Here is a 57,671-nt window from a genome sequence, read left to right as displayed (position 1 = left end):
AATGCTTGACCTGTCGCCTGAAGATGCGGTGCGCGGCTTTCTCATCAATGCGCTTGAGGCGCAGGTCAAAACCCTGGCGCAAACGCAGGATGAGAGCGGATTGTGGCACACGCTGGTGATGGACCCGACCTCTTACCTTGAGGCATCGGCCACGGCCGGTTTTGCCTATGGTATTTTGAAAGCGGTGCGCAAAGGCTATCTGCCTTCGTCCTATCGCGAATGCGGCCTGCGCGCGGTGGCGGGGATCATCGCCCAAATCGACGAGCGGGGCGAGTTGAAGCAGACCAGTTTCGGCACGCCGATGGGCCATGATCTGCAATTTTATAAGGATATTCCGCTGACCTCGATGCCCTATGGGCAGAGCCTTGCGATCTGCGCGCTGGGCGAATTGTTGCGGACGACGATCTGATGCGCGCGTCCTCCCATACCCGCCCGGTCCGGCTGATCAATTTCATCGCCTATGGCTCGAATGACGTGCTGGGCGCGGGATCGATGGCGATTCTGGCGGGCTGGGTGCTGTTCTTCTACACCCGCTTTTGCGGGCTGACCCCGGCGCAGGCGACGATCATCTTTGGCGTGGCGCGGGTGATCGACGCTTTTCTTTCGCCCATCATCGGCAACCTTTCGGATCATTTCGACCGCACGCGCATCGGGCAAAGGCTGGGGCGGCGGCGGGTGTTCATTCTGGCCGCGATCCCCCTGCTGCCCAGCTTTGCGTTGATCTGGGTGCCGGGCCAGAATTTCCTCTATTACCTGCTGACCTATGTGCTGTTCGAAATGGTTTATGCCGTGGAGATCATCCCCTATGAGACGCTGGCCTCGGAAATGTCGCCCGATTATGCCACGCGGGCGAAATTCGCGGGCGCGCGCATCATCTTTGGCCAATCGGCGGCGATCATGGCGGGCTATATGCCGCTCTGGCTGATCGGATGGCTGGGGCGGGACAGCGCGGACACGTTCCTGTGGATGGGCTGCATCTTCGCCGTCCTGTTCATGCTGACCGCCGGTTTCCTCTATGCCTTCAGTTGGGAGCGCCAGCGTCCGGTGCCGCAGGAACCCGCAACCGGCGGCAATCCGATCCGCACGCTCTATCGCGAATTGTTCGCCACGCTGCGGGTGCGCGCGTTCCGGATGCATCTGGGCATGTATCTGGGCGGCTATATCTCGCAGGACATCTTCAACGCCGCCTTCATCTTCTTCGTCGTCTTTGCGCTGGGCGGCACCGTCTCGCTGGCCTCGATGCTGATGGGCAGCCTCTATTTCAGCCAGTTGATCGCGGTGATCGCGGCCATCCAGTTTACGCTGCGCAGCACACCTGCGCTGGTTTATCGCTATGGCGCGGTGCTGTTTGCGGGCGGATTGGCGCTGTTGCTGGGGGCGTGGTGGTTTGGCATCGGGGGCGGGGCGCTGTTTGTCTGGGGGGCGGTGGCGTTGGCGGGATTGGGGCGCGGCACGCTCAATTATGTGCCTTGGGCGGTCTATAATTACATGCCCGATGTCGATGAAATCATGACCGGCCAGCGGCGCGAGGGCAGCTTTGCCGGGGTGATGACCTTTGTGCGCAAGGCCACGCAAGCGGTGGCCGTGGGCAGCGTGGGCCTTGTCATGCAATATTCCGGCTTTGACCCCAAGGCGAGCATCCAGACCGCCCATGCCACGCAGGCGCTGGTGGCGATCTTTGCCTGCGGCACGGTGACGATCCTGCTGGCCGGATTTGTCATCTCGCTGCGGTTTCGCCTGAACCAGCGGACCCATGCCATGCTGATGGCCGAAATCGAGCATCTGCGCGCGGGGCACGATCAACCGATCTCGCCCGCCTCAAAGATCGTGGTCGAGGATCTGACGGGTGTGGCCTATCATCGCCTGTGGGGGCGGGCGTAATCTGATTGTCGGCGCCATGGGGTTTTGATGGCTCTCTCCATGGCGCAGACAGGATCTGGCCCGCAGCCGACAACCCACCGGGCTGCGGGCCAGATCTATCAGCGGCGCCCCAGCACGCGCAGAGCAATCGCGGCCAGCACATAGGCGGCAAAGATCACCATCGCCATGGGTCGCGCCGTGCCATCATGAAACGCCCCGGCGATGGCCGCGCCCAGCGCCCCGCCGCCAAATTGCATAAAGCCCACCAGCGCCGAGATCGACCCGGCCCTTTGCGGGTCGCGGGCCAGCGCGCCCGCAATCGCATTGGCCTGGGTAAAGCCGATCATCGCCACCATGAAGAACAGCGGCACAGTGATCCCCAGCAGCCCGCCAAACCCGGTGACCGCATCGGTCAGCAGCACCGCCGAGGCCATCATGCTGCCCAGATTGGCCCAGCGCAGGATCGTATCATAGCTGATCCGCGTCAGCAGGCGGCGGTTGATCCAGTTGGTGGTCACCAGCCCCAGTCCGTTGGTGGCGATCACCCAGCCATAGGTTTGCGGCGAGAGGTGAAAGCCGGTGACCAGCACATCGGGCGAAATCGCCAGATAGGTCAGCAGGCCCATATGAGAAAAACCGGCGGTCAGCGCATAGGCCATCACCTGCGCCTCGCCCAGCACGGCGCGATAGGCGGCAAAGGGGGATTCGCTGCGCGCCTGCGCGGCGGTCTGCTCCGAGCGGGTTTCGGGCAGGCCGAAGAACGTGGCCACCGCCACCGCCGCGCCAAACAGCGTGAGCAGCCAGAAAATCGCCCGCCATGACGCAACCAGCAGCACCCAGCTGCCGATCAGCGGAGCGATGATGGGCGCGATGCTCATCACCAGCAGGAGGAGGGAGAAGACCTGCGCGCTTTCCTGCGGGGTGAAGCGATCACGCACCGAGGCGCGCGACACCACCAGCCCTGCGCAGCCGCCAAAGGCCTGAACGAAGCGCGCGGCGATCAGCACCGGGATCGAAGGCGCCAGCGCCGCGCAGGCCCCCGCGCCTACATACAGCACCAGCCCGCCCAGCAAGGGCGTCCGCCGCCCGATCCGATCCGACAGTGGTCCATGCACCAATTGCCCGAAACACAGGCCCGCAAAGAAGGAGGCGACCGTCAGCGAGGCCTGCGCCGCATGGCCCCCCAGATCGCGCGCCATCACCGGCAGCGCGGGCAGATACATGTCGATGGAAAGCGGGGCAAAGGCGCTGAGGCCGGCCAGCACCAGCAGCAGGCCAAAGGGAATATGCACAGATTTGGCCGCAGTCATGGCGTTCTTTCGTAAAAGCAATGCAGGCGCGGCCAACGCCGCGCCCGCATCCTTGCCACAGGGCCGAGGGCTTTAGAAGCCGAACAGCGCCTGCCGGGCAATCTTCTGTGCGCCCATCGCATCCTGACGGTTTTGCGCGGCCGCAAGCGCGTCCCAATCGAGCCGGTCAAGCGATGCGTCGATATGCTTGAGGAAATCGATGGCCATATCGGCTGCCTCTACGCAATCCTCGCGGAAGGGGAACTGGTCGAGCTGCCACACGCCTTCCCAGTTGTTCTTGCGCAAAGTGTAGAAGAATTCGAACAATTCGATCGGGTGGACGGTGCCCGCCACCATATCGTCGTCCCAGGCGCGCAGATTGTCATTCACGTCCATGCCGAACAGGCGGCCATGGTCGATGGCCAATTGCGCCGAATCCGCCGGGCTTTCCCCGCCGAACAGCGCATGGCCGAAATCGAGCAGCACGCCCACATTGGGCACGCCCATCGCCTCGATCCCCAGCAGCGTGCGCGCCATCGAGCCATAGCTCATATGCACGCGCGGCTCGCGCGGCTTATATTCGATGACGAATTTGAGGTCCGGGTTCTGGCTGGCCAGTTCGCCGATGCCCTCGATGGAATGGCGCCACAATTGCTTGTGATCGACCTGAAACGGATAGTCCCAACCGTCCTGACCCGGCCACAGTTTCACATAGGAGGCGCCAAAGCGGCGCACCAGATTGGCCGCATCGTTGCACACTTCATTGGCGCGGCGGCGGATGCCTGCGTCGGGGTTCGTAAAGGCGCCCTTGGAAAATTCGCGGTTATAGATTTCGGGCGTGATGCCGATCACGGACAGGTTGTTGCGCTTGAGCGCGACTTCGACCTCATCGACCGAGACATCCGCGCTCCACGGCGCGTTGATGTCCACCACCGAGAGATCGCGCACCTTTCCGGCCAGATCGATCATCTCGATCAGCGACTTGGCCGGGCCATAGCCATCGGTGGCATAGCGGTCGACATAGGTGGCAAAGTGCCAGATACCGGCACCGAAGGTCAGCTTGCTCATCAGGAATCCTCGTTTGGATGGAATGGGTTATTTCAGCGCGAAATTGCTGAGCCGCGCGGCATTGGCGCGTGTGATCAGCAGGCAGTCCATAATCAGCTTCTCGGCCTGTCCGGTCTTGCCCTCGCGCAGATATTTGTCGGCTAGTTCGACCGCATATTGCGCCTGACGCCATGCCGGTTGCAGCACGGTCGCCGCCGCCTTGCCGCCGGAAATCGCATCGCGCACATCGTTCGATCCGTCAAAGCCCACCACCGCGACATCGCCGCGCCCCGCGCCCTGTAAGGCGGCAATCGCGCCCATCGCCATCGTGTCATTGCCCGCGATCACGCCCTTGATTTCGGGGTGCGCCTGAAGGATCGACTGGACCTTGGTAAAGGCCTCGGACTGGCTCCAGTTGGCGCTTTGCCGCGCGGTCATGCGCAGGTCGGGATATTGGTCCAGCACCTCGTGAAAGCCCTTGGAGCGGATTGCGGCATTAGTGTCCGATTCCTTGCCGACCAGCTCGACATAGGGGCCTTTTTCCCCCATCGCCTGCGCAAAAGCCTGCGCGCCCAGCATCGCGCCCTGATAATTGTTCGACACGATCTGCGCCGTGGCGATGCCGCGCGCGGCAATCTCGCGGTCGATCAGGAAGACCGGGATGCCCGAATTGCGCGCCTTCTGCACCGCCGCCACGCTCGATTGCGCGCCCGCATTGTCCAGAATGATGGCCGAGGCGTTGCGGGCAATGGCGGTGTCGATCAATTCGCTCTGCTTGAACGCATCATCGCCATGGGAGAATTTCAGCGTCTGATAACCCAGTTCACGCGCCTTGGCCTCGGCCCCTGCGGCCTCCTGCCCAAAGAAGGGATTGTCGAGCGAGGGGGTGATGATGACCATCAGCCGGGCCTGTTTGGCATCATGCCCGCATCCGGCCAGCGCGACAAGCGCCAGCGCCATCAATCCCATCTCGCGCAACCGTTTCATGCAATGATGACCTCTATTCCCATGTGTTCAAAGCGGGCCTTGTCGGCGTCCGAAATCCCGCTGTCGGTGATCACGGCGTGGATCATGGTGACCGGCCCGACCGATGAAAACGAACGCCGCCCGATCTTGGTGGAATCGACCAGCAGATAGACCTTCTCCGCGCTGGCGATCATCGCCCGCTTGATCGGAATATCGCCCAGCGAGGGGATGCTCATGCCCTCTTCGATGGAAACGGCGGCGGCGGCCAGAAACAGGCGGCGCACGAACAATCCGGCAAAGAATTCCGCCGATCCCTCGCCGCTGACCGAGAGGGTGGGGGCCTTGAACTGGCCGCCGGGCATATGCACGGTGATCGAGGGCTGGGCGCCCAGCATCAGCGCGATGTTGAGGCCATTGGTGATGACCGTCAGATCGCGCCGTTCCAGCAGATGGGCGGCCACCTGCGTGGTGGTCGAGCCGGAATCGAGCGTGATCGTCTCGCCATCTTCGACCAGCGCTGCCGCCGCCGCGCCTATGCGGCTTTTCGCGTCCATATTCTCGTGATGCTGCAAAGCCATGGATCGGACCTGCTGTTGCACGGATTTGAGGAAAGCGCCGCCATGGACGCGCTCGATATGCCCGTCGGCCTCAAGCCGTTCGAGATCCTGCCGGATGGTCACTTCCGACACGCCAAAGGCCTTGGATAATTCGCGCACGCGGGCGCTGCCTTCTTCGCGGATCCATTCCATGATCTCGGCGCGGCGGCCTTCGGCAAAGCGGGCCGTGCCGCCTTCGGACCGGCGCAGCGTGCCGCGCGGTTCGTCCTGATTGCCCGCCGCTATCTTCTTCGTCGCGCCCTTTTCGTTCGCCATAATCGTCAACCAAGCCTTTCCTGCAGACGGTCAAGAACCACCGCCGTCACAATGACGCCGCCTTTGATAACCATCTGCCAGAATTCGCTGATCCCCACCATGACCATTCCATCGCCCAGCACGCCGATGACGCAGGCCCCAATCAGCGTGCCGACAATCGTGCCGCGCCCGCCTGTCAGCGAGGCCCCGCCCAGCACGACTGCGGCAATGCCGTTCAGCTCAAAACTCTCGCCCGAGGCCGGATGCGCCGCCACCAGATCCGAGGCGATCAGCACGCCCACCAGCGCCGCCATGGCCCCGGAAATCGCATAGACCGCATATTTTACCCGATCGACCCGCACGCCCGAGAGCAATGCGGCGCGCTCGCTGCCGCCCACGGCATAGACGCGGCGGCCAAAGGTGGTGGAGCCCGCCACAAAGGCCGCCCCTGCCGCAATCACCGCCAGCAGCCAAACCGGCGCCGGAATACCCAGCAACAGCCCCGCGCCGATCCGCGAAAAGCCCTCATTGCCCAGCGCCGGATTGCCGATCAGATTGGGAAAGGTCTCGCCATTCGACATCAGCATGGCGGCGCCGCGCGCCATATACAGCGTGCCCAGCGTTGCGATAAAGGGCGCGACCTGAAAGCGGTTGATGAGCAACCCGTTGAACAGCCCGATGCCCACGCCCACCAGCAGGACCAGTCCCACCACCGCCGGGACCGAGGGATAGACCACCACGCCCAGCGCCGTCAGCGGCAGGCCGTTGATAATCAACGCGCCCGCCACCATCCCGGCCAGCCCCGCAATCGACCCCACCGAAAGGTCGATGCCACCGGTCAGGATCACGAAGGACATGCCGATCGCCAGAATGGCTACGATGGCAATATGTTTGAGCATGATGAGCGCATTGGCCACGGTCAGGAAATTGGGCGCCAGCGCCGCGAAAATGGCGATGACCAGCACCAGCGCCAGCACCGTGCGAAATTTCAGCAGCAGGGCCATCGCATAATCCGAGCCTACTGCCTGACCTGCGCCGTTCATTGTCAATGTCTTACCTTTTGTCATGCTGCTGCTGCCGCATTGGCGGCGCGGATCAGGCGCGCCTCACTCGCCTCGGCCACGGGTATGTCGAGAGTGATGCGTCCCTTGGCGATGACGATGACCCTTTCGGCCACGGCCAGCGCTTCGAGCACATCGGAGGTGGAAAAGACCACGGCCAGCCCATCGGCGGCCAGTTGGCGGATCGTGGCGAAAACCTCGCTGCGCGCGCCCACGTCAATGCCGCGCGTGGGTTCGTCCAGCAACAGCGCCGCAGGGCCGGGCATCAGCGCCCGCCCGATCAGCGCCTTTTGCTGATTGCCGCCCGACAGCGCGGTGATCGCCGTGCGGGCCGAGGCGGTTTTTACCCCCAGCCGGGCGATCATCCGCCCCACCGCGCCTTGCTCGCGCTCGGGGCGGATCACGCCCTTTTGCGCAAAGCTGGCCAGATCGCTGACCGCCATATTGCGGCCTACATCCAGATTGGCGAACAGGCCCTGCGCCTTGCGGTCTTCGGAAACGAACAGCAAGCCGAGTTCGACTCTTTGCGCAATCGAAAGCCGGGTGATGTTCTCGCCCTTCAGCGTGATCGTGCCATCGCTGGCGGCGCGGGCGCCAAAGGCGACCTCCATCAATTCGGTGCGCCCCGATCCCAGCAGCCCGTAAAGCGCGACAATGCCGCCTGCGCGCGCCTCCATCGAAATGTCGTGCAGCGCCGCCGAAGTCCGGTCGCGCGGGCGCGAAACGCCTGAAATGGCCAGAACCGTCTCGCCTTCCTCCGGCGCGGGGGTGTCGGCACGTTCCAGCCGCCCTTCCTCGCCCAGCATCGTCTCGATGATCCAGCCGACCGAGGCATCGGCCGCCTCGCTGCGCGCTACGATCCGTCCATCGCGCATCACCGTGATGCTGTCGCCCACGCGCAGCAATTCCTCCAGCCGGTGCGAGATATAGACGATGCCGACGCCCGCGCGCTTCAGATCGCCGATGACCTCGAAGAGCACCTCGACCTCGGCCTCGCTGAGCGCGGAGGTGGGTTCGTCAAGGATGAGCACCCGGCATTCCTCGGCCAGCGCCTTGGCGATCTCGACAATCTGCTGTTCGCCGATACTCAGCGTGGCCACGCGGCGGTCGGGGTCGATATTTTGCCGCAAGCGGGCCAGCAAGGCGCGCGCCTTTTCCCTCTCGCCGGGACGGTCGAGCAGGCCCTTGCGCGAACCCAGCAGAAAGATGTTCTCCGCCACGCTCAGATTGGGACAGAGGTTCAATTCCTGATGCACCATGCCGATGCCGCGCGCCGCCGCATCGCGCGCGCCGTTCAGCCGAACCGGATGACCATCGACGAAGACCTCGCCCTCGCTGGGCGTTTCAATGCCCGCCAGAATGCGCATCAGTGTCGATTTGCCCGCGCCATTCTCGCCGATCAACACGCTGACGCGGCCCGCCTCGACGGCAAAATCCGCGCCATGCAGCGCGGTGACCCCGCCATAGCGCTTCTTGACGCCGCTGGCCCGCATCAGTTCGGCCATCACGCGCCCGCCATGATGCGCACGGGCATCACCTGCCACGCGCCATCTTCGGAACGCTGGCCTGCGCCCAGGAATTCCACCTTCATCCCCGGCTTCAGTTGCTCCGCCGCCGGGCGCACCTGCGCCAATGCGCGGGCGTTAAGCGTGCGCGACACGGCGGCATAGGCCAGTTGATCGGGCATATCGTTGAAAGCAAAAATCGGCTGACTGTCGCGCAGAGCGGTGGAGACGATCACCGGGCCGAGCATCAGCCGCACCTCGCCCACGCCCGCGACATTGACCAGCATCGATCCCTGACGCGAGGCGCGGTCGATGGCGGCGATGATGCCTTCGCCGTGAACGGCATGGGGGGCATTGTCGCGCGGGGCCTGCGCCAGCGGAACCGAGGATTTTTCCATGCCCGGCATCACGCGCGCGTTCCACGCTTCCTTCACCGCCGCATCGGCATCAAAGGCGCCGCTTTCGCGGCTGCGGATCTGGCGTGCTTCTTCAAGGGTCAGCACTTTGCAGCCCGAAAGCGCAAGGCAGCCGGGCAGAGCAATCAGCGCGACAAGCGCAAGTCGCCTGCTGCGCCATGGCGCAAACTTGTTGAAGGCCACGAAAAATCCTCTCCTTGCGCTGATCGCAAATGTCTTGCCCCTTGCCTAACCGGATTGCGCTTCGCCTTCAAGAGGGTTGTGGAGGAAAAGAAAGAAAAAGAAAGGAGTCAAAAGTTGTGGGATTGCCCTTTGCCTTCGCTTGCTATAGTCGGACCAGCGACAAGGAGAATTTTGCGAATGCCCGAATCTCGCCCCCGCAGCGGCCAAACTCTTGCCGAACGTGCCGCTTTTGTCCGTGAACAGGCCCGCTGGATCCGCAAACGGGCGCTTCGCATGGTATTTGATGCGCGCCAGGGCCACCCCGGCGGCGACCTTTCGGCCACCGATGCGCTGGCTGCGCTTTATTTCGATGCGATGCGCTATGATCCGGCCGATCCGCGCTGGGTGGCACGCGATCGTTTCATCCTCTCCAAGGGCCATGCCACCGGCGCGCTTTACAGCACGCTGGCGCTTGCAGGCTTCTTTCCTCAGGAAGAACTGACCACCTATATGCAGCCGCTCTCGCGGTTGAACGGGCATCCCAATCGCAACAAGATTCCGGGCGTCGAAACCAACACCGGCCCGCTGGGCCACGGGATGCCGGTGGCGGTGGGCATCGCCATCGCGGCCCAGATCGACAAGGCGGATTATCGCACTTTCATCATCACCGGCGATGGCGAATTGCAGGAAGGCAGCAATTGGGAGGCCGCGATGACCGCAGGCCACCGCAAATTGTCGAGCCTGACGCTGATCGTTGACCGCAACCGCCTGCAACAGGGCGCCGGGACCGAGGATACGGTGGGCCTTGACCCGCTGGACGACAAATTCCGCGCCTTTGGCTGGGATGTGGTCGAGGTGGACGGGCATGACATCGAGGCGCTGCTGCCGCTGCTCGACGGATCTACGCCGCATGAAAGGCCGCTTTGCATCATCGCCAATACGGTTAAGGGCAAGGGCATTTCGTTCATGGAAAACAAGGCTAGCTGGCACCATGGCGTGCCCAACGCCGAACAATACGAACAAGCGATGAAGGAACTGGACGCATGAGCAGCCCCGCAACCCAGACATCCGGGCTGTTCGATTGCCGCGATGCCTATGTCAAAACGCTCGAAGCGCTGGGCGCGGCGGATGAGCGCATTGTCGCCGTGGTCAATGACAGCGTGGGGTCGAGCAAGCTGGGCGGTTTCCGCGACAAGTTCCCCGAGCGCCTGATCAATGTCGGCATTGCCGAACAGAACATGGTGGGCGTGGGCGCTGGCCTTGCCAATGGCGGCAAGGTGGCCTTTGTCAGCGGTGCTTCGTGCTTTCTGACCGGGCGTTCGCTCGAACAGGTGAAGGCGGACGTTGCCTATTCGCAAGCCAATGTGAAACTTTGCGGCATTTCGAGCGGCGTGGCCTATGGCGAACTTGGCCCCACGCATCACTCGATCGAGGATGTCGCATGGCTGCGCACGATGGGCGACATCACCGTCCTCGTTCCGGCCGACCCTTGGGAAACCGAGCAATGCGTCCGCGCCGCTGCCGAGATGGACGGCCCGGTGTTCATCCGCATCAGTCGCATGGGCGTGCCCGCTCTGCCGCGCCCGGCGGACGCCGCTTTTACCATCGGCAAGGCCGAGATCTTGCGCGAGGGCGGCGATGGCGCCATTCTGGCCAATGGCACGATGGTGTGCCGCGCGCTGGAGGCGGCCGAAGCCTTGGCTGCCGAGGGCATTTCCGCGCGGGTGGTCAATATGTGTTCGATGTCGCCGATTGACGAGGAAGCCATTCTCGCCGCCGCGCAAACCGGCGCGATTGTCACCGTTGAAGAGCATAGTGTGCGCGGCGGTCTGGGCAGTGCGGTGGCCGAGATCGTGTCGCAGAACACGCCCTGCCGGATGAAGATCCTGGGCTTTGCCGGGTTCCAGCCCACAGGATCTGCCGAATTTCTGATGGAATATTCGGGCCTGACCGCGGCCAATATTGCGGCCAGCCTGTGCGGCCTGCTGGGGCGGTAAGGCCAACGTGACGCGACCGGCCATCCTCGCCCTCGATTGCGGGACGACCAACACCAAGGCCATGCTGATCTCGCTTGATGGGGAAATCCTGTCGAGCGGGTTGGTGGCCAATGCCGTTTCTCACCCGGAACCGGGCTGGGCCGAGCAATCGGGTGAGGGCATCCTTGTCAGCGCCGATGCGGCCATCCGTCAGGCCATCGCGGGCGCCCCCGATGCCGACATCCGCGCCATCGGCATTTCGAACCAGCGTGAATCCGCTCTGGTCTGGGATGCGCAGACGGGGGTGCCGCTTGGCCCCTGCATCCTGTGGCAATGCCGCCGCACGGCGCCCTTCTGCGCGGCCCTGCGTGAGGCGGGCGAGGGTGAAAGGGTCGAGCAACTCAGCGGGCTCGGCCTCGACCCGCTGTTTTCGGCCAGCAAGTTGCGCTGGCTGATCGACCATGTCGATGGCGGCGCAGACCTGCGCGGCGGGACCGTTGATAGCTGGCTCTTGTGGCATATGACCGGCGGAGCCGTGCATGCGACCGACGCCAGCAATGCCTCGCGCACGCAGTTGCTCAATCTGGATGGCGGCGACTGGGACGAGGAATTGCTGGGCCTGTTTGGCGTGCCGCGCGCGATCCTGCCGCGCGTGTTGGCGTCTGATGCGCTGTTTGGCCATACGGCGGGCGGGTTTGGCGGCTTGCCCGATGGCATTGCGATCCATGCGATGATGGGCGATTCCCATGCCGCCCTGTTCGGCCATGCGATCACCGCGCGCGGGCGGGTCAAGGTGACGCTGGGCACCGGCTCTTCACTGATGTGCCCCACCGGGGCGCGGGCGCGTTCGGCCCATGGTCTGTCGGGCACGATTGCCTGGCGGCGCGGCGGCGAAACGGTCTATGCGTTGGAAGGCAATATCACGGTTTCGGGCCATTCGGCGGCCTTTGGCGCGCAATTGCTGGGCCTTGGCGGAGCGCAGGAACTGGCCGATCTGGCCGCGACGGTTCAGGATAGCGACGGCGTCTATGTCGTGCCCGCGCTGGCCGGGTTGGGCGCGCCGCATTGGCAGGAAGAAGCGCGCGGGATCATTTGTGGTCTCTCGCTCGGCTCGCGCCCGGCCCATGTCGCCTATGCCGTGCTGGAGGGCATCGCGCATCAGATCTGCGATCTGGTGTCCGCCATCGAGGCCGATCTGGGCGAGGATTTGGAGGCGATTTGCGTCGATGGCACCGCCGCGCGCAACGATCACCTGTTGCAGATGCTGGCCGATCTTTCCGGGCGACTGGTCGAGCGGCCTTCACAAACCGACCTGAGCGCATTGGGCGCGGCGATGATGGCAGCGGGCGGGGCGGGGCTGTCTTTGTCCGACACGCTGATCGCCAAGGAGCGCCATTTTGCCCCCGCCATGGCCGGGCATGCGCGGATGTCCTCGCGCGAAGGTTGGCGCAAGGCGGTGGCGCGGGCCTGTCTGTAACGATGGCGGCGGCCCTTTCCGGCAAAGGGCCGCCGCGATTGCTTATCGAAACAGCAATGGCGCAAAGGCGTTGAGATATTCGCGCCAGTTGCGCCAGTCATGCCCGCCCGGCGTCTCCACTGTGGTCAGTTTCACGCCTTTCGTTTTGAAATAATCGGTGATTTCCATCGCGCCGGGCCGCGCGAAATCCGTATAGCCCCAACCCCACCAGAACAGTTTCAACTCTTTGTTCAGGAGCGCAATCGTGTCCTGCTTGTGGTCGTAAAACCACTGGCGGTCGGCCTGTCGAAACCAGCCCGAGCTGAAGATCCCGACATAGCGAAAGGTGTCAAGGTTCGACAGGCTGGTGTTGAGCGTCTGAATGCCGCCCATCGACAGGCCCGCCATGGCGCGATGTTCGGGATCGGCGATGGTGCGGTAATTCTGTTCGATAAAGGGGATAATGTCGGCGGTCATCTCCTTGACGAAAGGCTCCTTGTCCGGGGCCGAGGTCATTACCTGCCCGGCATGGGGCGTATAGCCTGCGGGCATGACCACGATCATCGGCTTGATTTTGCCCTCGGCCAGCAGGTTGTCGAGGATATTGTTGGCCTGCCCGGCGGTGATCCATGATGTTTCGGAATCGCCGCCGCCATGCATCAGATAGAGCACCGGATAGGAACCCGCCCCCTTTTCGTAACCGGGCGGGGTATAGACGACGAGGCGCCGATCCGCGCCATTCAGAGTGGTCGATGTGAAATGCCGCTCGCTGACCGAGCCATGGGGAAGAGGCTGCCGATATTCAGCGAAATCGCCGGGTACGGTCAGCAGACTGTTCTGGCTGGCGCGTTGCGGCGACATGGCGGTGTTGCGCGGGTCGAGCGTGACCGCGCCATCGACGACGAAATAATAGCGATAGGCGCCCGAGCGGATCGGCGTGGTCGTGGTGCCGGTCCATACGCCATCTTTGTCTTTGACCATGGTAATTTGCGGCGTGGGACCGGCAGTCATGTCGCCGGGCGGGATGGCGATGGCATTGGCCTGTCGGATCAACTCGCCATCGACGGACACGGATTTCGCATTGGGCGCGCCGATGCGAAAGGTGACGCGGTGATCGGGCAGTACCTCAGGCGAGATGACGGCGGCCGGTTCGACGCCGCGATCGACGACGATCGGCGGATTGGGGCGCGACTGGGCGTGAAGCGCGGTGGGCAGGCTGAGTGCGGCTGAAATCAGCAGCGCTTGTCGTAGCGATGTCATGGGGGGCCTCTCCGTCATAGGCGTCCGTTTTTTCCGAATCACCCTATTTCTTATTTCAGCAATTTTTCAACTGAGCTTCAGTTTTGCGGTGCTGCCAAGCGGCGTCAAGGCAATATGTTATGATTCATTTCTATAGATTTCGATTGCATAAACTTGGAGGCGGAATGAAAATCGAGAATATGCATCAATCTTCGAGAAAAATTGACTTTTCTGCGCCTAGAAGTAGGTTTGTCTGTATTCGAAAAAACGAAAGAGAGGCGAGAGTGAGCATCGGTAAAGGCAGGGCGGGAGCCATGGCTGGATATGCGGGCATATGGCTGGCGGGCGCGGCGGCGGTCCTGACGCCGCAGATGGCGCTGGCGGCGAGCAAGAAGGCGCCTCCGCTTTATCTTGAAACGCCCGAGGGGCAAAAGCCGCGCGTGGTCATCACCGCCGACCCGGAGCTGGACGACAATAATTCATTGATCCGCTATCTGCTCTACAGCACCGATTATCGCACCGAAGGGCTGGTTTATGCCAGCAGCCAATTCCACTGGACCGGCGATGGCAAGGGGACGAAATTGTCGGTGCCGGGGCGGGAATATACGCGCATTCCCAACAATCCCTGCCCCTGCACCTCGTGGCGCTGGTCGCCCGACGAGCGCTTTATCGACGATGCGGTGGCCGCCTATGCCAAAGCCTATCCCAATCTGAAGGTCCATAATAAGGACTATCCGACGCCGGAATTGCTCAAGTCGAAAATTCGCTGGGGCAATGTTCAATTTGATGGTGAAATGGACAAGGATACGCCGGGCTCCGATCTCATCAAGAAATTGCTGCTCGATGATGAAGAAGCGCCGATCTATCTGCACGCATGGGGCGGGGGCAGCACGATTGCGCGCGCGCTCAAATCCATCGAGGATCAGTATAAGGGCACCAAACAATGGGCGGCGATCCGCGCCAAGGTGATCCGCAAGGCGATCCTGCATCCCTCGGGCGATCAGGATGACACTTATGTCAAATATATCAAACCTAACTGGCCGGAGATCCGCTATCGCCAACTGGCGGGCGGGCTGGCGCTGGGCTATAATGCGCAGAATGCGGTCAGCCTTGAAGATGCCGCCTATCTCTCCTCCGACTGGATGGAGAAGAACATTTCCAGCCGTGGCTCGCTGGGCGAGCGTGAGCGAGTCTGGGGCGATGGCAAGCAGATGGTCAAGGGCGATATTTTTGATTTCTTTGGTTTCTCTGGAAAGAGTGCCGATGAGTTGCGCAAGGAGGGCTATGTCGTTTGGACTCCTTTGCGCGACAAGGGCGAATTTCTGGGCGAGGGGGATACCGATACTTTCCTCAATCTGGTGAATAATGGTCTGCGCGGCTATCGCGACAACAGTTTCGGCGGCTGGGGCGGCTATTCGAAGGCCGATCCCACCCATGGCGGCTTTGGCTCGGCCGATTTTGCCGCGATGATGGCCAATATGCAGCGCGGCGAACGCAAGCGGGCGCCGACCCATCCCTTCCTGGCCGCGGCCCAGCGCGATTGGGCCGAACGCTTCAAATGGGCGGTGACGCCGACCTATGCCGGTGCCAATCACAATCCCAGCGTCAGCGTGGTCGGCCCTCATCAGATCGTGGCCAAGCCGGGCCAAGTGCTGAAATTTTCGACCAAATCCAGCGATCCTGATGGCGACAAAATCGCCTTCAAATGGTGGAACTGGAAAGAGGCGGGGACCTATAAGGGCGATCTGGCCGTGACGGGCGAGGCGGGCGGGCGCGCCAGCCTGACCATCCCGGCCGATGCCAAGCCGGGCGACATGTTCCAGATCATCGTCGAGGCCAGCGATGTTCGGCCCGAGCCGCTCTCACACTATGACAAGGTTTTGATTTCCATCGCTAAGTAAGCCCAAAAAGAAGATGCCAGGCCGACCAGGGCCTGGCATCTCATCACGGGGGCGTATTGTCAGGAGAGGGGACTTTACGCCGACATGAATTTGCGAATATCGCCATGGGGATCGCTTTCGACCCGGCTTTCCAGATTGAAGATCATCGTCTGGCGACGCGCCAGATCATAGGGCGGCCATGCAGGGATCGCAGCGGTCTGCGGATTGCCGGTCTTGGCAAAAGCGACCCATGCCGGATGCATCTGCGCCGCCATCCGGGCCGGTTCAGGGCCATTGCCGACGAAATCGCGGATATTGTCATAGGTGTCGAAAACATAAGACAATTCCGTCGCATGGCCGGCCTTCAGCCGCCCGCCCAGCGTCGGCAATTCGCGGTCCATCCGGTACATCCAGACCGGCGCGCTCTGGCGCGATTTGCGCTCGGCCAGCGTGACCGAGTTGATCCAGAACATCCGCGCGCCATTGAGCGCGACGATCAGATCGCCGGGTGAATATCTCGGATGGGCCGCGCGCAGCGCCGATGCCAGAGTGGCCGCATTCTTGGGATGGACTTTGCGCACGGCGGCCTCGAAATCGGCATCGGTCGCGGTGGCCAGCGTCTTGTCGCCCAGCGCGAACATGGTTCCCTCGTCCTTGTTTGTGCCGATAATCAACGGGATATTGGCAGCCATCGCCGCTGCCTCGGGCGCAAAGGGGCCGCGCGGCAATTCCTTGCCATCAATGCTGGGGTTGAATCCGCCCATCAGAAAGCCGCCCGCGTCGCTCTTGGCCACGGCATCGATCGCGGCCTGCTGTGATTGAAAGATCTTTTGCGTATCGACCGCTGCCAATGCGGCCACATCGCCCGCCTTGACCCCCAGCACATCTGTCAGCGCCGCGCCCAAGCCTTGCGCATATTTGCGGGGCGTGGCGTCCAATCCGGCCCCGCTTTGAATAATCGCTTTTTGATACAAACCCTTGGCCGATGGCATGCCCAGCAGGAGCGAGACTTTCATCCCACCGCCGCTCTCGCCAAAGATCGTCACATTGTCCGGATCGCCGCCAAACAGCGCGATATTGGCGCGCACCCATTGTAGCGCCGCGACAATATCAAGCATCCCCGCCACCCCTGACGAGGCATAATCCGGCCCCCAGCTTTCGGGCAGTTGCGTATAGCCGAAAACGTTCAGGCGGTGGTTGAGCGAGACCAGCACGATGCCGTCGCGCGCGAAATGGTCGCCCCAATAGGTCGGCCGCCCCGCCGCCCCGCTGGAAAATCCGCCGCCATGCAGCCACACCATCACCGGCTTCTTCCCGGTCAGCGCGGGGGTCCAGACGTTGAGGAACAGGCAGTCCTCGCTGTGCTGTTCGTCAAAGGGCATGTCATTTTGCCCATCGCTCTGGATCGCGGCGGCGCCGAATTGCGCGGCATCGGCCACCTGCGTCCACTTCTGCACCGGCTGGGGCGGGCGAAAGCGCAGGGGGCCGACCGGCGGCGCGGCATAGCGCATGCCCTTGAACGCCTGAACCCCGCCCCATTCGAAACGCCCGCGCACGGGGCCGTTGCTGGTCTGCACGATGTCGGTGGCCGCGCCCACATTGCCCGCATAGGCGCGCGTGGCGACCAAAGCACCGGTGGCGGCCACCGATCCAAGCAAGGCGCGCCGCGTCATCCCGGAATTGACTTTCATACATGCTCTCCGCTGGTGGAAATTATCATTCTTGCGCTTTACGTCGTAAATACGAAAATTATCGAAAGTCGTCAATTGTCAAACGCAGGGCCGTCTGTTAGTGACTTTGCATGCGTCCGATGGAACGCACGCAATGATCCGCCGCCATTGAGCATAAAAACAGAGCGGATGAATTGAAAACAGAGGGGATTTCTGATGATAAAAATCGAAGCCAAGCGTAAAATCATGGGCTCGGTTAGCGCGCTGACCCTGATTCTGGCAGGTTCGGGGGCCGCTCTGGCGCAAACAGGCGCGCAAACGGCCGATAAACAGGCCGATGGCGAAGCCAATAAGAACGCCGAAATCATTGTGACCGGCACACTGCTGCGCGGGATTGCGCCGGTGGGCACCAATGTGCTCAGCGTAGGCCAGGCCGATGTGGTGGCGATCGGCGCCAAGACCTCGAACGACCTGTTGGCCAATATCCCCCAGATCAGCAATTTCAACGGCATCCCCACCGGCACCGCCGGTTTCGGCCAGCCTATCGTGCAGACCAACCTGCGCGGGCTTGGCGCCTCGGGCGGCACGACCACGCTCACGCTCATCAACGGCCACCGTGTGGTGGGTCAGGGCATCCTGCAAACCTATGTCGACCCCCAGATCATCCCCCCCGGCCTGATCGAGCGCGTCGAAGTCATCCCCGATGGCGGCTCGTCGATCTATGGTTCGGACGCGATTGGCGGCGTCATCAACTTTATCACGCGCAAGCGGATGAACGGGGTTGAGGCGACCGCGCGCTATGGCTTTGCCGATGGCTATAACACGGCTGACGCCAATGTTACGGCGGGCAAGGACTGGGGCAGCGGTTCGCTGATGCTGTCCTATGCCTATGCATGGCACAACAATGTGCAGGGCTATGAGCGCAATTATGTCACCCAGAATTTCACCGGTTTTGGCGGCGCGGACAATCGCAGCATGGCCTGCACCCCCGGCAATGTCCGCATCGGCAGCACCTATTACCCGATGCCCGGCACCACCGCAGGCGCGCCCAACAAGTGCAGCACCAGCGATTACCTCGACATCTATCCGCGCGAAACGCGCCACTCGGTCTATGCCGTGCTGGATCAGCAGCTGACCGAAAGCCTGAAGGCCAATATCACCGCCTATTATTCGCGCCGCGATACGGTCAACATGGAAGCCACCCTGTCGGGCAGCGGCACGATCACCAACGCCAACCCCTATTTCCGCCAGATCGGCACGGAAACCAGCCAGACCGTCTTCTTCAATTTCGAACCGGTGTTCGGCAAGGGCGTGGCCAGCCCCTCGCGCTTTGATTCATGGGGCATCACGCCCACGTTCGAGGCCGATCTTGGCCATGGCTGGCATTTGCGCGGGCTGGCCAATTACGGCCACAGCTATAACAACACGATCCAGAATGCGGCCAATGCGGGCAATATCGTCGCCGCTCTGGCCGGGACCACCACGTCCACCGCGCTCAACCCCTATAATCTGAGCGCGACCGATGCCGGAGTGCTGGCCTCGATCCGCGATTACAGCAACAATTCGGTGGCCAAACAGGATCTGGCCGAGACGCGCCTTGTGGCCGATGGCAGCCTGTTCAACCTGCCGGGCGGCGATGTCCGTCTGGCCGTGGGCGGCGAATTCCATTACGAAAAGATCGCGGCCAATATCCGCTTCGGTTCCTCGGCTGCGCCTTTCCGCAATGCCGCAGCCGCCGCGCGTCAGGTCGCCTCGGTCTTTGGCGAAGTCTTCGTGCCCATCGTGGGCAGCGCCAATGCGGTGCCGGGCATTGCCGCGCTCGATCTGACGGGCTCTGTGCGTTATGACAGCTATGACGATGTGGGCGGCACAACCAACCCCAAGATCGGCTTTAACTACAAGCCGGTGGGCTGGGTCACGGTGCGCGGCAATTACGGCACCTCGTTCCACGCGCCCAGCCTTGCCGATACCGTGGGTTCGGTGGACTCGCGCATTTCGTTCACCACGGCCATCGGTTATGCGGGCGGTCGCCCGATCATCTGGATTTCGGGCGGCAACCCCAACCTGAAGCCGGAAAAGGCGCGCACATGGTCGCTGGGCGCGGATATCAAGCCGCCGGTGCTGCCGGGCCTGACCTTGAGCGGGACCTATTACAACATCGACTTTTCCGACATCATCAGCGTGAACGCGGGCGGTTTCGGCAGCGCGGCCTGGTACAATGATCCGCTCAACGCGCCCTTCTTCATCGCCAATCCCACTCAGGCACAGGTCACCAGCTTTTCGGGCGGGGTTCAGCCGGACAACTTCCCCTCGCTGGGCTTCCTCTACAGCAATTACGGCACACCCTATGCGATCCTCGACCTTCGCCGCTATAACCGTGGGCGCCTGAAGCAGGACGGCATCGACTTCAACGCCCAGTATCAGCGCCCGACCAGCTTCGGCTCGATCTCGCTCAGCTTTGGCGGCACCTATACACTGCATCGCCGGTCCAGCCCGTCGAGCAATGGCGTCTATACCGAATTGCTGGACAATGGCGTGGGTCGTTTCAACTTTACCGCGGCGGCGGGCGCCACGGTCGGGCCGGTCACGGGCCGGGTTCAGTTGACGCATAGCGGCGGCTATCCGATCATGTTCGACGCCACGCAGACCAGCGTGAAGTCCTTCGATACGGTCAATATGTATTGGGGGCTGGATCTGCAAAAGATCGGGCTGAAGCAATCGGCGATGCTGACGCTCAACGTCGATAATCTGTTCGACCAGAACCCGCCCTATCGCACTTCGGGCAATGGCTATGCCAATGGCGCCACGCTGGGCCGGACAGTGACGCTGGGCATTCGCACCAAGTTCTGATGATTGTCTATGCCGCAACCCTCGTCGGACGGTTGCGGCATCGCTCATTATTGGCCGTTCCACTGCGTCAAAGTACTGAAATAGGCCAGCGTATCCTCCAGCGCGTCATTCCCTTTGGCCGACCCCATTTCGGGAAAGAAGCTCAGCTTGACGATGACCGTGCGCGTGGCCGGGTGGACATAGATGAACTGGCCTTGCAACCCCAGCGCGGTATAGGCCCCGGTGTCATCCAGCCGCCAGATCTGAAAACCATAGCCCGCCCGCGCCATCGGATTGGTCACCGAGGGCGGCGGAGGCGGCGCGGCGGGATCGGCGTTGTTGGTCATGGCGGTGGCCTGTTCGACCCATGCGGCGGGCACGATCTGGCGCCCGTTGAACCGCCCCTTGTCCAGCATCATCGCGCCAAAGCGGGCAAAATCGCGCAACGTGGCATTATAGCCCATGCCGTTGAGTTCGCGCCCGACGCCCGGCCCGCCATCGGCAATCCAGAAGCCATGCGCCTGCGCCCCCATCGGCTGCCACAGATATTGCGCCATGAAATCGGCCAGCGGCCGCTTGGTCGCGCGCTCCAGCACCCAGCCCAGCACCGCAGTGTCGAGCGTGGAATAGTTGAAACGGCTGCCGGGTGCGAATTTGCGCTTCAGGCGCGGGGCCATGTCGGCAAAGCGCTCCTTGTTGGCCACGATGGCGTTAAGGAAGATCTGCGCAGCAACACTGGGCGTTGCGCCGAAATCATAGCGCTCCTCATAATCCACGCCCGAACGCATCTGGAGCAATTGCCGGATCGTTACGCCATCATAACCTGAGCCTTTCAGTTCAGGGACATAGGCGACCGCCGGATCGTCGATGGAACGGATCGCGCTCTGGCCCACGGCAATGCCCACCAGCATCGAGGTGAAAGTCTTGGCCATGGAAAAGGAAATGAAATGCGTGTCCGCATCGGTGTTGTTCCGATAGGATTCATGCAGCACCTTGCCATCGCGCATCACCAGAAGGGCCGAGGTAAAGGTCAGATCCTCCCACGTATCCTCGCTCATCACCTTGCCGCGAATGGTGGCGGGCGGCAGGGCGGCATCGGCGCGGGCCAGAGGGGCGACCGGGCCGGAACGCGCCACCACGCGAGTCTGGAACAACTGATCCATATTATGGAAGGTCAGCATATTCTCGGGCGCTTCGAGCATATGCATCCGCGCGGCGGCCAGCGCGGGAGGTACGCTGCCATCGGGCATGACATGGGGGGGCGCGGTTTGCGCCGAGACACACGGTGCGGCCAGAGCAAGCGCGAGGGCAAGAGAAGCACGGATCGGAGAAGCCATGGATGGACCTTTAAGCAAGTGGTGGCTCCGGCATGGGCGATCCTTGCCGGGGCCGCGTCTCCCGTTTGGTATAGGCTATATCATATAGCGCCCGCCACCGATCCGCCGATGCGCCGCACCAATTCGGATTGCCGCCCCGTCCCGGTCTTGGCCAGCACTCGCTTGAGATGCAGCCGCGCGGTGCCCTCGGCAATCCCGCGCGCGGCGGCAAAATCGCTGACGCTGTGCCCGGCGGCAAGGTAGGCGGCGAGGCTGGCCTCGGTGATGGTCAGGCCGAACAGGCGGGCAATATCGCCGGGTGCATAATGCACCGGCCGATCAGGCTGGGCCAAGGTCAGCAGCACAAGATCGCGCGACAAATGCCGGGCCGGGCGCGCGCGCAGATGGAGAGCAGGGCGGTCGATCCCGCCCAGCGCCAAGACGCCGCGATCCGAACGCCCCTCGACCAGAGCGGCCAGGACATCGTGATCATGGCGCTCAATCGCGGCAAGATGCCCATGGCGCAGGCGCAGCCCATGCCCCTCGGCCAGCAAAGCGCGCGCCGGTTCATTGCACCAATGCAGGCGCAAATCGCGGTCGCAGGCCAGCATCGCGACGCCGGTCGCGTCATGGGCCTGCGCGATCCATTCCGCCTTTGCCTCGGCCTCGCTCATGCGCAGCCACAGCTTTGCGGCCTGATGCATATGCGGCGCCATCCGGGCCAGCATCGCCTCTTCGCGCGGCTCCATATCGCGCCGATCATCGGGTGTGCGGTGAAAGATCAGCGTAAATCGATGGTCCTTGTCCAGCCTGTGGCTGATCCAAAAGGCAGGCCCCAGACCGCAGCGCGCCAGCCCGTCGGACAATCGGCGGCGATCCTGCGCGGAATAGGCGGGGCTGCGCGCATCGCTCAGGATCTCCATATCGGGGATCGGCCCGATGGGGCGGCTGAAACGCGGGTTGGCCGGACTGTTGGCCCATGAATCATGCAGGCGGCCATGGCGTTCGGAATGGCTGTCGCGCGTGCCCCAGACCGGCAGCGCCTTGCCTTGCGCGGCGACCAGCAATTGCGCGGCAACGCATTCAACGTCAAAATCGCGGCGCAGCAGGTCCATCAATCCGACCCAGCGCGCCGGTTCATCAATCGCGCTATAGAGCGCGCCGATCCATTGATCGCTGATTGCCGCCATGATCGCGCCCTCCCGTGAAGCCCTTATTTTGGGTGCAGGATATCGCATCGCGCCCGAACGGCAAGCGCAGCCTGCTTTGAGAGCAATGCTCATATCGGAATAGGATATTCTCAAGTTACTTGGCCGCATCCTGCCGATAATCCTTGGCTTTGCAGCGCTAATGGGGCCCGCTCTGCCGGAATCCTGCGCTTTCTTTACATGCAAGGCTGGATTATGACTTTGATGAATGGCGCCGCTGTCTCTGTAAAACGGGGGGTGATCCTTGGGCTGGCCGCTCTGATCGCGGGCGGCGGACAGGCATGGGCGCAGGCCCCCAATGGGGCGCAGACCGTGGCGTGGAGCGTGGCGCCGATCAGCCTTGCCGGGAAGTCCGGGCGCGCTTTGGTGCAATTGCGCGGCGCGGTGCGCGATGGCTGGCATGTCTATGCGCTCAAACAGCATGAAAATGGCCCGACCCCGCTGCTGGTGGCGGTCGAACCCAATCTTGTGGCCCAGCCTGCGGGCGCAGCGGCGGGCAGCGCGCCGATTGTCGCGCGCGATGCTGCCTTTAATCTCGACACGGCCTATTACGCGGGGAATTTCACGATTTCCCTGCCCGTCCGCATCAAACCGGGCGCGCAGGCGGGCCGCCAGACGATCCCGATCAGCGTGCGTTTCCAGACCTGCAACGGCCAGACCTGTCAGCCGCCCAAGACGCTGCACCTGACCGCCGATGTCATCGCGGGCGAGGGGCGCTGAGCCATGAGGCCGGTATTATGGGCCGGGCTGGTTTTGGCCGGGGCGCTGGCGATCAAGGGCGCCAATGCCCAGATCGCGGTGCAAAATCAGGGCTATGTGCCCTATAGCGAGGCGCCGATCCATTATCGCACGCGGCCCTTGAGCGATCCGGTGGCGTTGTTGCAAAAGGATCTGGACCGGGGCGCGGCGCATCTGACCTATGACGACACGCGCGGCTATCTGCGCTCGGTGCTCAAGGCGCTGCATGTGCCCGAGGCCTCGCAGACGCTGGTCTTTTCCAAGACCAGTTTTCAGTTCACCAAGATCAACCCGGAGCATCCGCGCGCGCTTTATTACAATGACGATGTCTATGTCGGCTCGGTCCATCAGGGCAAGACGATCGAAATCGTCTCGTTCGATCCGATGCAGGGGGCGATCTTCTACCTGCTCGACGATCAGAAGGCCGAGCGGCCGGTGTTTCAGCGCGCCGAGCTGGATTGCACCCAATGCCATATCGCGGCGGCCACGCGCGGCGTGCCGGGGGTCTTGCTGCGCTCGGTCTATCCGGCGGCTTCGGGGGTGCTGACCCCGCGCGCGCCGCAATATATCACCGATCAGAAAAGCCCGCTGAAAGAACGCTGGGGTGGGTGGTATGTCAGCGGGGCGCTGGCTGATCCGACGATGGCGAATGCGGGGGTGGCCAATGCGGCGGTAACGGCGTCGGGCGCATTGCCTGCATTGGGCCCGCTGGCCACCCGCTATGATCCGGCCGCCTATCTGACGCCGGACAGCGATGGAGTTGCCCTGCTGGTGCTGGGCCATCAGGCGCAGATGCATAATCTGATCACGCTGCTCAATTACCAGACCCGGCTGACGCTTCATGCGCAGGGCCTGAGCGAGGATGCGCGGCCAACACTCGCCAGCCTGCCCGAGGAGGCGCGGGAAAAGATCACCCGTCCGGCCGAGCAATTGCTGCGCTATATGCTGTTTTCGCATGAGACGCCGCTGGGCGGGGCGGATGCGGCACGGGTGATCGCCGCCTCGCCCTTTGCCCGCCAGTTTGCCGCGCAGGGACCGCGCGATCGCGCCCGGCGCTCCCTGCGCGACTTTGATCTGCATGACCGGATCTTCCGCTATCCGTGCAGCTATCTGATCTATTCCACCGCCTTCGACGCGCTGCCCGAACCGGGCAAGACCTATCTCTATCACCGCCTGTTTCAGGTGCTGAGCGGGGCGGATCAGGGCGAGGATTTCGCCCATCTGACCCCCGCCGATCGGCAGGCGATCCTGGCCATCCTGCGCGCCACCAAACGCGGCCTGCCCGATGAATGGCGGCGCAAGATTTCTCCCAACCCCGTCTCCCCCACTTGATGATGATCGGAACTGGATATGAAAGCGATTTTGAAAGCCTCTGTTTCCGCCGCCCTTTTGCTGACCGGCAATGCCGCGCTGGCCGCCGATGCGGGCATTTCCGGCCAATGGGACGCAGTTCTCTCGCGCAATGGGGCCGACATCCCCTTCCGCCTCGACATCACGGGCGAGGGCGCGGGCCTGAAGGGCGTGTTCTATGACGGGTTCAAGCCCTATGAGGCCACCACCCATGCCAGTTTCCAGAATGGCAATCTGGTGCTCGATCTCGAACATTACCTGACCACGATCAACGCCAAGCTGGAGGGCGGGCAGCTCAACGGCAGCGTTCTGGCGCAGGGCCGGGAATCCTCCGCGCAATATACGTTCCGCGCCACGCGCCACGTCGACGCCCCCGCTAGCGCCGCCGCCGCGCCCCAGATCGCGGGCACATGGATCATCCCGCTTTCCACCCCGTCCTCCAAGGGTGAAAAGGCATTTCGTTTTGTCGTGCAGCAGCGCGGGGCCGAAGTGGCGGGCGCGATCCTGCGCATCGATGGCGACACCGGATCATACAGCGGCGCCTTCAAGGATGGCCGCTGGGTGCTGAGCCATTTCGACGGCGGGCGCCCCGGCGTCATTCAGGTCACGCCCAAATCCGACGGCACGCTGGAAATCCGCCAGCAGGTTGACCGCCCCGCCAAGGCCAGCGGCGAATATGGCAATGACAGCACCCCCGATGGCCGCTACGCCAACAGCCTGACCGCCTATCGTGCCGATGTCGCGGCGGCCAAGGGCCTGCCCCAGCCGGAAGATTTCCTGACCCACACCACCGCCAGCAATCCCGATGAGACGTTCAAGTTCAGCTTCCCCGATGCCGATGGGCGTCTGGTCACGCAGGATGATCCGCGCTTCAAGGGCAAGGTCGTGGTGGCGGTCGTTACCGGAACTTGGTGCCCCAATTGCCATGACGAGGCGCAATATCTGGTTCAGCTCGACAAGACATATCGCGATCAGGGGCTGGCCATCGTTGCACTCAATTTTGAAGAGCCGGATCAGCAGGATACGCTCAAGCGCCAGAAGGCCTTCATCAAGCAATATGGCGTGAAATACACCTATCTGACCGCCGGATCGCCCGCGCAAATGTGGGAAAAGGTGCCCCAGCTCAACCATCTCGACACATGGCCCGCAACGGTGTTCATCGGGCGCGACGGTAAGGTCAAGGCGGTGCATTCGGGCTTTGCCTCTCCCGCCAGCGGCGAATTCCATGCGCAATTGCAGCAGGAATTTACCTCGCGGATCGAGCATCTGCTGTCGCAAAAGCCGGTGGTGGCTGCATCCGAGCAGCCGACCAAGGCGCTGGCGCTGAACCGCTAAGGCCAATGGCGGGGCGCGGCCATGCCCGCCCCGCCATGATCCCAAAGGAGCCGCAAGTTGCGAGCCGCTTATGTCGGCCTGATGGCTGTATTGGCCGCCGCCGTGGCGCAGGGGCAATCGCCCGCGCCGCGCGGCGAGGTCTTGTTTGAAAACCGCTGCGCCCGCTGCCACGGCCTTGGCGGCGACGGCAGCGATGGGCTGGCCCCGGCGCTGATCGGGGTGGTGGGTCGTCCGGTCGCGGGGCGGGGCGATTATGTTTATTCCGATGCGTTGAAGGCCAAGGGCGGCGTGTGGTCACCCGAGGCGATCAACCGCTATCTGATCGACCCGCAGGCCTTTGCGCAAGGGTCGGACATGGAGGCCAGCGCCCCCGATCCGGCCGAGCGGGAGGCGATCATCGCCTATCTGAGCCAATTGCGATAACAGACTTTTATAAGTTGATGGTGACTGTCCAATTGCGGATTTCATTCGAGCGGGCCGACTGGATCGCAGCCGATTTCCGTGAAAGATAACTCCCGCCGATGGCCCCCTGTCTTGCTGCGACAGGAGGCCAGATTTTCAAGACTTGCGCGTGCCCACCGGGCGCGGGCCGATGGCATAGGCTTCGGGTCCCGGCCCCAGATGCGCGACATCGATATTGTTCTCGTTGCAGGCATATTCGGCCAACACCTCACTGCGATCGCGGGCATGGACGCATGTGCGGCTGTATTTCATAGGATTGCCGAAATAGGCCGGTTCGGGGTCCGCCTCATGCGCGCGCCGGTTGATGGGGATCACTCGGTGGGTGTTAGGTAATGGAAGGCCAGCCTTTTGGACGTGTGCAGGATCTCAAACGGCAGGGCAGAGGCATTATGGCGCGGAATGCCGCCCGGAATGCACAAAGCCTCAGGATCAATCGTCTGGCGCAGGCCGGGCGGACGATGGGCCTGCTGTAAGCGTCAGGCGCCTACTATACTATTGCGAAACAAGGATTTTACCAGCCGATCCTCCAGCACGCGCCCGACCAGATAGAGCGCCGCGAAGATCCCGGCAAAGACATAGGCCGGGGTGGGCGTGGGCTTTTTGCTTTTGGGGCCGTCCTCGTCGCCATCCTCGCCGTCCGACTTGTCCAGGGCATGAGCGCCCAGGGCCTTGTCGATGGGGTTCATCGGTGGAACCACCTTTTTGTCGGCGGGTTTATGTTTGGCCTTGGCTGCCGCGCCGGCGGCATGGGCGGCCGGTTTTTTCCAGTCGTTGATCGCGATGGTCGCCTGCGCAAAGGCTAGAAACAGCAGCGGCGCGAGGAAGCAATAGAGCAGGGCCTTGCTGATCAGATCATAGCGCAGGACGGAATTTTCCACCTGCAATACGCCGCTGTCGAATACGGACATCTTGTCCTGCGCCGCCGCGTCCTTTTTTCGGAAGGTCAGCGTGTTCTGATAGCGGTTATAGCTGGTGCCGGTCTGGCGAAACAGCGGGGCAAGGCGATCAAAGGCTTCCTCGCTCGATTGCCGCGGGGGCAGGGCCACTTCGCCGCGCACATGCCAGATCCAGTCGATATAGCGCAAAGCGGAGGGCTTTTCCTGTACTGATCCGGCGAAATCATCATGCGGGGCCAAGGCAGTTCCATTCATTCGGCAGGCTCCGTCAGGGGCGCAGGCGCGCTGCGGCCATATTTTTCCTTCATGGTCTTCCACCCCTCGGTGAAAGGATAGGTCATCTGTTCGCGGATCGACATGCGACGCCCGTTTTCCAGCCCCAGCAATTCGGCCTCGCCATCGACGCAGGTGCCGAACATGCGGTCGATGAAAATGTACGAACCGGCGTAATTGCTGCGCGTGGCCTCGAAATCCTGCGAATGGTGCAGGCTGTGATGCTCGGTCGTGTTGAACAGGAAGCGCCACCATTTGGGCGAATTGAAGCGCACATTGATATGCTGATACGTGCCGATAGCCAGCCCAAAGGCCCCCGCCATCAGCGCCGCACGCGGGAGAAAATCGAAAAATCCACCCACGCCCAGCCCGATCAGGAACAGCTCGACCGGATTGCCGACCGCGCCTTTGTTGATGTTAAGCTGGGTGATGTAATGATGCACCGAATGGGGCAGCCAGAGCGGATACCAATTGTGCATCCCCCGGTGCATCCAATATTGCCCGAAATCGAAGATGAATGAGATCAGAAAAGCCTGAACCAGCAGCGGCAGGCCGATGAACCACGTGGCCTTGTCCCAATGCATCAGATCCTGCACCGCCTTGACCATCACCCCGCTGCCGGCAAAGCTGCCCATCATGCGGATCAGCGTATAGCCCAGCCCGACATAGAACAGGTCGGTGGCCAGTTCCTTCCACGTCAGCCGCCAACTGGCAAAGCGCGGGTTCACCCATTCGAGCGCCAGTAGCAGCACCTTGAAACCAATGCCGATGCCGATCGCGGTCGATGCCTTGGCGATGGAATTGGGCGCATAGTACCAGAAGGCCAGCATCGCAAAGAGCATGGTCGGCTGAAACCAGGTGAAGATGAATTGCTTGACCGGGCCGCCCTCGACACGGGGGATGTTTTCCCAGCCGATGGTGACGGGCGCTTCTGCGCCGATGATCCTCTTGCCTACGCGAACGCCGTCCATCTTGTCTCTACCTGAGTCCAGCTTGCAGGAGGACAAGATGACGCAAATTCTGGACGGGCGTCATACGTCATCGGGCGTATAAGCACTCAAAAGAATCGCGCACGCGCGCGATGGAGTTTTTGGCGGGCCGGGCCTAGGCTTGCCATCACACGGATCGCGGCAAAGGACGGACGGATGGATCAGGGCGCGGCGGCGCGACAGGCTTTGCGGCGGGGCGACTGGGCGATGGCCCGGAGGCTGGCAACGGGGCTGATGACGCAAGCGCCCGCCGAGGGTCAGTTCGTGCTGGGCGTGGCGGCGGCCTCGACGGGGCGGGCGGGTGAGGCATTGGCGCATTTCCAGCAGGCCGTGATGCATAATCCTTGCGGCGAATATCGCGCCCAACTGGCCCGCTTGCTCAGCCTGCTGCGCCGCGATGGCGAGGCGGCGCAGGTTTTGCACGAGGCCGAACAGGCCCTGCCGCGCGATGCGCTCAGCCTCGATACGCTGGGTTGCGTCTATGCCCGGCTGGGGCGGCATGAGGCCGCTTTGCCCCATTTCATGGCGGCCGTGGAGCGCGAGCCTGCCAATCGCGAATATCGCTATAATCAGGCCGTGACGCTCAATTTCCTTGGCCGGGTGGAGGAGGCCGATGCGGCGCTGGAGGCGTTGCTTGTGCTCGCCCCCGATGATGCGCGCGCCCATCACCTGCTGGCCTCGCTGCGCAAACAGAGCGCGGGGCGCAACCATATCGCCCGGCTGGAGACCGCCTATGCGGCGGCGAAACCGGGGCGTGACCGGCTGCTGACCGGCTATGCTCTGGCCAAGGAATTGGAGGATGTCGGCGAGGAGGCGCGCGGTTTTGCCACGCTTTGCGCGGTCAATGCCGGGCATCGGCGCGATCTGGACTATGGCCCCGCGCAGGACGCCGCCAATTTTCAGGCGATGACGGATAGCTGGCCGACCGTGGCCCAAGCGAGGGACGCGCCGCAGGATGCGCCCGTTTTCATCATCGGCATGCCGCGCACGGGCACGACTCTGGTTGACCGTATCCTCTCCTCTCATCCCGATCTGGAAAGCGCGGGCGAATTGCAGGCCATGCCGCTGGCGGTGAAAGCCATGGCGGGCACGGGCGGGCGCCATGTGCTGGACCCGGAAACGGCGATGGCGGCGGCGCGGGGCGATATGGCGGCGCTGGGGCGCGATTATCTGCGGCGGGCGGGGCATCATCTGCGCGGGGAGGCGCCGCGTTTCATCGACAAATTCCCCGGCAATTTCCATTATGCGGGCTTGATCGCGCGGGCCTTGCCCAATGCGCGAATCGTGTGTCTGCGGCGCCATCCGATGGATACGGTCTTGGCCAATTTCCGCAATTTGTTCGCCATTTCTTCGCGTTACTATGACTACAGCTATGACCTGATTGACATTGCCGCCTATTATGCGGGGTTTTCTCGGCTGATGGCTTTCTGGCGTCAGGCGCTGCCGGGGCGAGTGATGGAGCTGGTCTATGAGGATCTGGTCAGCGATCAGGAGGGGCAGACGCGCGCGCTGCTGGCCCATTGCGGGCTGGAATGGGATGCGCGCTGCCTGTCGTTTCAGGATAATGCCGCCCCGGTTTCCACCCCCAGCGCCGCGCAGGTGCGCCGTCCGATGTATCGCGACTCGGTTGCCCGATGGCGACGGCATGAAGAGGCGCTGGCCCCGGTGCGCGCCTTTTTTGATCGCGCAGGGATTGCGGTGGACTGATCCGCCTACGCCATATCGCGCATGTTTGGGGCGGGCGATGGGGCGCATTCTGCGGCTATGGATCTTGCCCTTCGCCTTGGTGTGATTGCGCTGGCTGCCGGTTTCGGTTCGGGGGCCATGGCGGCGCCTGTCGCCAGCACGTATCTGGTGACCTGCGGGGATCAGACCTGCCTGATGGTCCGAGGCCATCGTGGGCAGCGCGAGGATGCCGTAGCCATCAACGGGCATCGCGTTGCGGTCGAGGGCGGGCGTGATTGGCGGTTGCGCCTGCCTATGACGACCTTGCGCGCATGGTCGGCGCCTTATGCCCGCAGTCTTGCCATCGCCACGGGCGAGAGCGCCGAGCGCGAGGTCAGCCTGCCCATCGGCCTGTTGGGCCACACCACCGATCTGGCCGCGCTGGAGGTGCGGGTCCGCTAATCGGTTTATTGTCAAACCCTGCCAATGCGCCTATGAATTTAGGACGGTCGCCAAAAGAGCGGTCCCAAAAGATTGCGCAGGAGTGGATGATGAAGATTGTATTCGCGGCTCTGGCCGCTGTTTCGCTGTTTGCCGGGGCTTCGGTGGCGCAGGCGTCAGAAAACCCCTTGGCCAGAGATAGCGCCGTGCTGCGCCTCAGTGGGCTGGACCTTGCCACGGTTGAGGGCCAGCAGCGTCTGGCGATCCGGCTGGATCAGGCGGCAGCGGCGGTTTGCGGTGATCGGCTTGCCGGGGTGCATCTGGCGCTTGAGGAACAGTCTCGTGCCTGCCGCGCCGGGGTGGCCGCCGATGTCCGCGCTCAGATCGAGCGCCGTCAGGCCGCCGTCCCAAGCAAGGTCAAGCTGGCCTCCGCGCGATAAGGGTTGGGGTGGAGCTTGCGCTCCACCCGCTCATTGCCCGATCTTGGCCGGATCGGCCCAGAAGGACAAAGTGTGCTTGTCATGCGCGGTGGTCCACACCCCCATCGGCGCGTAACGCAGGCCCCCGCTGCCCGCCAGTGGCCCGACGCGGGCGCGGATGGCCAGCGTTTTGGGATCAATCACCACAAAGGTCTGATCCTCGGTGCTGCGCAGCCAGACCTTGCCGCCGCCCGTGTCGATGTCGCCATATTTCAGCACTTCGCCAACTTTGACCCGGCCTGAAACCTCACCGCTGGTCGGATCGATGCGCGCCACGGTGCCGTCGCCCTGTTCCTGAACCCAGACGCCGCCTTCGCCTGCGGCAAGGAAGCCCGGCAGTTTGCCGAGATGGGTCGTTTTCGTCACGCTGTTGGTCGCCGGATCAATCCGCTGGATCAGATTGCCCTTGGCGCTGACGGCCCAGAGCGCATCGAAACCGAAGGCGAGGTAATAGGCGCCCGGCTCGGTGGGGATGGTGGCGATGACCTTGTTCGTTTTGGCGTCGATCCGCTTGATCTCGCCCTTGGCATCGCTGGCCACCCAGATTGAGCCCGCACCCGCCGCCACGTTCAATTCGCCCTCCTTGCCATTGGCAAGGCCGGTGGGGATGGTGGCGATCACCTTGGCCTTATGCAGACTGACGCGCTTGACCACGCCCTCCTTGCAATCGGCAAACCACAACGAGCCATGGGCGATGCTCATGCCGCCGCAGGGGCGTGGGGATGCCACTTCGGCCAGCTTCTTTTGCGCGGACCAATGTTCGACCCGGCCCCGGTTGGTGGTCCACACGGTTGCGCCATCCACCGCGATGAAGTCGGCAAAACCGGGGACGGGGATGACCTTCTCCACCGGCTCGGCCAGAGCGGGGGTAGCGATGAGAGCAGCGAGCAGCAGGGCTTTCATGGGCATCTCTCCCTTTACGCGCGCGAGGCGATATAGGCGCGCCAGCCACCCAGATCGGTGATGTCGGTTGCCCCGACAATCGCGCGCGGTTCGGCCACGAAGCCCTTGACGCTGGACCCATCGGCCAGCGTCACCGTGCCGATGGCCAGCGGCGCGGGTACCTCGACCACGAAACTGCCAAACTCGGCCACGCCCAGCTCATAGACCTCCACCTTGATCGGAGCGCCTTCTTCGGCATGGATCAGCGCAGGCTTGGGCGGCACGCTGTCGGCCATGGCATAGAGCCGGTAATTGGGCGCGGTCTCAAAGGCCCCGACAAAGGCGGCATCGCGGCTGGTCAATTGCCAGTGGAGGGGCATATCCTTGAGATGAGCGCCGACAACGGCCAGTTTCACGGTCTGCATTTTAGCCTCCAGATCGAGCGGTGGGATGGGGGGAAGGTCGGCGGCATCGAGATAGGCATCGGCCACGTCCAGCAGCGCCAGATCGCAATCGGCAGGCCCGATCAGCGTGATGCCAAAGCCGGTATCATTGCCGCGCACCCCCGCCGGAATGGCCAGCGCGGCCATATCCAGCAGGTTCACGAAATTGGTATAGGCGCCAAGATTGCTGTTGAGCGCGATGGGCGCGGCGGCCAATTCGGCCACGCGATAGGTTGTCCCGGTGGTGGGGAAGGCGAGGATGTCGATCTCCTCCCACATCTCATCGGCATGGCGTTTCAAGGCGGCGAGGCGATAGATCCCCTGCCACAGGTCCACCGCGCTTATCTCCAGCCCCGGTTCGACCACGGCGCGCACGGTGGGGTCGATGGCATCGGGATTGTCGGCCAAAAGGTCCGCGATGGCGGCGCTGCGCTCGGCCACCCATGGGCCGCCATAGAGCAATTGCGCGGCCTCCTGCAGCGGGGCCATGTCGATCTCGACGATCTGGCCCTGCGCGGAAAGTGTTTCGAGCGCGCGATCATAGAGATATTCGCTCTCCGCATCGCCGAAGAACAGGCGTTGATCGCGGCGTGGAACCCCGATGGTCCGCGCCGCGCGGGGGCGGTCGATCAAGGGTTTGGAATAGGGATCGGCGGGATCGAACCCGGCCACTACCCTGTCGATCAACCGCGCATCCGCCGTGTCATCGGTGAACACGGTGATGCAATCCAACGTGCGGCAGGCAGGCACCAGACCCGATGTGCTCCACCGCCCCTTGGTGGGCTTAAAGCCGATCAGATGGTTGAAGGCCGCAGGCACCCGCCCCGATCCCGCCGTATCCGTGCCCAGCGCAAAGGCCGCCAATCCGGCCGCCACCGCCACCGAGGAGCCTGAGCTTGACCCCCCGCTGACATAGGCGAGGTTATAGGCGTTGCGCGGGATGCCATAGGGGCTGCGCGTGCCGACAAGGCCGGTGGCGAATTGGTCGAGGTTGGTTTTCCCGACACAGATCGCGCCCGCCGCGATCAGGCGTTCGACCACCGGGGCCGAGGCGGCGGGCCGATAGGCAAAGGCGGGGCAGGCGGCGGTGGTTTCAAACCCCGCCACATCGATATTGTCCTTCACCGCAAAGGGTACGCCGGCAAGGGGCAGATCCTCGCCCGTCGCCACGCGTGCGTCGATGGCGGCGGCGGCGGCCAACAGCGTTTCGGGCGATGCCCGGCTGATCCAGATCTGCGGCTGGATGGCGTCATAGGCGGCGAGGCGGGCGAGAGTTTCGCGCGCCACCTCCACCGCGCTGGTTTGCCCGCTGCGGATGGCGGCGGCGATCTTGGTGGCGGATTGACGGTTCATGCGTGCCTCCGCAGCGCCAGCATCGGCGCGCCCGGTTGCAGGGATTGCTTTTCGGCCATGTAGAGCGCGGCGATGGTGCCGCTGCCCGGACTTTCGATCGGGCATTCCATCTTCATGGTTTCGAGGACCGCGATGGTTTCGCCCGCGCTCACTTCATCGCCTGCTGCCACCAGCAGTTTCCACACGCTGCCGCCAAAGGGCGCCTCGATCAATTCGCTGCCTTCGGGCAGAGTGATGTCGGCGGTCTGGGGGGCATCCTCTTCATTCAGGCTCGATACGCGGTCGAACTCGCCCTTGCGCTGCCAATCCTCGCGTTCCTCGGCAAAGGCGGCCTCGCGCCTTGCCTCGAATTCGGCGATCCCTTGCGCATTGTCGGCAAGGAAAGCGCGGTAATCGGCGAGGCGGAATTGCGAAGGCTCGACACGGATCGCGCGCCGCCCCGATGGAAAATCGCGCCGCCATTCGGCCAGTTCTTCCGCGCTGACCGGATAGAAGCGGATCTGGTCGAAGAAGCGCAGCAGCCAGGGCTTGTTCTCGATGAAATCCTGCGTCTGGCGATAGGTGTTCCACACCTGAATGGTGCGGCCAAACAGTTGGTATCCGCCCGGCCCTTCCATGCCATAGATGCACATATAGGCCCCGCCGATGCCCACGACATTGGGCGGCGTCCATGTGCGCGCGGGATTATATTTGGTGGTGACAAGGCGGTGGCGCGGATCGACGGGCGTTGCCACCGGAGCGCCAAGATAGACATCGCCAAGGCCCATCACCAGATAATTGGCCTCGAAGATCAGGTTCTCGACGGCGGCCGCATCGGGCAGGCCGTTGACGCGGCGGATGAATTCGATGTTGTCCGGGCACCATGGCGCATCGTCACGCACCGCGCCCATATATTTCTCGATCGTCTCGATGGTCGCCGGATCGCGCCAGCTGAGCGGCAGGTGGACGATGCGCGAGGGGATAGTGAAATCGGCCAGATCGCCCAGCCTTTCCTCGGCCTCGATCAGCAGGGCGAGTGCGGATGCCTGATCGATCACCGCGCCGTCGAAATGCAGTTGCAGCGAGCGAATGCCGGGCACGATGTCGATGATGCCGGGCGCGGCAATCCGCTCCAGCTCGGTCATCAGCGCATGGACACGGATGCGCAATTCGATGTCCAGCGTAATCGGGCCATATTCGACCAGAATGTTGCGGTCGCCCTGCTGGCGATAGGTAGTGCGGGGGCGGCCTGATGCTGCCGGCGTCTCGGCCAGAATGGGGGAGAGCGCCTCGATGGCGCGGGCGGGGGTATTGGCCATGGCCGTGCCGGTGGAAAGCAAGGCTTCCTGCGCGGCGTCGGCCTTGGCGGCATCCTCTATGCTGACCGGCACGAAGCGCAAAGTGTCGCCCGCCGCCAGTTGCCCGATTTTCCAGCGATCCGCCGCGATCACCACGAAGGGGCAGACGAAACCGCCCAGCGAGGGGCCGTCGGGGCCAAGGATGATCGGCATGTCGCCGGTGAAATCCACAGCGCCAATGGCATAGGGATTGTCGTGGATGTTCGAGGGGTGCAGCCCCGCCTCGCCGCCATCCTTGCGCGCCCATTGCGGCTTGGGGCCGACAAGGCGCACACCGGTGCGGTTGCTGTTGTAATGCACCTGCCATGATGCGGCGATGATGGTGTCAATGTCGGCGGGGGTGAAGAAATCGGGCGCGCCATGGGGCCCATAAAGGACGCGGATCGCCCATTCGCCCGGCAATTCGGGCAGGGCGGCGGAGGGCAAGGGCGCCGCCATAGGTTCATCGCCCAGGTGTATCGTATCGCCCGCCATCAGACGCCGCGCGGCATGGCCGCCGAACTGGCCCAGTTCAAAGGTGCTGCGGCTGCCCAGATAGGGCGCGAGATCGAAGCCGCCCGCAAACAGGATATAGCCGCGCATGCCTCCGCTGCGTGCGCGGCCCATGGCCAATGTCTGACCGCCAAGGACATGGATCGGCTCGCCGCGCGCGATGGGCGCGCCATCCAGCGTGGCGCCGAAATCCGCGCCCATCAGGCAGATTGTGGCCTCCGCAGTAAAGCTGAGCGTCGGGCCGGTGTTGGTGACCTCCAGCCCTGCCGTGCCTTCGTTGTTGCCGATCAGGCGGTTGCCTAGGCGGAAGCTCTGATTATCCATCGGGCCGGAGGGGGGGACGCCCACCGCCCACAGGTTTTGCCGCCCCGGCCAGTCCTGCACCGTGGTGGCCGTGCCGCCGGAGATCACGCGGATGGCGCGGGGGCGAAACTCGATGCTGTCGAGCGCGCGGGTGGAAACCTCGCCGCTGGTGAAGGCGGGCAGGCGGACCACATCGCGCAGCCAGCGCAGGTTCGTCTCGATCCCGTCGACGCGGGTGGCGGCCAGCGCCTCCTGCATCGCGGCCACGGCCTCCTCGCGAGTGGGCGCATGGACGATCAGTTTCGCCAGCATCGGGTCATACCAGACGCTGACCTCGCTGCCCGCCATGACCCATGTTTCGGCGCGGATATTGTCGGGGAAGGTGACGGCGGTCAGCGTGCCGGAGGTGGGGCGATAATCGAGGCCGGGGTCTTCGGCATAGAGGCGGACTTGAATGGAATGGCCCTTGGGCGTGGGGGTGGGCGCGTCGAGGAAGCTGTAATCGCCGCTTGCGCCCCGGATCATCCATTCGACCAGATCGATGCCCATCACCTCCTCGGTGACGCCATGTTCGACCTGAAGGCGGGTGTTCATTTCGAGGAAGAAGAAGCTCTGGCGGTCGGCATCATAGAGGAATTCGACCGTGCCCGCCGAGCGATAGTTGGCGGCCTGACCCAGTCGGATGGCCGAGGCGATGAGGTCTGCGCGGACATGGGGGGGCAGCAGGGGGGCAGGGGCTTCCTCCAGCACCTTCTGGTTGCGGCGTTGCAGCGAGCAATCGCGCTCGCCCAGCGCCATGATGCGGCCCGCGCCGTCGCCAAAGATCTGGACCTCGATATGGCGGGCGCGGCGGATATAGCTTTCGAGGAACACCCCTGCATCGCCGAAATTGCTCATGCCAAGGCGGGCCACGGCGGCAAAGCCTTCGCGCACGTCCTCGTCATTTTCGCAAATGCGCATGCCGATGCCGCCGCCGCCTGCCGTGGCTTTGAGCATCACCGGATAGCCGATCTGCGCGGCGGCTGTCAGAGCCTGCGCCTCGTCGGTCAGCAGGTCCGAGCCGGGGGCCAGCGGCACGTCATGCGCGGCGGCCAGCGCGCGGGCGCTATGTTTGAGGCCAAAGCTGCGGATGTTGTCAGGCGTGGGGCCGATAAAGACAATGCCCGCCTCTGCACATGCCTGCGCAAATTCGGTGCTTTCTGCAAGGAACCCATAGCCGGGATGGATCGCCCCGGCGCCCGATTTCTGCGCCGCCGCGATGATCGCGGGAATGTTGAGATAGCTCTCGGAAGCCCTGCCTTCACCGATGCAGATGGCTTCGTCAGCCTGCGCCACATGGAGCGAAGCCTCGTCTGCCTGCGAATAGACTGCGACCGAGCGCAGGCTCATCTTGCGCAGAGTGCGGATGATGCGGGTGGCGATCGCCCCGCGATTGGCGATCAGGACGGTGTCAAAACTCATGCCGATACAATCATCCGAACGGGGGTGGGGTTGAAGGCGTTGCAGGGATTGTTGATCTGGGGACAGTTCGAGACGACTACGATCACATCCATCTCCGCGCGCAGATCGACCGTCAGGCCCGGCGCGGAAATGCCGTCGACAATGCCCAGCGAGCCATCGGCTTCGACCGGAACGTTCATGAAGAAGTTGATGTTCGAGACGATGTCACGCTTGCCGCGCCCTTGGGTCAGATTGGCCTCAAGGAAATTCTCGACGCAGGCATGTTGCGATTTGGTGTGGTGGCCATAGCGCAAAGTATTGGATTCGCACGAACAGGCCCCGCCGATCGTGTCGTGATATTCGACTGAGGTGGCCGCGATAGTCATCATCGCGCGCCCTTCGTTCGAACGCAGTACTGTGCCTTCGCGCAGGAAGAGATTGCCCTGCGCCGAGACGGTATCCTGCATGCTGTAGCGCTCGGCATCGTCGTCGGCGCTGTAGAGCAGGAAATCGACCGCCTGATTGCCTTCCAGATCGACGATGCGCAGGGTCTGGCCTGCCCGGATCGTGTGCAGCCAAGGCGCGCGGGCCGGGACGATGGCGTCATGGATGATGGCGCCGGTCAGGCCGGCGGTGTGGGGATCTTGCGTCATGGTGCCTGCTCCTCGATCAGCGGCGGACGTAATCTTCGACATTTTCAAAGGCGCGCAGGCCTTCGGGCGTCGCATTGCGGATGGGGTCATCGGACTGGGTGATCGGCCCGCGCCATGCGCTGGCGCGCAGGGGCGTGACCGTGTAATCGGGGCGCGGGTCGAGGACGTGGGGGCAATTGGCGATGACCACGATCACCTCCATCTCTGCGCGCAGCACTACGCTGCGGCCCGGCGCAAAGGGGCCGGTGATCGGCGTGATCGTGCCGTCCTCCTCGATATGCGTGCCCTTGAACAGGTTGACGCAGGGGTGGACATCGCGGCGGCCCAGCCCATGCTTGGCCGCGCCCAGCAGGAAACGGTCGCGGCCGTTGGGGTGTGGGCCGCTGTTGGTGCCGTCGCCATATTTGGCGGCATTGGAGGCCGCGTTGGAGGTTCCGGCAAAGCAGTCATGCGTGCCCGCCTCATCACCCTCGATGCTCATCAGCACCCGGCCCATGTCGGAGAGCAGCAGCTTGCCCGCGCCAAGATAGGCGTTCCATTGCACCTTGACCGTATCGGCCACGTTCAAACGCTCGCTGGGCATTTGCGCGTTGAAGATCATCAGGCTGGCGCAGGCGTCGCCCTGCGTGTCGATCAGGCGCAGGCGGGCGCCGCGCGGCAGATGGCGCGTGGCATAGCCGCCCGGCGCGATGGTTTCTTCCCAGAGGTGATCCTGCGGCGCTACGCCTGTGGGCAGGTCATCGGCATGGGGAGGCAGGATCGGCATGGCTTCGACCACGGTGCCCGCCATGGCGCGGGCATGGTCGCGTGCGGCCATCGGATTGGCCAGTGTATTTGCGAGTATATTTGTCATGCTGCCGCTCCCTTGCGTTGGGTTTGGTCGGATGCTGCGCCATCGGCATGAAGCGGGGGCAGCAGGGCGGTGGTGGTGACCAGTTCGAGCTGATGCACGCCGCGCACCCGGCGCAGCGCATCGCACAGATCCTTGAGGCGCACGGCAGGGCCTTGCACCAGCAGGACTTCGAGCGACTGGTCCTGTTCGAGAAAGACGTGTTGTGAGGAGATGACTTCGGTCAGGTAATCGGCCTGAGTCTGGGCCAGTTGGTGGCGCACCCGGCCCCGGTCACCGCGATAGACCAGCGTGATGGTGCCGGCCAGCATCTCGTCCGGGCGGGTCAGGCTCTCATGCTTGGCCAAAGCATGGCGGATCAGTTCGGCGATCAGTTGCGAGCGCGAGGGCAATTCGCGCTCCTCGACCATCATGTCGAGCTTGCGCGACAGTTCGGCGGGCAGGCTCATGCTGAGCCGGGCCAAGGTGGAGGGAGGGTTCATGCTGCCGTCTCCTCGCGGGGGCTTGCTTCTTCCTCGCGGGGGCGCAGCGGCAGGTCATAAACCGCCGTGGCGCCAAAGCGGTGGGGGGCGTGGGGATCGTGGCGGCGTTTATCCAGCGCCAGAACGCGCGTGCCGAGCGAAAAAGCCTCACGGATGTCATGCGTAACCATGATGATGGTGAGGCCAAATTCGCGCCACAATTGCGTGATGAGGCCGTGCATATCCGCGCGAATGCCGGGGTCGAGCGCGCCAAAGGGTTCGTCCAGCAACAGGATGCGCGGGCGTTTGATCAGCGCCTGCGCAATGGCCAGACGCTGCTGCATCCCGCCCGACATTTGCGCGGGGTAAATATGCAGATTGTCGCCAAGGCCCACGGCTTCCAGCATGGCGGTCGCCTCTGCGCGCGCTTTGGCGCGGGCCGCGCCGAACAGGCGGGCCGTCAGCGGCGAGCCTGCGCATTCCAGCCCGAACATCGTGTTTTGCAGGACGGTCAGATGCGGAAAGACCGAATAGCGCTGAAACACTACGCCGCGATCCGGCCCGCATTCAGGCGCCAGCGGGGCGCCATCCAGCATAATCGTGCCGCGCGTCGGGCTTTCCTGCCCTAGGATCACGCGCAAGAGGCTGCTCTTGCCCGCGCCCGAGGGGCCGATGATCGAGACGAAAGAGCCTTCGGCAATATCCAGATCGACCTTTTCCAGAACGATCTTGTCGCCATATTCGACCCACAGGTCGCGCAAGGAGAGGAGCGTGCTCAATGGTTTGCTCCTTGTGCCCAGGGAAAGCAGCGGCGCGAGCCCAATGCCAGCGCGACATCCATCGCAATGGCCAGCAGCGCGATCCACGCCACATAGGGGATGATCACATCCATGGAGAGATAGCGCCGCACGAGGAAGATGCGGTAGCCAAGGCCGACATCCGAGGCGATGGCTTCGGAGGAGATGAGGAACACCCAAGCCGGCCCCAGCGCCAGACGCACCGCCTGAAACAGGCGCGGCATGGCTTGGGGCAGGGCGACGCGGATCAGGATCTGCCAGCTTCCCGCGCCCAAGGTCTGGGCCTTGATGATCTGCTCGCGCGGGAGGGCGGCAACATGCCCGGCAATATCGCGCAGCATGACCGGCGCGACGCCGATGGCGATCAGCGCCACCTTGGCCGTTTCGCCAAGCCCCAGCGCAATGAACAGGACCGGCAGCAGGGCAATCGGCGGGATCACCGCAATCGCCGTGACCAAAGGCCCCAGCACCGCGCGAACCGGCGGCAAAGCCCCCAGCAGTAGCCCCAACACCAGCGCCACCAGCGTGGCAATTCCCAGCCCGAGGCCCAGCCGTTGCAGGCTGGCCAGTGTGTCGGCCAGAAACAGGAACTGGCCCGAGAGCATGTCGCGTTCAAAGATCAGCGCGGACATCGCCTGCGCCATCCCTGAGGGCAGCGGCAGGATCTTGTCCGAAGGGTTGGCCGCATGGCGCTCGGCGGCGGCGAAAATATAGAGCAACATCAGCAGCAGGATGGGAAGAGCGCCCCATAACAGCCTGTCACTGCGCGAAATCTGGCGGTTTACCCAGCGCATGGCGTTACAATTTTCCGTCGGCGGCCATGGCCATATAGCTGGGGTCAAAGCGCAGCGTGACATGGGCCGGATCGCCCAGCACCTTGCCGCCGGGGAAGGACATGCCTACCGCATCGGCACTGGCCGCGCCCTTGAACAATCCCTTGGAGAAGCTGAAATCGCGCACGCGGGTCATGGTGGTGACCAGTGCGGGATCCGTGGTGGCGGCAACGGCGGCCTTGGGCTGATCGTAGAGATAGGTGGTGGTGAGCTGGTTGTCGAAGACCTCGGGCGTCGATCCGGCCAGCTTGGCCATAGCTGCGCGCGCTGCCTTGCCTTGCGCATCCTGACGCTTCATCAGCGCAACCGTCTCATACCAGATCCCGGTCAGCGCCTTGCCAAGGTTGGGGTTGGCCTTGAGCGTGGCCGTATCCACCACCAGCAGGTCAAGAATTTCGCCTGGAATATCGGCCGAGGTGAAGACCGCCTTCACGCCGGGCTGAGCCTTCATCACGGCCAATTGGGGGTTCCATGTGACGGCGGCATTGGCCTGAGGGCTGCCAAAGGTGGCCACGATGTCGGCGTCGGATGTGTTGATGGTTTTGACATCGCTCATCGCCATGCCGTGTTCGCCCAGCGCGCGGGCCAGCAGATAATGCGAGACGGATAGTTCGACCAGATAGACCGAACGGCCCTTGATCGCGGCAATATTGTCCGCGCCTTTCAGAAGAACGCCATCATTGCCGTTGGAGTAATCGCCCACGATGATCGCGCTGGTATCCTTGCCGCCTGCAGCCGGAATGGTCAGCGCGTCCATATTGGCCACGGTCACGCCGTCGAATTTGCCCGCCGTGTACTGGTTGACCGATTCGACATAATCATTGACCTGCGTGATATTGATCTTGATGCCGTATTTGTCGGCCCATTTCTTCACGATCCCGGCCTGCTGGGCATAGGGCCATGGCATCCATCCGGCATAGATCGACCAGCCGATGTTGAATTCTTTGCGCGCCTCGGGCGCCTTGGTCGAGGGCGAGCAGGAGGAGAGCAGCATGGTTCCCGCCATCAGGGCGCCTGCCATGGCGGCTGCTTTTCCGATCTTCCTCAACATGGCTCGCTTCCCCTTTGCATTGCAGCAATTCCGCAGTCGAGAGGGAGGCTAGCGCATTATTACCAAACCACATGTTCGTAATAATGCGCAGAGGGCGCAGGCCGAAATGGGGTTAAACCCTGCGGGTCCAAATGCGGCGAGGATGGGGCCGAAATGGGGAGAAATGCCCGGTTTGAGGCGAGTCGGACGCGGCAATGGGCAGGATAACAGGTGTTGCGATTCGGCCATAGTGGCGCGGCGCAGCATCGGAAAAACGGGAAGCGACGCCGGGGTTTGAAAGACGGCGAAAGGTTGGGAAATCGCGGTTTTCTGCAGCGCAGCAAGAAGCGATTTCATACTGAAAGACCGCAGAAATATTACGCTTGACGGCTTAAGTAATATCCATAGCGTTATGAGAATGTCGGCAATGATGCTGCAGCGCGGCGATTGCGTTGCCGATAGCCAGATGTGCATCGAAGAATTGAGGGAAGGCCACAAAGTGGTCGCACGATCGCCGCCTTGTCGGGTGGCGAGGGAGAAATGCGTCCGATTGATTGGCATTTGACACAACAGGAGGCAAAGTGACCAGGAAATCGACCCGCAAAACATTGCTCTGCGCCACCATTCTGATGGGCACGGCGACCTCTGCCTTTGCCGCCGATGCCGATGCGCCGGCCAATGGCGGCGACATTGTGGTGACCGCCACGCGCCGCCAGACCACCTTGCAGGACGCGCCGATCAACATCAGCGCGCTGGGCTCTGACCAATTGGCCAAGGCGCGGATCGACGATGTGAAGGCGCTGGCCGCGTTCACACCGGGCATCACGGTCAATGACACCGGCCCCAAATCGACCGGCAACATCGTGATGCGCGGCATTTCCTCGTCCGATTCCAGCGCCACGGGATCGAATTACGAAACGGCCGTGGGCGTCTATCTGGGCGAAGTGCCGCTCTATCTCGATTTCAAACTGATCGACATTTCCCGCGTCGAAGTGCTTCAGGGGCCGCAGGGCACGCTGTATGGCCTTGGCACGCTGGCGGGCGCGGTGCGTTATATGCCCAATCGCCCCACGACCGACAAATTCACGGTGGATCTCCACGCGCGCGGCTTTGCCCAGTCGCACAGCTCCGATTTCGGCGCGAATGCTGATGCCACGGTCAATATACCCATTCTGGCCGACCATATCGCGCTGCGCTCGACGGTGGGTTATTACGATAATCCGGGCTTTATCAATTACAACCACCTGCTGAAAAACCCCGGCGTGTCCGATCCGCAGCCCGTGCGCGGCACCACGGCGGCGCAGGGCGGCTTTGGCAATTCCACCGATTACGTGAACAATTTCACCTTCCGCAAAGGGGTGAACTATGAGCACACTTTCACCACCCGCAACCAGTTGCTGCTGGAAGCCAGCCCGGCGGCCAAGCTATATCTGACCTATGCGCATCAGATCACCAAGACGCTGGGCCGTCAGGCCACGGGCGCGGGGGTTCTGGGCACGGACAAGTATGAAGGCCCGTGGCGCTATCTGGAGCCAACCACGCGCAAGGCGGACCTGTTCGCCGCCGAATTCAACTTCAACCTCGGCTTTGCGCAGGTGGTGGCGACGGGCGCCTATACCAACCAGAACCTGAAAACCCATGCCGACAACACCGATCTGCTGCTCGACCTGAATTACGGCTATGAGGCGTTTCCTTCCTTCTCCTCGTATAATGACACCAACGAGGACTATCGTCAGTTCAACGGCGAATTGCGGCTGGTTTCATCCCATGGCGGGCCGATCAGCTGGGTGATTGGCGGGTTTTACAACAACTTGCGCAATTACCGAAACTATCAGGAGCATACGCCTGGTTTCGCCAATTTCGCCGGGGTCTATCGCCCGGATGATCTGGAATATATCTCCTTCGTCAACACGCGGACCAAGGAAAAGGCAGTCTATGGCGAGGCGACTTATCACCTGACTGAAGGCTGGCAGGTGACGGGCGGGCTGCGCTATTTCAAATATGACGCCTTTGCCACCGGCGGCACCGATACGCCGCTGTTCGGCGGGGGCCTGACCCGCACGCCCTATCCGCTGATCCAGTTCGACCCCAGCCGCATCCGTTCGGGCAACACCAGCGCCGATGGCGTGGTGTGGAAGGCCAACACATCCTATAAGTTCAGCAAGGACCTGCTGGTCTATGCCACCTACAGCACCGGCTATCGCACGGGCAATGTGAACCGGGTGGCGCCCTGCACCTTCTCGCCGGGCAATGTGCCGCCGGGCCAGAACGTCTGCGCCTATCCCAACGAATTGCTCTATAAGCCCGACAAGACCAACAATGCCGAAATCGGCATCCGCGCCTCGATGCTGGATCGGCGCCTGCAATTCACGCTGTCGGCCTATCATATCGACTGGAAGAATATTCAGGTCGATACCCAGACGGTCAACGGCGCGGTGGGCGTGACGGTCAATGCCAAGGATGCGGTTTCGCAGGGCTTTGATCTTTCCGGCCAATTCCGCATCACCCCGCGTCTGGTGTTCAACGGCACCTATTCCTATACCGACGCCCATCTGACGCAGGACGCCGACAATGTGGTGGTCAGCCAGGGCGTGGCCTACCCGGTCTTTGCGGGCGACCGCCTGCCCGGATCGACCAAGCATTCGGGCAGCGCGCAGCTTACCTATACCTATCCGCTGGGCGAGGGGCGCAGCATCGAGGCCAATTGGGCCGCCGTGTTCAAGGGCAATGTCTATTCCCGCATCGGCCTGCGCGGCAATGGCGAGGTGATCCCCAGCTATGTCACCCATCGCGCCGCCGTCACCTATCATGCGCCCGCCTTTGATGTGGCGCTGTTTGCCGACAATATCTTCGACAAATATGCGATCACCTCGATCAGCAATGATGTCAGCTCGTACAACCAGACCCGCACCGGGGTTGTGGAGCGCTATTACGCGCAAGGCGTGCTGACCCCGCGCAAGGTGGGCGTGGACCTGCGCTTCCATTACTGAATTTGCCTTGCCGGGCCATCGTCTTGGCCCGGCATCTCTGGACCATTGGATCAGGGTTTGCCTGTCATGAAACAGCATCTCGTCAATCTTCTGCCGCCCGCCACGCTGGTTGCCATTGTCTGCTTCTGGATGTTTGGTCCGGCCGCGTGGCTGGCCAATGAATATACGCTGGTCTGGGTGACTTCGATCACCACCGCTTTCGTGCTGGGGCTGGAATTCCTGTTCGAGCGGCACGAGGGCTGGCGGATGGACTGGCGCGAATTTGCCACCGATCTGTTCTATGTCATCCTGGGGGCAACGGTCATCACATGGGTGACCAATGTGGCGGCCGAAGAACCGCTGATGGCGGCCAAGAAGGCGCTGGGCATCGCCACACCTTGGGCCGGGCGTCTGCCCTTTCTGGTGCAGGTCGTCTCGGTTATGGCCATCATCGAATTCGGCCAGTACTGGATGCACCGGCTGATGCATAATTCGACGCCTTTCTGGCTTACCCATGCGCCGCATCATCATATTACCCAATTGAACGCGATGAAGGGATCGGTCGGCAATCCCATCGAACTGTTCCTCATCAGCCTGAGCGTGCTGGCCTTTTTCGACTTCTCGCCGACGGCCAAATTCTGCGCGATTTCGGTCAATGCGGCGATCGCCATCTATGCCCATGCCAATGTGGCGGCCAATCCGCCCTTCTTCTATTCCTTCTTTTTCACCACGATCCGCAATCACAGCCTGCATCATTCGGTGCCCTATGAGGATACGCGCTGCAATTACGGCAATTCGCTGATCATCTTTGACCGCATTTTCGGCACATTCCGTGAGGGCGAGGCATCGGTGGTCGGGCAGGATGAGCGCAAGCGCCTGTCTATCATCGAGCAGGCGGTGTTTCCCTTCGTTCCGCTGGTCGATGCCTATAAGGCGCGGCGCGGGGAAAAGGCATGATAGCGCTGGCCGCACTGATCGCGGCGCAGGCGTTGAATCCGCCGCTGTTCAAGGAACGCTGGATCGATGGCACGCAGAGCGCCGAACCGGTGGCGCAGGTGCAGGCGCTTGATGGCGACACCTATGTCATCCGGCAATCGGTCAAAACCAATTTCGAGGCGCCCTTTCTCTATCTAATTTTTGGCCATGATCGCGCCCTGCTGGTCGATACCGGCGCGCAGGGGGGCGTGATCCGCCCGGTGGTGGACCGTGTGATACAGGGCTGGCTGGCCGCGCATCACCGCCGGGCAATTCCCCTTGTGGTGGCTCATAGCCACAGCCACGGCGACCATATTGCCGGTGACGCCCCCTTTCGTGAACGCCCCGATACGGTGGTGGTTGGCACGGCGCCCTCTGATGTCGCCGCCGTCTTCGGGATTGCGCATTGGCCCGACGGCATCGGCCGCCTCGATCTGGGCGGGCGCGTCATCAGCGTGATCCCCACGCCTGGCCATCAAAAGGCGGCGGCCATGTATTATGATCCGCGCCTTGCCATCCTGCTCTCGGGGGATTCGCTTTATCCGGGGCGGCTCTATGTGCCGGTCAATTTCATGGATGAGGCGCGGGCCAGTGTGGACCGGGTGGTGAAATTTGCCGCCACCCATCGGGTTCGCGCCTTGCTGGGCGCGCATATCGAAATGACGCGCACGCCGGGCCGCGATTATGGCCATGAGGCCCCGACTCACCCCGATGAACATGTGCTGGAAATGCCGGTGTCGCAATTGCGCGAGCTGCAGGCCGGTTTCCGGGCCAAGCTGGATGTGCCGGACACGCGGGCGGTGCATGACCATTTCATCATCGTGCCGGTTCCATCAAGAGATCAATGATTCCCGCAATAATCCATCGCTTTTGCCCCTGAAATAGAAATCGCAAACAACCGGATCGGTGATAGACTCCGCGTAAAGATATAAACGCAGGAGAGGCCCGTGATGGCCGATTTCGATTTCGCGCTGGGCGAGAATGCTCAGATGATCCGGGATACGACGGCGCGTTTTGCCGCCGCCCGCATCGCCCCGCTGGCGACGCGGATTGATGCACAGGACTGGTTCCCGCGTGAGGAATTATGGCCCGCGATGGGCGATTTGGGCCTGCATGGCATCACGGTGGCGCCGGAATGGGGCGGACTGGGGCTGGGCTATCTCGAACATGTGCTGGCCTGCGAAGAGGTCAGCCGCGCCTCGGCCTCGATAGGGCTGAGCTATGGCGCGCATTCGAACCTGTGCGTCAACCAGATCGCGCGCTGGGGCAATGAGGATCAGAAGGCGCGCTATCTGCCCCGCCTGATCTCGGGCGAGCATGTCGGCGCTCTGGCCATGTCTGAGGCCGGGGCGGGGTCGGATGTCGTCTCGATGAAGCTGCGCGCGCGGGAGAGCGAGCGGGGCTATGTGCTGGACGGCACGAAATTCTGGATCACCAACGCCGCCTATGCCGACACTTTGGTGGTTTATGCCAAGACGGGAGAGGCGATCACGGCCTTTCTGATCGAAAAGACCATGCCGGGTTTTTCCATCGGGCAAAAGATCGACAAGATGGGGATGCGCGGATCGCCCACCGCTGAACTGGTGTTTGACGGTTGCGAGGTGCCGCGCGAGAATGTGCTGGGGCCGCTGCATGGCGGGGTCAAGGTGCTGATGAGCGGGCTGGATTATGAGCGCGCGGTGCTGGCGGGCATTCAGCTTGGCATCATGCAGGCCTGTCTCGATGTGGTCCTGCCCTATGTGCGCACACGCCAGCAATTTGGCCAGCCTATCGGCGCGTTTCAACTGATGCAGGCCAAGGTGGCGGATATGTATGTCGCGCTCAATTCCGCGCGGGCCTATGTCTATGCGGTGGCGCGGGCCTGTGATGCGGGACGCACCACGCGCCATGACGCAGCGGGCGCGATCCTGCTGGCCAGCGAGAATGCGGTGCGCGTGGCTTTGGATGCGGTGCAGGCGTTGGGCGGGGCGGGCTATACCAAAGACTGGCCGGTCGAGAGGTTTCTGCGCGATGCCAAATTGCTCGATATTGGCGCGGGGACCAATGAGATCCGGCGGATGCTGATTGGGCGCGAATTGATCGGAGTTGGCCGATGATTCTGGAAAGCGGGATCGCCGCTGACAGTGAAGCCTTCCGCGCCAATGAGGCACATAATCGCGCGCTTGCGGAGAAATTGCGCGCCGATGTCGCGGCGGCGGCCTTGGGCGGGGGCGAGGCGGCGCGGCAACGCCATGTCGGTCGCGGCAAATTGCTCCCGCGCGAAAGGATCGACCGGCTGCTCGATCCGGGCAGCCCGTTTCTGGAAATCGGGCAACTGGCCGCCCATGGCCTGTATGGCGGCGATGTGGCGGGGGCGGGGATTGTGGCCGGGATCGGGCGTGTGGCTGGGCGTCATGTGATGATCGCGGCCAATGACGCCACGGTCAAGGGCGGCACCTATTTCCCGATGACGGTGAAAAAACACCTGCGCGCGCAGGAGATTGCGGCCGAAAACCATCTGCCCTGCATCTATCTGGTCGACAGCGGCGGAGCCAATCTGCCGCATCAGGCCGAGGTCTTTCCCGACCGCGATCATTTCGGCCGCATCTTTTACAATCAGGCCCAGATGTCGGCACGCGGCATCCCGCAGATCGCTTGTGTGATGGGCAGTTGTACCGCTGGCGGGGCCTATGTTCCGGCCATGTCGGATGAAAGCGTGATCGTGCGCGGGGGCGGCACGATCTTCCTTGCCGGGCCGCCGCTGGTGCAGGCCGCGACGGGCGAGATCATCAGCGCCGAGGAACTGGGCGGGGGCGATCTGCATGGGCGCAAATCGGGCGTGGTCGATCATGTGGCCGAAAATGACGACCATGCGATCACCATCCTGCGCGATATTGTCGGCACGCTGGCCCCGCCAAGCGCCGCGCCGGTCAATCGCCAGCCCCCATGCCCGCCGCGTTACGATCCGGCCGAACTTTATGGCATTATCCCGCAGGATGTCCGCGCGCCCTATGATGTGCGTGAGGTGATCGCTCGTATCGTCGATGACAGCGCGTTGCATGAATTCAAGGCGCTTTACGGCACGACGCTGGTCTGCGGCTTTGCCCATATTCATGGCATGCCGGTGGCGATTTTGGCCAATAATGGCGTCTTGTTCAGCGAGAGCGCGGTCAAGGGCGCGCATTTTATCGAACTGGCATGCCAGCGGCGCATCCCTTTGCTGTTCCTGCAAAATATCAGCGGCTTTATGGTGGGCGGCAAATATGAGGCCGAGGGCATCGCCCGCCACGGCGCCAAACTCGTCACCGCCGTGGCCACGGCCAGCGTGCCGAAGATCACCGTGCTGATCGGCGGCAGTTTCGGGGCGGGCAATTACGGCATGTGCGGGCGCGCCTATGGGCCGCGCTTCCTCTTCACATGGCCCAATGCGCGCATTTCGGTGATGGGCGGCGAACAGGCCGCCAGCGTGCTGGCCACGGTCCACCGCGATGCTGGCCAATGGACGGCGGCGGAGGCCGAAGCTTTCAAGGCCCCGATCCGCGCCAAATATGAGGAAGAGGGCAGCCCATGGTATGCCAGCGCGCGGTTGTGGGATGATGGCATGATTGACCCGGCCCAGACGCGCGATGTGCTGGGCCTTGCTCTGGCCGCCGCGCTCAATGCCCCCATGCCCGAAGGCCCGTCCTTCGGCCTGTTTCGGATGTGATGGCATGATCGCCTCGCTCCTTGTCGCCAATCGCGGCGAAATCGCCTGCCGGGTGATGCGCAGCGCGCGGCGGATGGGCATCCGCACCGTGGCGGTCCATTCCGATGCGGATGCGGGCGCGCTGCATGTCGCCACGGCCGACCGGGCGGTGGCGATTGGTCCGGCCCTGGCGCGTGACAGCTACCTGCGCGGGGATCGGATCATTGCCGCCGCGCTGGAAACCGGGGCGGAGGCGATCCATCCCGGCTATGGCTTCCTGTCGGAAAATGCCGAATTTGCGCAGGCAGTCATGGATGCCGGTCTGATCTGGGTCGGGCCTGATCCGGCCAGCATCACCGCCATGGGGTTGAAAGACGCCGCCAAGGCGCGGATGGCTGCGGCTGGGGTACCGGTCACGCCGGGCTATCTGGGCGCAGATCAGGATGACGGCCATCTGGCCGGGCAGGCCGCGATGATCGGCTATCCGGTGCTGATCAAGGCGGTGGCGGGCGGCGGCGGCAAAGGGATGCGACTGGTGGCGGATCCTGTCGAATTTGCCGATGCGCTGGCCTCGTGCAGGCGCGAGGCGATGGCCTCTTTTGGCAATGACCGCGTGCTGATCGAGAAATTTATCACGTGCCCGCGCCATATCGAGGTGCAGGTGTTTGGCGACCGCCTTGGCAACATCGTTCACCTGTTCGAGCGCGACTGCTCGCTGCAACGCCGCCATCAGAAAGTGATCGAGGAAGCCCCCGCTCCCGGCATGGATGAGGTTACGCGGGCGATCGTGTGCCGCGCGGCGGTGGATGCGGCGCGCGCGGTCGATTATGTCGGCGCTGGCACGGTCGAATTCATTGCTGACGCCCGCGAGGGCCTGCGAGCTGACCGCATCTGGTTCATGGAAATGAACACGCGGCTTCAGGTCGAACATCCCGTCACCGAGGCGATTACGGGCGTCGATCTGGTCGAATGGCAATTGCGCGTGGCTTCGGGCGAACCACTGCCTTTGCGGCAGGAGGATCTGTCGATACACGGCTGGGCGATGGAGGCGCGGCTCTATGCCGAGGACCCGGCGCGGGGGTTCCTGCCATCGATCGGGCGGCTCGATGCTTTCTCTATCGGCGATGAGGTGCGCGTCGATACGGGCGTGGCGCAAGGGGGCCAGATCAGGCCCTATTACGATCCGATGATTGCCAAGCTGATCGCCCATGGCGCCACGCGGGACGAGGCGCGGCGCAAACTGGCCGGGGCGCTGGATCGTGCGGTGGTCTGGCCCTTGCGGACCAATGCGGGCTTCTTGGTCAAAGCCCTGAACCATCCTGACTTTGCCGGAGGACATATGGATACTGGCCTGATTGCGCGGGCGGGCGATGCCTTGATGCCCGATCCTCTGCCCGATGCGGCGGCCTTGGGGCGCGCGGCGGCGGAACTGGGCGGGGCCGGGGCGTTGGCGGGGTTTCGCCTGAATGGCGCGCGGCAGGGGCGGGCGCTGGTGATGGTTGAGGGGCAGGCGGTCGAGGTCGATGTGGCCCCGCGCGAAGGGGAGATCTTCCGCCCTGCGCTCGCGCGCGTCCTGCTGAGCGAGCATGGGCAGAGCTGGGAGGTGAAGCCTTATCGCACCACCGTCGCGGCGGCGGCGGCGGCGGCGGGTGATGGGGCGATTCTGGCGCCTATGCCAGGCACGATCATCGCCGTCCATGTCGCGCCGGGGCAAAGCGTGATCAAGGGGCAGAAGCTGGTGACGCTGGAGGCGATGAAGATGGAGCATGGCCTTATCGCGCCCTTTGACGGGGTGGTCGAGGAGATGCCCTTTACGCAAGGAGCGCAGGTGCGGGAGGGGATGTTGCTGGCGCGCATCATTGCGGGAGAGACGCCATGAGCGGGCGCTATTTCGAGGAATGGGAGGTGGGTGACCGCATCGACCACCCGATCCGCCGCACGGTGACCGAAACCGACAATCTGCTGTTTTCGGCCATGACGCATAATCCCCAGCCGTTGCACATCGACGCCGAGGCCGCGCGGGCCAGCGAATTCGGCCAGATTCTCGTCAACGGCACTTTCACCTTTGCGCTGATGATCGGCCTGTCGGTGGGGGAGACCACGCTGGGCACGCTGGTGGCCAATCTGGGTTATGATCGGGTGGTGATGCCCAAACCGGTCTTTCTGGGCGACACGTTGCGCGCCGCCAGCGAGGTGGTGGAATGGCGCGAGAGCCGTTCGCGGCCCAATGCCGGACTGGTGACATTCCGGCATGAATTGTGGAACCAGCGCGACGAGATGGTCTGCCAATGTCTGCGCACCGCTTTGCTGACGCGCAGGCCGGTATGAGGCTGCGCTCGCTGCTGTTTGTGCCGGGGGACCGGCCCGAACGTTTCGTCAAGGCGGCGCAGAGCGGGGCCGATGCGATCATCCTTGATCTGGAGGACGCAGTTGCGCCCGCTGCCAAACCCAAGGCGCGCGAGGCGGTGGCGGATTATCTGAGCGCTCCGGCCGATGTTGCCCGTTTTGTGCGGATCAACGCCATCGACGGCCCGTATCTGGAGGCTGATCTGGTCGCCGCCCGTGGCGCGGATGGGATTGTTCTGCCCAAGGCGGTCGGGGCGGCGACCGTCCGCTCGTTGGCCTTATTGGCCCCGATGATGAAAATCCTGCCCATTGCCACTGAAACCCCGCAGGCCATCTTTGGTCTTGGCACCTATGGCGAGGTGGCCGAGCATCTGTACGGCCTGACATGGGGGGCGGAGGACCTGCCCGCCGCTATCGGCGCGATGGGCAGCAGGCGCGCGGATGGCTCCTATACCGCCCCCTTTGAGATGGTCCGCTCGATGGCGCTGTTCGGCGCTCATGCCGCAGGGGTGGCCGCCATTGAGACGGTCTATCCCGCGATCCGGGATCTGGACGGGCTGGCGGCCTATGCGGCGCGGGGGGCCTTTGATGGGTTTACCGGGATGATGGCGCTGCATCCCGATCAGGTGCCGATCATCAACGCCGCCTTTACCCCCAGCGCGCAGCAGGTCGAGCAGGCGCGCGCGATTATCGCCGCCTTTGCCGATGCGCCCGGCGCGGGGGTGCTGATTCTTGACGGCAAAATGATCGACGCTCCACATCTGGCGCGGGCGCGTAATATTATTGCGCGGACGGGTGGGGCTGCTTTGCCCGACGGGCGCGATTGAGGCCCGTTTTGCCTGTTTCGGACACCCCGTTGACAGGCGTTTTGAATAGGCATCTGATCCTTATCCAAGCCCGGAAAAAGGAGGAATTTGCAACGATCCCGCCGTCGTTACAGAACCGGCGAAGCATTTCCTGAAAGAAGCTGAAATGCCCGAAAGGCCGGAGAAGCCGCGCCACGGGATAAAAGGCCAAGGAGAGGATATGAACAACCAACCCCGGCTCACCCTGCATATTCCCGAGCCCCCGGCCCGCCCCGGCGATCATCCCGATTTTGGCGGAATGAAGCTGCCCAAGGCGGGCGAGACCATGCGGCCCGATGTCGATGCCGCCGAACCGACCATGCGCGATATGCCCTTTGGCCTGATCCGCGTGCTGGATGATGGCCATCATGCAGTCGGCCCGTGGGACCCGCATCTGGAGGCCGATGTGCTGCATCAGGGCCTTCGCGCGATGATGCTGACCCGCGCCTTTGACGACCGGCTGTTTCGCGCCCATCGGCAGGGCAAGACCAGCTTTTACATGAAATCCACCGGAGAAGAGGCGATCGCCGTGGCGCAGTCGCTGATGCTGGACGCGCGCGACATGTGCTTTCCCACCTATCGCGTGCTGGGCTGGCTTATGGCGCGCCACTATCCGCTGCTCGATCTGGTCAATCAGATCTTTTCCAATGCGGGCGACCCCTTGCGCGGGCGGCAATTGCCGATCCTCTATTCGGCCCGCGCCTATGGCTTTTATTCGATCTCGGGCAATCTGGGCAGCCGGTTCGGCCATGCGGTGGGCTGGGCGATGGCTTCGGCGTATAAGGGCGATGACCGGATTGCGCTGGCCTATGTGGGCGAAGGCACCACCGCCGAGGGCGGCTTTCACGAAGCGCTGACCTTTGCCAGCGTTTATCGCGCGCCGGTGATCCTGTGCGTGACCAACAACCAATGGGCGATCTCGAGCTTTTCCGGCATTGCCGGGGCCAATGAAACCACCTTTGCGGCCAAGGCGCTGGCCTATGGCATTCCGGGCCTGCGGGTGGACGGCAATGATTTCCTGGCCGTCTGGGCGGCGACGCAATGGGCGGCGGAAAGGGCAAGGCTCAACCTTGGCGCGACCCTGATCGAACTGTTCACCTATCGCGCATCCGGCCATTCCACCGCCGATGATCCGGCCAAATATCGCCCCGCCGACGAGGCGCTGCAATGGCCGCTGGGCGATCCGATAGAGCGGTTGAAAGAGCATCTGATCGCGCGGGGCGAGTGGGACGAGGAGCGTCATGCCGCCCTGCAATCCGCGCTGGAGGATGAGGTGCGCGCCGCCGTCCGCGCGGGCGAGGCCATCGGCACGCTGGGCAAATCCAAGCCGGAGCTGGGCTCGATGTTCGAGGATGTGTTCAAGGAGCCGGACTGGCGCGTGATCGAACAGCGCCGCGAAATGGGGGTTTGACGCCATGCCGGTGATGAACATGGTTCAGGCGCTCAACAATGCGCTGGATGAAAAACTGGGGGCGGATCCCGATGTGCTGATCTTTGGCGAGGATGTCGGCTATTTCGGCGGGGTGTTCCGCGTGACCGACGGGCTTCAGGCCAAACATGGGCTGACGCGCTGTTTCGACACGCCGATTGCCGAAGGGGGCATAATCGCCACGGCCATCGGTATGGGGGCCTATGGATTGCGCCCGGTGGTCGAAATCCAGTTTGCCGACTATATTCTGCCCGCCTTTGACCAGTTGGTCAGCGAGGCGGCGCGGCTGCGCTATCGCTCGAATGGCGAGTTCTGGGCGCCGCTGACGGTGCGCACGCCTTATGGCGGCGGCATTTTCGGCGGCCAGACGCATAGCCAGAGCCCGGAGGCGATCTTTACCCATGTGGTGGGGTTGAAAACGGTGGTGCCCTCCAATCCCTATGACGCTAAGGGACTGCTGATCGCGGCGATTGAGGACGATGATCCGGTCATCATGCTTGAGCCCAAGCGGATCTATAACGGCCCCTTTGACGGGCATCACGACAGGCCGCTCAAGACATGGGCCGGGCATCCCAAGGCCGAGGTTCCCACAGGCCTTTACCGCGTGCCTTTGGGCAAGGCGGCGGTGGTTCGCGAGGGGCGGGCTGTCACCGTGCTGGCCTATGGCACGATGGTCCATGTCGCGCTGGCGGGCATTGATGAGGCGGGCGTGGATGCCGAACTGCTTGATCTGCGCTCGCTGGTGCCGCTCGATATTGAGGCCATCACTGCCTCGGTGCGCAAGACGGGGCGCTGCGTGATCCTGCATGAGGCTTCGCGCTTTGGCGGCTTTGGCGGCGAATTGTCGGCTTTGGTTCAGGAGCGTTGTTTCGACCATCTCAAGGCCCCAATCGAACGGGTGGCCGGTTGGGATACGCCCTATCCGCATGCTTTTGAATGGGACTATTTCCCCGGCCCCGCGCGCCTAGTGACCGCGCTGCGCCGTGTGATGGAGTATTGAGCGATGGGCCTTTATCAGTTCCGCCTGCCCGATATTGGCGAAGGTATCGCCGAGGCCGAAATCGCGGTCTGGTATGTCAAACCGGGCGACCACGTTGGCGAGGATCAGTGCCTTGTCGATGTGATGACTGACAAGGCGACGGTGGATATGACCTCGCCGGTTGAGGGCAAGGTGATGGCCGTCCATGGTGCGGTGGGCGAGATGATGCCCGTGGGCGCGGTTCTGGTCGAGATCGAGGTGGAGGCCGAAGCAGCGGCAGAAGCAGCGGTGGAGGAGGCAGGGCTGGCGGCCAAACCTCTGGTTGAACCTTTGGTCGAGCTTGCGCCCGAGGCCGAGGCGCCTTTGGCAGCTCCGGCCACCCGCCACCGCGCGCGGGAGTTGGGCATTGCGCTGGAATCCGTGGCGGGCACGGGTCCGGGCGGGCGCATCACGCCAGAGGATTTGGAGGCCCATATCGCCCGCGTTTACAAGCCCGAAGAACCGCGCAGCGCCCCGCGCGAGGGCATCACCGACATTCCCATCACCGGCCTGCGCCGCAAGATCGCCGAAAGGATGGAGCAGGCCCATCAGCGCATTCCCCAGATCACCTATGTCGAGGAATGTGACCTGACCGAACTGGAGGCGCTGCGCGGCGAACTGAATCAGGAGGGAGGGCAAAGGCTGACCCTGCTGCCTTTCTTCATTCGCGCGCTGGTCCGCGCCTTGCCCCACTTTCCCCATATAAACGCGCATTATGATGATGAACAGAGCGTGCTGCGCCAATATGGGGCGGTCCATGTCGGGGTGGCGGTTCAGACTCCGGCTGGCCTGATGGTTCCGGTCATCCGCCATGCCGAGACTCTAAGCATGAGAGCCTGCGCAACGGAACTGGCGCGGTTGAGCACGGCGGCGCGCGACGGCACGATCCGGCGCGAGGAATTGAGCGGATCGACGATCACGATCACCTCGCTAGGGCCGCTGGGGGGCATCGCCACCACGCCGATCATCAACCACCCCGAAGTGGCGATCATCGGCCCCAACAAGATTGTCGAGCGCCCGGCTGTTCAGGGGCCTTTCGTGGCGATGCGCAAGATGATGAACCTGTCGAGTTCCTTCGATCACCGCATCGTCGATGGCCATGACGCGGCGCGGTTTGTTCAGCGCATCCGGCGCCTGCTCGAACATCCCGCGCTGCTGTTCATGGATTGAGCCTCAGCCCGCCACCACATCGGCATAGTCGGGGTGGCGGGCATACCATGCCGCCATATAGGGACAGCGCAGCACCAGCGAGAAACCCTGCGCGCGGGCCATGGCGAACAGGCCCTTGGCCAGCGCGGAGGCGAGGCCCTGTCCGGCAAATTCGTCGGGGACCTCGGTGTGGAGCAGGACATAGTGCCCCTCCTCGTCGCGGCGATAGACGCAGATGGCCATCGCATCGCCCTCGATCGGCAATTCAAAGCGGTTTTGTGCGGGATTGTGGCGAACCTCGGCGGGCATGGCGTCGGCCTTTCAGGAATTATGGACAAGGGCGGCGGCGGGGTGGGCCACGCAGATCATCGTACCCAGCACCACCATGCCTGCGGCCAGCGCGAGAGGCAAGGCAAGGCCCCAGAGCGTGACCATCAGCGCGCCGGCGGCGGCCCCGGCAAAGATGCTGGCCACAGCGGAAATGCGGCGGGGCAGGTTGGGGCTGGCCCCGCCTGCCAGCGCGGAATCCGCCGCGATTCCCGTCAGCGTGAGCGTAAGAACGGTGGTGGTCAGATCGGGCACTTTGAGCATACGGATGGTGGCATTGCGAAAACCCATTGCCAGCGCGGTCAGCGCGATGATCGCGTCGATCCATGGCGCAGAGGCCAGCGCGCAGACCGCCGCCAGTCCCAGCAGGGCGCCCTCCACCCCGGCCGCGCTCAGCAGCCATTGGCGCAAGGGGCGCTGGCCCAGACGCTGGCCGATGCGCCCGGCCACCAGCGCGCCGATCAGAAAGGCCAGCAGCGCCACCAGATAGGGCTTGATGGCGAAACCGGGCGTGCCGACGGCGGCAAAGCCCAGAAAGACGATGTTGCCGGTCATATTGGCGGTAAACACCTTGCCCAGCCCCAGTACCGATACGGCATCGACAAGGCCCGTCGTGGCCGAGAGCAGCAGGAGCAGGCCCGGTAGCGGAGAAGAGGATTTTGTCATGGCGGGGGTCCTTAGAAGCGGAAATTGGCCTGAAGGCCGAGCATGGTGGT

51 protein-coding genes (2 of these 51 only partly in view) are annotated in these 57,671 nt (G+C 63.2%); 25 read left to right on the top strand and 26 right to left on the bottom strand.

Annotation, left to right across the window (positions count from 1 at the left end):
• Both bglB and GGR38_RS04235 read left to right on the top strand, forming a co-directional pair.
• On the top strand, positions 1-409 hold the final stretch of the coding sequence (gene bglB / locus GGR38_RS04240; protein WP_183622978.1) for a beta-galactosidase BglB. The gene continues 701 nt to the left of window position 1, outside the view; only the last 409 of its 1,110 coding nucleotides appear in the window; its start codon lies off the left edge, out of view; it ends in the stop codon at positions 407-409.
• Positions 409-1,881: an MFS transporter gene (locus tag GGR38_RS04235; RefSeq protein WP_183622963.1), complete on the top strand. Its 1,473-nt coding sequence runs from the start codon at positions 409-411 to the stop codon at positions 1,879-1,881. Before bglB ends, GGR38_RS04235 begins: the two co-directional genes overlap by 1 nt.
• 98 nt (positions 1,882-1,979) lie before the next feature.
• Here the strand turns inward: GGR38_RS04235 and GGR38_RS04230 are convergent, their stop codons facing one another.
• The 7 genes from GGR38_RS04230 to GGR38_RS04200 form a co-directional block, all read right to left on the bottom strand.
• Entirely contained in the window at positions 1,980-3,170 is a 1,191-nt protein-coding gene (locus GGR38_RS04230; RefSeq protein WP_183622961.1) for a multidrug effflux MFS transporter, read from the bottom strand.
• 72 nt (positions 3,171-3,242) lie between these two features.
• Positions 3,243-4,217, bottom strand: a complete 975-nt coding sequence (locus GGR38_RS04225) for a sugar phosphate isomerase/epimerase family protein (RefSeq protein WP_183622959.1) — start codon at positions 4,215-4,217, stop codon at positions 3,243-3,245.
• A gap of 27 nt (positions 4,218-4,244) precedes the next feature.
• On the bottom strand, positions 4,245-5,183 hold the full coding sequence (locus GGR38_RS04220) for a D-ribose ABC transporter substrate-binding protein (RefSeq protein WP_183622957.1): 939 nt from the start codon (positions 5,181-5,183) through the stop codon (positions 4,245-4,247).
• Positions 5,180-6,034 carry a DeoR/GlpR family DNA-binding transcription regulator gene (locus GGR38_RS04215; RefSeq protein WP_183622955.1) on the bottom strand — a complete coding sequence of 285 codons (855 nt, stop codon included), beginning with the start codon at positions 6,032-6,034 and terminating at the stop codon, positions 5,180-5,182. The genes GGR38_RS04220 and GGR38_RS04215 overlap by 4 nt, the downstream gene beginning before the upstream one ends.
• Positions 6,035-6,039: 5 nt before the next feature.
• Positions 6,040-7,056 (bottom strand): ABC transporter permease, encoded by a 1,017-nt coding sequence (locus GGR38_RS04210; protein ID WP_183622953.1) that lies wholly within the window; start codon positions 7,054-7,056, stop codon positions 6,040-6,042.
• Positions 7,057-7,076: 20 nt separating this feature from the next.
• Entirely contained in the window at positions 7,077-8,618 is a 1,542-nt protein-coding gene (locus tag GGR38_RS04205) for an ATP-binding cassette domain-containing protein (protein ID WP_183622951.1), read from the bottom strand.
• Entirely contained in the window at positions 8,579-9,178 is a 600-nt protein-coding gene (locus tag GGR38_RS04200) for a DUF2291 family protein (RefSeq protein WP_183622949.1), read from the bottom strand. Before GGR38_RS04200 ends, GGR38_RS04205 begins: the two co-directional genes overlap by 40 nt.
• A 177-nt stretch (positions 9,179-9,355) precedes the next feature.
• On the opposite strand from GGR38_RS04200, the gene GGR38_RS04195 reads away from it, so the two are divergent.
• The 3 genes from GGR38_RS04195 to GGR38_RS04185 are packed head-to-tail and all read left to right on the top strand — an operon-like array spanning position 9,356 to position 12,610.
• Complete coding sequence (locus tag GGR38_RS04195) at positions 9,356-10,204, top strand: transketolase (RefSeq protein WP_183622947.1); 849 nt, start codon at positions 9,356-9,358, stop codon at positions 10,202-10,204.
• A complete protein-coding gene (locus GGR38_RS04190) occupies positions 10,201-11,154 on the top strand; it encodes a transketolase family protein (protein WP_183622945.1) in 954 nt (317 codons plus the stop codon). Before GGR38_RS04195 ends, GGR38_RS04190 begins: the two co-directional genes overlap by 4 nt.
• Before the next feature lie 7 nt (positions 11,155-11,161).
• Positions 11,162-12,610, top strand: coding sequence for an FGGY family carbohydrate kinase (locus tag GGR38_RS04185; RefSeq protein ID WP_221226994.1), 1,449 nt, complete (start codon positions 11,162-11,164; stop codon positions 12,608-12,610).
• Positions 12,611-12,652: 42 nt separating this feature from the next.
• On the opposite strand, the gene GGR38_RS04180 is transcribed toward GGR38_RS04185, so the two are convergent.
• Positions 12,653-13,849, bottom strand: coding sequence for an esterase (locus GGR38_RS04180; protein WP_183622943.1), 1,197 nt, complete (start codon positions 13,847-13,849; stop codon positions 12,653-12,655).
• Between the two features lie 293 nt (positions 13,850-14,142).
• Here GGR38_RS04180 and GGR38_RS04175 point away from each other — a divergent pair, with 293 nt between their 5' ends.
• Positions 14,143-15,729: a DUF1593 domain-containing protein gene (locus GGR38_RS04175; protein WP_221226993.1), complete on the top strand. Its 1,587-nt coding sequence runs from the start codon at positions 14,143-14,145 to the stop codon at positions 15,727-15,729.
• 74 nt (positions 15,730-15,803) lie between these two features.
• On the opposite strand, the gene GGR38_RS04170 is transcribed toward GGR38_RS04175, so the two are convergent.
• Positions 15,804-17,399 (bottom strand): carboxylesterase/lipase family protein, encoded by a 1,596-nt coding sequence (locus tag GGR38_RS04170; protein ID WP_183622941.1) that lies wholly within the window; start codon positions 17,397-17,399, stop codon positions 15,804-15,806.
• A gap of 195 nt (positions 17,400-17,594) precedes the next feature.
• On the opposite strand from GGR38_RS04170, the gene GGR38_RS04165 reads away from it, so the two are divergent.
• Positions 17,595-20,228, top strand: a complete 2,634-nt coding sequence (locus tag GGR38_RS04165) for a TonB-dependent receptor domain-containing protein (RefSeq protein WP_183622939.1) — start codon at positions 17,595-17,597, stop codon at positions 20,226-20,228.
• A 47-nt stretch (positions 20,229-20,275) separates the two neighbouring features.
• On the opposite strand, the gene GGR38_RS04160 is transcribed toward GGR38_RS04165, so the two are convergent.
• Positions 20,276-21,544 carry a serine hydrolase domain-containing protein gene (locus GGR38_RS04160; RefSeq protein WP_183622937.1) on the bottom strand — a complete coding sequence of 423 codons (1,269 nt, stop codon included), beginning with the start codon at positions 21,542-21,544 and terminating at the stop codon, positions 20,276-20,278.
• A gap of 80 nt (positions 21,545-21,624) precedes the next feature.
• Positions 21,625-22,713 carry a helix-turn-helix transcriptional regulator gene (locus GGR38_RS04155; protein ID WP_183622935.1) on the bottom strand — a complete coding sequence of 363 codons (1,089 nt, stop codon included), beginning with the start codon at positions 22,711-22,713 and terminating at the stop codon, positions 21,625-21,627.
• 213 nt (positions 22,714-22,926) lie between these two features.
• On the opposite strand from GGR38_RS04155, the gene GGR38_RS04150 reads away from it, so the two are divergent.
• From GGR38_RS04150 to GGR38_RS04135, 4 genes are read left to right on the top strand one after another with little or no spacing between them, the layout of a single operon-like run.
• Positions 22,927-23,451 (top strand): protein-disulfide reductase DsbD domain-containing protein, encoded by a 525-nt coding sequence (locus tag GGR38_RS04150; RefSeq protein WP_183622933.1) that lies wholly within the window; start codon positions 22,927-22,929, stop codon positions 23,449-23,451.
• Between the two features lie 3 nt (positions 23,452-23,454).
• Positions 23,455-24,801 carry a hypothetical protein gene (locus GGR38_RS04145; RefSeq protein ID WP_183622931.1) on the top strand — a complete coding sequence of 449 codons (1,347 nt, stop codon included), beginning with the start codon at positions 23,455-23,457 and terminating at the stop codon, positions 24,799-24,801.
• Between the two features lie 18 nt (positions 24,802-24,819).
• A complete protein-coding gene (locus tag GGR38_RS04140) occupies positions 24,820-26,154 on the top strand; it encodes a TlpA disulfide reductase family protein (protein ID WP_183622929.1) in 1,335 nt (444 codons plus the stop codon).
• A 57-nt stretch (positions 26,155-26,211) separates the two neighbouring features.
• Positions 26,212-26,577, top strand: coding sequence for a c-type cytochrome (locus GGR38_RS04135; RefSeq protein WP_183622927.1), 366 nt, complete (start codon positions 26,212-26,214; stop codon positions 26,575-26,577).
• A gap of 135 nt (positions 26,578-26,712) precedes the next feature.
• Here GGR38_RS04135 and GGR38_RS04130 read toward each other — a convergent pair whose 3' ends face one another.
• The 3 genes from GGR38_RS04130 to GGR38_RS04120 all read right to left on the bottom strand — a co-directional run bounded on the left by GGR38_RS04130 (position 26,713) and on the right by GGR38_RS04120 (position 28,756).
• Complete coding sequence (locus tag GGR38_RS04130; RefSeq protein WP_183622925.1) at positions 26,713-26,931, bottom strand: hypothetical protein; 219 nt, start codon at positions 26,929-26,931, stop codon at positions 26,713-26,715.
• Positions 26,932-27,092: 161 nt separating this feature from the next.
• On the bottom strand, positions 27,093-27,767 hold the full coding sequence (locus GGR38_RS04125; protein WP_246404213.1) for a hypothetical protein: 675 nt from the start codon (positions 27,765-27,767) through the stop codon (positions 27,093-27,095).
• The gene (locus tag GGR38_RS04120) at positions 27,764-28,756 is read right to left on the bottom strand and encodes a sterol desaturase family protein (RefSeq protein ID WP_183622923.1); all 993 of its coding nucleotides are present in this window, start codon (positions 28,754-28,756) and stop codon (positions 27,764-27,766) included. Before GGR38_RS04120 ends, GGR38_RS04125 begins: the two co-directional genes overlap by 4 nt.
• A 174-nt stretch (positions 28,757-28,930) precedes the next feature.
• Between GGR38_RS04120 and GGR38_RS04115 the strand changes: the two genes are divergently transcribed.
• The 3 genes from GGR38_RS04115 to GGR38_RS04105 all read left to right on the top strand — a co-directional run bounded on the left by GGR38_RS04115 (position 28,931) and on the right by GGR38_RS04105 (position 31,320).
• Positions 28,931-30,481 carry a tetratricopeptide repeat-containing sulfotransferase family protein gene (locus GGR38_RS04115; RefSeq protein ID WP_183622921.1) on the top strand — a complete coding sequence of 517 codons (1,551 nt, stop codon included), beginning with the start codon at positions 28,931-28,933 and terminating at the stop codon, positions 30,479-30,481.
• 57 nt (positions 30,482-30,538) lie between these two features.
• Positions 30,539-30,901, top strand: a complete 363-nt coding sequence (locus GGR38_RS04110; RefSeq protein WP_183622919.1) for a hypothetical protein — start codon at positions 30,539-30,541, stop codon at positions 30,899-30,901.
• Between the two features lie 89 nt (positions 30,902-30,990).
• Entirely contained in the window at positions 30,991-31,320 is a 330-nt protein-coding gene (locus GGR38_RS04105; protein ID WP_183622917.1) for a UrcA family protein, read from the top strand.
• Between the two features lie 30 nt (positions 31,321-31,350).
• On the opposite strand, the gene GGR38_RS04100 is transcribed toward GGR38_RS04105, so the two are convergent.
• From GGR38_RS04100 to GGR38_RS04060, 9 genes are read right to left on the bottom strand one after another with little or no spacing between them, the layout of a single operon-like run.
• Positions 31,351-32,268 (bottom strand): Vgb family protein, encoded by a 918-nt coding sequence (locus GGR38_RS04100; RefSeq protein ID WP_183622915.1) that lies wholly within the window; start codon positions 32,266-32,268, stop codon positions 31,351-31,353.
• Between the two features lie 8 nt (positions 32,269-32,276).
• Positions 32,277-34,037, bottom strand: coding sequence for an allophanate hydrolase (gene atzF / locus GGR38_RS04095; protein WP_183622913.1), 1,761 nt, complete (start codon positions 34,035-34,037; stop codon positions 32,277-32,279).
• Complete coding sequence (gene uca, locus GGR38_RS04090) at positions 34,034-37,630, bottom strand: urea carboxylase (RefSeq protein WP_183622911.1); 3,597 nt, start codon at positions 37,628-37,630, stop codon at positions 34,034-34,036. The genes atzF and uca overlap by 4 nt, the downstream gene beginning before the upstream one ends.
• Positions 37,627-38,262 carry an urea amidolyase associated protein UAAP2 gene (locus tag GGR38_RS04085; RefSeq protein ID WP_183622909.1) on the bottom strand — a complete coding sequence of 212 codons (636 nt, stop codon included), beginning with the start codon at positions 38,260-38,262 and terminating at the stop codon, positions 37,627-37,629. Before GGR38_RS04085 ends, uca begins: the two co-directional genes overlap by 4 nt.
• Before the next feature lie 16 nt (positions 38,263-38,278).
• Positions 38,279-39,115, bottom strand: a complete 837-nt coding sequence (locus GGR38_RS04080) for an urea amidolyase associated protein UAAP1 (RefSeq protein ID WP_183622907.1) — start codon at positions 39,113-39,115, stop codon at positions 38,279-38,281.
• Positions 39,112-39,594, bottom strand: coding sequence for a CopG family ribbon-helix-helix protein (locus GGR38_RS04075; protein WP_246404212.1), 483 nt, complete (start codon positions 39,592-39,594; stop codon positions 39,112-39,114). The genes GGR38_RS04080 and GGR38_RS04075 overlap by 4 nt, the downstream gene beginning before the upstream one ends.
• Positions 39,591-40,352, bottom strand: a complete 762-nt coding sequence (locus GGR38_RS04070; RefSeq protein ID WP_183622905.1) for an ABC transporter ATP-binding protein — start codon at positions 40,350-40,352, stop codon at positions 39,591-39,593. The genes GGR38_RS04075 and GGR38_RS04070 overlap by 4 nt, the downstream gene beginning before the upstream one ends.
• Positions 40,349-41,164 carry an ABC transporter permease gene (locus GGR38_RS04065; protein ID WP_183622902.1) on the bottom strand — a complete coding sequence of 272 codons (816 nt, stop codon included), beginning with the start codon at positions 41,162-41,164 and terminating at the stop codon, positions 40,349-40,351. The genes GGR38_RS04070 and GGR38_RS04065 overlap by 4 nt, the downstream gene beginning before the upstream one ends.
• A gap of 4 nt (positions 41,165-41,168) precedes the next feature.
• The gene (locus GGR38_RS04060; protein WP_183622900.1) at positions 41,169-42,254 is read right to left on the bottom strand and encodes a putative urea ABC transporter substrate-binding protein; all 1,086 of its coding nucleotides are present in this window, start codon (positions 42,252-42,254) and stop codon (positions 41,169-41,171) included.
• A gap of 560 nt (positions 42,255-42,814) precedes the next feature.
• Here GGR38_RS04060 and GGR38_RS04055 point away from each other — a divergent pair.
• From GGR38_RS04055 to GGR38_RS04005, 11 genes are all read left to right on the top strand, one after another.
• Positions 42,815-45,223 carry a TonB-dependent receptor gene (locus GGR38_RS04055; protein WP_343058976.1) on the top strand — a complete coding sequence of 803 codons (2,409 nt, stop codon included), beginning with the start codon at positions 42,815-42,817 and terminating at the stop codon, positions 45,221-45,223.
• 66 nt (positions 45,224-45,289) lie between these two features.
• The gene (locus tag GGR38_RS04050) at positions 45,290-46,159 is read left to right on the top strand and encodes a sterol desaturase family protein (protein ID WP_183622898.1); all 870 of its coding nucleotides are present in this window, start codon (positions 45,290-45,292) and stop codon (positions 46,157-46,159) included.
• Positions 46,156-47,025: an MBL fold metallo-hydrolase gene (locus tag GGR38_RS04045; RefSeq protein ID WP_183622896.1), complete on the top strand. Its 870-nt coding sequence runs from the start codon at positions 46,156-46,158 to the stop codon at positions 47,023-47,025. The genes GGR38_RS04050 and GGR38_RS04045 overlap by 4 nt, the downstream gene beginning before the upstream one ends.
• 102 nt (positions 47,026-47,127) lie before the next feature.
• Positions 47,128-48,273, top strand: coding sequence for an acyl-CoA dehydrogenase family protein (locus tag GGR38_RS04040; RefSeq protein ID WP_183623035.1), 1,146 nt, complete (start codon positions 47,128-47,130; stop codon positions 48,271-48,273).
• On the top strand, positions 48,270-49,862 hold the full coding sequence (locus tag GGR38_RS04035; protein ID WP_183622894.1) for a carboxyl transferase domain-containing protein: 1,593 nt from the start codon (positions 48,270-48,272) through the stop codon (positions 49,860-49,862). The genes GGR38_RS04040 and GGR38_RS04035 overlap by 4 nt, the downstream gene beginning before the upstream one ends.
• Positions 49,863-49,866: 4 nt before the next feature.
• Positions 49,867-51,720, top strand: a complete 1,854-nt coding sequence (locus tag GGR38_RS04030) for an acetyl/propionyl/methylcrotonyl-CoA carboxylase subunit alpha (protein ID WP_183622892.1) — start codon at positions 49,867-49,869, stop codon at positions 51,718-51,720.
• Positions 51,717-52,169 (top strand): MaoC family dehydratase, encoded by a 453-nt coding sequence (locus GGR38_RS04025; RefSeq protein ID WP_183622890.1) that lies wholly within the window; start codon positions 51,717-51,719, stop codon positions 52,167-52,169. Before GGR38_RS04030 ends, GGR38_RS04025 begins: the two co-directional genes overlap by 4 nt.
• On the top strand, positions 52,166-53,014 hold the full coding sequence (locus GGR38_RS04020) for an HpcH/HpaI aldolase/citrate lyase family protein (RefSeq protein WP_183623033.1): 849 nt from the start codon (positions 52,166-52,168) through the stop codon (positions 53,012-53,014). The genes GGR38_RS04025 and GGR38_RS04020 overlap by 4 nt, the downstream gene beginning before the upstream one ends.
• A 199-nt stretch (positions 53,015-53,213) precedes the next feature.
• Positions 53,214-54,443 (top strand): thiamine pyrophosphate-dependent enzyme, encoded by a 1,230-nt coding sequence (locus GGR38_RS04015; RefSeq protein WP_183622888.1) that lies wholly within the window; start codon positions 53,214-53,216, stop codon positions 54,441-54,443.
• A 13-nt stretch (positions 54,444-54,456) separates the two neighbouring features.
• Positions 54,457-55,461, top strand: coding sequence for an alpha-ketoacid dehydrogenase subunit beta (locus GGR38_RS04010; RefSeq protein ID WP_221227001.1), 1,005 nt, complete (start codon positions 54,457-54,459; stop codon positions 55,459-55,461).
• 3 nt (positions 55,462-55,464) lie between these two features.
• Complete coding sequence (locus GGR38_RS04005) at positions 55,465-56,649, top strand: dihydrolipoamide acetyltransferase family protein (RefSeq protein ID WP_183622884.1); 1,185 nt, start codon at positions 55,465-55,467, stop codon at positions 56,647-56,649.
• Between the two features lie 3 nt (positions 56,650-56,652).
• On the opposite strand, the gene GGR38_RS04000 is transcribed toward GGR38_RS04005, so the two are convergent.
• The 3 genes in view from GGR38_RS04000 to GGR38_RS03990 are tightly spaced (at most 12 nt apart) and all read right to left on the bottom strand, a layout consistent with a single transcriptional unit that may run on beyond the window.
• Positions 56,653-56,937 (bottom strand): GNAT family N-acetyltransferase, encoded by a 285-nt coding sequence (locus tag GGR38_RS04000; protein ID WP_183622882.1) that lies wholly within the window; start codon positions 56,935-56,937, stop codon positions 56,653-56,655.
• Between the two features lie 12 nt (positions 56,938-56,949).
• Entirely contained in the window at positions 56,950-57,621 is a 672-nt protein-coding gene (locus GGR38_RS03995; protein WP_183622880.1) for a YoaK family protein, read from the bottom strand.
• Between the two features lie 11 nt (positions 57,622-57,632).
• A protein-coding gene (locus GGR38_RS03990) for an alginate export family protein (RefSeq protein ID WP_183622878.1) crosses the window boundary here: on the bottom strand, positions 57,633-57,671 show its 3' portion. The gene runs 1,320 nt beyond the window's last position; 39 of the gene's 1,359 nt are visible here — the last part of the coding sequence; its start codon lies off the right edge, out of view; its stop codon occupies positions 57,633-57,635.

The organism is Novosphingobium sediminicola, assembly GCF_014196525.1.
Taxonomy (GTDB): domain Bacteria; phylum Pseudomonadota; class Alphaproteobacteria; order Sphingomonadales; family Sphingomonadaceae; genus Novosphingobium; species Novosphingobium sediminicola.
This window is presented reverse-complemented; position numbering and strand designations above follow the sequence as displayed.

Coding starts and splice junctions, on each gene's coding strand:
- GGR38_RS04235 (WP_183622963.1), top strand. CDS start 409: ATGCGCGCGTCCTCCCATACCCGCCCGGTCCGGCTGATCAATTTCATC.
- GGR38_RS04230 (WP_183622961.1), bottom strand. CDS start 3,170: ATGACTGCGGCCAAATCTGTGCATATTCCCTTTGGCCTGCTGCTGGTG.
- GGR38_RS04225 (WP_183622959.1), bottom strand. CDS start 4,217: ATGAGCAAGCTGACCTTCGGTGCCGGTATCTGGCACTTTGCCACCTAT.
- GGR38_RS04220 (WP_183622957.1), bottom strand. CDS start 5,183: ATGAAACGGTTGCGCGAGATGGGATTGATGGCGCTGGCGCTTGTCGCG.
- GGR38_RS04215 (WP_183622955.1), bottom strand. CDS start 6,034: ATGGCGAACGAAAAGGGCGCGACGAAGAAGATAGCGGCGGGCAATCAG.
- GGR38_RS04210 (WP_183622953.1), bottom strand. CDS start 7,056: ATGAACGGCGCAGGTCAGGCAGTAGGCTCGGATTATGCGATGGCCCTG.
- GGR38_RS04195 (WP_183622947.1), top strand. CDS start 9,356: ATGCCCGAATCTCGCCCCCGCAGCGGCCAAACTCTTGCCGAACGTGCC.
- GGR38_RS04190 (WP_183622945.1), top strand. CDS start 10,201: ATGAGCAGCCCCGCAACCCAGACATCCGGGCTGTTCGATTGCCGCGAT.
- GGR38_RS04180 (WP_183622943.1), bottom strand. CDS start 13,849: ATGACATCGCTACGACAAGCGCTGCTGATTTCAGCCGCACTCAGCCTG.
- GGR38_RS04175 (WP_221226993.1), top strand. CDS start 14,143: ATGGCTGGATATGCGGGCATATGGCTGGCGGGCGCGGCGGCGGTCCTG.
- GGR38_RS04170 (WP_183622941.1), bottom strand. CDS start 17,399: ATGAAAGTCAATTCCGGGATGACGCGGCGCGCCTTGCTTGGATCGGTG.
- GGR38_RS04165 (WP_183622939.1), top strand. CDS start 17,595: ATGATAAAAATCGAAGCCAAGCGTAAAATCATGGGCTCGGTTAGCGCG.
- GGR38_RS04160 (WP_183622937.1), bottom strand. CDS start 21,544: ATGGCTTCTCCGATCCGTGCTTCTCTTGCCCTCGCGCTTGCTCTGGCC.
- GGR38_RS04155 (WP_183622935.1), bottom strand. CDS start 22,713: ATGGCGGCAATCAGCGATCAATGGATCGGCGCGCTCTATAGCGCGATT.
- GGR38_RS04150 (WP_183622933.1), top strand. CDS start 22,927: ATGACTTTGATGAATGGCGCCGCTGTCTCTGTAAAACGGGGGGTGATC.
- GGR38_RS04145 (WP_183622931.1), top strand. CDS start 23,455: ATGAGGCCGGTATTATGGGCCGGGCTGGTTTTGGCCGGGGCGCTGGCG.
- GGR38_RS04140 (WP_183622929.1), top strand. CDS start 24,820: ATGAAAGCGATTTTGAAAGCCTCTGTTTCCGCCGCCCTTTTGCTGACC.
- GGR38_RS04125 (WP_246404213.1), bottom strand. CDS start 27,767: ATGAATGGAACTGCCTTGGCCCCGCATGATGATTTCGCCGGATCAGTA.
- GGR38_RS04120 (WP_183622923.1), bottom strand. CDS start 28,756: ATGGACGGCGTTCGCGTAGGCAAGAGGATCATCGGCGCAGAAGCGCCC.
- GGR38_RS04115 (WP_183622921.1), top strand. CDS start 28,931: ATGGATCAGGGCGCGGCGGCGCGACAGGCTTTGCGGCGGGGCGACTGG.
- GGR38_RS04110 (WP_183622919.1), top strand. CDS start 30,539: ATGGATCTTGCCCTTCGCCTTGGTGTGATTGCGCTGGCTGCCGGTTTC.
- GGR38_RS04105 (WP_183622917.1), top strand. CDS start 30,991: ATGAAGATTGTATTCGCGGCTCTGGCCGCTGTTTCGCTGTTTGCCGGG.
- GGR38_RS04100 (WP_183622915.1), bottom strand. CDS start 32,268: ATGCCCATGAAAGCCCTGCTGCTCGCTGCTCTCATCGCTACCCCCGCT.
- atzF (WP_183622913.1), bottom strand. CDS start 34,037: ATGAACCGTCAATCCGCCACCAAGATCGCCGCCGCCATCCGCAGCGGG.
- uca (WP_183622911.1), bottom strand. CDS start 37,630: ATGAGTTTTGACACCGTCCTGATCGCCAATCGCGGGGCGATCGCCACC.
- GGR38_RS04085 (WP_183622909.1), bottom strand. CDS start 38,262: ATGACGCAAGATCCCCACACCGCCGGCCTGACCGGCGCCATCATCCAT.
- GGR38_RS04080 (WP_183622907.1), bottom strand. CDS start 39,115: ATGACAAATATACTCGCAAATACACTGGCCAATCCGATGGCCGCACGC.
- GGR38_RS04075 (WP_246404212.1), bottom strand. CDS start 39,594: ATGAACCCTCCCTCCACCTTGGCCCGGCTCAGCATGAGCCTGCCCGCC.
- GGR38_RS04065 (WP_183622902.1), bottom strand. CDS start 41,164: ATGCGCTGGGTAAACCGCCAGATTTCGCGCAGTGACAGGCTGTTATGG.
- GGR38_RS04060 (WP_183622900.1), bottom strand. CDS start 42,254: ATGTTGAGGAAGATCGGAAAAGCAGCCGCCATGGCAGGCGCCCTGATG.
- GGR38_RS04050 (WP_183622898.1), top strand. CDS start 45,290: ATGAAACAGCATCTCGTCAATCTTCTGCCGCCCGCCACGCTGGTTGCC.
- GGR38_RS04045 (WP_183622896.1), top strand. CDS start 46,156: ATGATAGCGCTGGCCGCACTGATCGCGGCGCAGGCGTTGAATCCGCCG.
- GGR38_RS04040 (WP_183623035.1), top strand. CDS start 47,128: ATGGCCGATTTCGATTTCGCGCTGGGCGAGAATGCTCAGATGATCCGG.
- GGR38_RS04035 (WP_183622894.1), top strand. CDS start 48,270: ATGATTCTGGAAAGCGGGATCGCCGCTGACAGTGAAGCCTTCCGCGCC.
- GGR38_RS04030 (WP_183622892.1), top strand. CDS start 49,867: ATGATCGCCTCGCTCCTTGTCGCCAATCGCGGCGAAATCGCCTGCCGG.
- GGR38_RS04025 (WP_183622890.1), top strand. CDS start 51,717: ATGAGCGGGCGCTATTTCGAGGAATGGGAGGTGGGTGACCGCATCGAC.
- GGR38_RS04020 (WP_183623033.1), top strand. CDS start 52,166: ATGAGGCTGCGCTCGCTGCTGTTTGTGCCGGGGGACCGGCCCGAACGT.
- GGR38_RS04015 (WP_183622888.1), top strand. CDS start 53,214: ATGAACAACCAACCCCGGCTCACCCTGCATATTCCCGAGCCCCCGGCC.
- GGR38_RS04010 (WP_221227001.1), top strand. CDS start 54,457: ATGAACATGGTTCAGGCGCTCAACAATGCGCTGGATGAAAAACTGGGG.
- GGR38_RS04005 (WP_183622884.1), top strand. CDS start 55,465: ATGGGCCTTTATCAGTTCCGCCTGCCCGATATTGGCGAAGGTATCGCC.
- GGR38_RS04000 (WP_183622882.1), bottom strand. CDS start 56,937: ATGCCCGCCGAGGTTCGCCACAATCCCGCACAAAACCGCTTTGAATTG.
- GGR38_RS03995 (WP_183622880.1), bottom strand. CDS start 57,621: ATGACAAAATCCTCTTCTCCGCTACCGGGCCTGCTCCTGCTGCTCTCG.